Source organism: Vibrio aestuarianus (genome assembly GCF_012395185.1).
Taxonomy (GTDB): domain Bacteria; phylum Pseudomonadota; class Gammaproteobacteria; order Enterobacterales; family Vibrionaceae; genus Vibrio; species Vibrio aestuarianus.
Window position 1 is genome coordinate 1 of sequence record NZ_JAAZTU010000034.1, and the last position, 42,133, is coordinate 42,133.

At 41.9% G+C, this 42,133-nt stretch carries 28 protein-coding genes; 14 read left to right on the plus strand and 14 right to left on the minus strand.

Annotated elements, in window-relative coordinates:
- Positions 1–12: 12 nt before the first annotated feature.
- Positions 13–7,035, plus strand: coding sequence for an Ig-like domain-containing protein (locus HGG78_RS14940; protein WP_216835622.1), 7,023 nt, complete (start codon positions 13–15; stop codon positions 7,033–7,035).
- A 97-nt stretch (positions 7,036–7,132) separates the two neighbouring features.
- On the opposite strand, the gene HGG78_RS14945 is transcribed toward HGG78_RS14940, so the two are convergent.
- A complete protein-coding gene (locus HGG78_RS14945) occupies positions 7,133–8,326 on the minus strand; it encodes a class I SAM-dependent methyltransferase (RefSeq protein WP_168522263.1) in 1,194 nt (397 codons plus the stop codon).
- A 267-nt stretch (positions 8,327–8,593) separates the two neighbouring features.
- Here HGG78_RS14945 and yccX point away from each other — a divergent pair, with 267 nt between their 5' ends.
- Positions 8,594–8,869, plus strand: a complete 276-nt coding sequence (gene yccX, locus HGG78_RS14950) for an acylphosphatase (protein WP_053311586.1) — start codon at positions 8,594–8,596, stop codon at positions 8,867–8,869.
- A gap of 30 nt (positions 8,870–8,899) precedes the next feature.
- Here the strand turns inward: yccX and HGG78_RS14955 are convergent, their stop codons facing one another.
- The 6 genes from HGG78_RS14955 to HGG78_RS14980 form a co-directional block, all read right to left on the minus strand.
- Positions 8,900–9,229 (minus strand): TusE/DsrC/DsvC family sulfur relay protein, encoded by a 330-nt coding sequence (locus HGG78_RS14955; RefSeq protein WP_053311585.1) that lies wholly within the window; start codon positions 9,227–9,229, stop codon positions 8,900–8,902.
- Positions 9,230–9,347: 118 nt separating this feature from the next.
- Positions 9,348–10,016 carry a Bax inhibitor-1/YccA family protein gene (locus tag HGG78_RS14960; protein WP_053311584.1) on the minus strand — a complete coding sequence of 223 codons (669 nt, stop codon included), beginning with the start codon at positions 10,014–10,016 and terminating at the stop codon, positions 9,348–9,350.
- Positions 10,017–10,236: 220 nt separating this feature from the next.
- Positions 10,237–11,004, minus strand: coding sequence for an amino acid ABC transporter ATP-binding protein (locus tag HGG78_RS14965; RefSeq protein ID WP_053311583.1), 768 nt, complete (start codon positions 11,002–11,004; stop codon positions 10,237–10,239).
- Between the two features lie 21 nt (positions 11,005–11,025).
- Positions 11,026–12,123, minus strand: a complete 1,098-nt coding sequence (locus HGG78_RS14970; RefSeq protein ID WP_053311582.1) for an amino acid ABC transporter permease — start codon at positions 12,121–12,123, stop codon at positions 11,026–11,028.
- Position 12,124: 1 nt separating this feature from the next.
- Positions 12,125–13,330, minus strand: a complete 1,206-nt coding sequence (locus HGG78_RS14975; RefSeq protein ID WP_172533364.1) for an amino acid ABC transporter permease — start codon at positions 13,328–13,330, stop codon at positions 12,125–12,127.
- A 69-nt stretch (positions 13,331–13,399) separates the two neighbouring features.
- A complete protein-coding gene (locus HGG78_RS14980; RefSeq protein WP_053311580.1) occupies positions 13,400–14,428 on the minus strand; it encodes an amino acid ABC transporter substrate-binding protein in 1,029 nt (342 codons plus the stop codon).
- A 458-nt stretch (positions 14,429–14,886) separates the two neighbouring features.
- Here HGG78_RS14980 and HGG78_RS14985 point away from each other — a divergent pair, with 458 nt between their 5' ends.
- The gene (locus HGG78_RS14985) at positions 14,887–15,807 is read left to right on the plus strand and encodes a precorrin-2 dehydrogenase/sirohydrochlorin ferrochelatase family protein (RefSeq protein WP_172533365.1); all 921 of its coding nucleotides are present in this window, start codon (positions 14,887–14,889) and stop codon (positions 15,805–15,807) included.
- 90 nt (positions 15,808–15,897) lie between these two features.
- Here the strand turns inward: HGG78_RS14985 and HGG78_RS14990 are convergent, their stop codons facing one another.
- Entirely contained in the window at positions 15,898–16,380 is a 483-nt protein-coding gene (locus HGG78_RS14990; RefSeq protein ID WP_053311577.1) for a YajQ family cyclic di-GMP-binding protein, read from the minus strand.
- Between the two features lie 15 nt (positions 16,381–16,395).
- Complete coding sequence (locus HGG78_RS14995) at positions 16,396–17,457, minus strand: 3-deoxy-7-phosphoheptulonate synthase (protein WP_172533366.1); 1,062 nt, start codon at positions 17,455–17,457, stop codon at positions 16,396–16,398.
- 208 nt (positions 17,458–17,665) lie between these two features.
- Between HGG78_RS14995 and HGG78_RS15000 the strand changes: the two genes are divergently transcribed.
- Both HGG78_RS15000 and HGG78_RS15005 read left to right on the plus strand, forming a co-directional pair.
- Positions 17,666–18,556, plus strand: coding sequence for a putative PEP-binding protein (locus tag HGG78_RS15000; RefSeq protein ID WP_172533367.1), 891 nt, complete (start codon positions 17,666–17,668; stop codon positions 18,554–18,556).
- 118 nt (positions 18,557–18,674) lie between these two features.
- Complete coding sequence (locus tag HGG78_RS15005) at positions 18,675–19,154, plus strand: PaaI family thioesterase (protein WP_053311574.1); 480 nt, start codon at positions 18,675–18,677, stop codon at positions 19,152–19,154.
- A 22-nt stretch (positions 19,155–19,176) separates the two neighbouring features.
- Here HGG78_RS15005 and HGG78_RS15010 read toward each other — a convergent pair whose 3' ends face one another.
- Positions 19,177–20,529, minus strand: coding sequence for a hypothetical protein (locus HGG78_RS15010; RefSeq protein WP_168522254.1), 1,353 nt, complete (start codon positions 20,527–20,529; stop codon positions 19,177–19,179).
- 100 nt (positions 20,530–20,629) lie between these two features.
- On the opposite strand from HGG78_RS15010, the gene HGG78_RS15015 reads away from it, so the two are divergent.
- Complete coding sequence (locus HGG78_RS15015) at positions 20,630–21,463, plus strand: CvfB family protein (protein ID WP_053311572.1); 834 nt, start codon at positions 20,630–20,632, stop codon at positions 21,461–21,463.
- Positions 21,464–21,638: 175 nt separating this feature from the next.
- Here HGG78_RS15015 and rsmF read toward each other — a convergent pair whose 3' ends face one another.
- From rsmF to HGG78_RS15035, 4 genes are all read right to left on the minus strand, one after another.
- Complete coding sequence (rsmF, locus tag HGG78_RS15020; protein ID WP_172533368.1) at positions 21,639–23,063, minus strand: 16S rRNA (cytosine(1407)-C(5))-methyltransferase RsmF; 1,425 nt, start codon at positions 23,061–23,063, stop codon at positions 21,639–21,641.
- Positions 23,064–23,168: 105 nt separating this feature from the next.
- Complete coding sequence (locus HGG78_RS15025; RefSeq protein ID WP_172533369.1) at positions 23,169–25,808, minus strand: MlaD family protein; 2,640 nt, start codon at positions 25,806–25,808, stop codon at positions 23,169–23,171.
- Positions 25,801–27,057, minus strand: a complete 1,257-nt coding sequence (locus HGG78_RS15030; protein ID WP_172533370.1) for a paraquat-inducible protein A — start codon at positions 27,055–27,057, stop codon at positions 25,801–25,803. Before HGG78_RS15030 ends, HGG78_RS15025 begins: the two co-directional genes overlap by 8 nt.
- Positions 27,058–27,084: 27 nt before the next feature.
- On the minus strand, positions 27,085–28,887 hold the full coding sequence (locus HGG78_RS15035) for an ABC transporter ATP-binding protein (protein WP_172533371.1): 1,803 nt from the start codon (positions 28,885–28,887) through the stop codon (positions 27,085–27,087).
- Between the two features lie 92 nt (positions 28,888–28,979).
- On the opposite strand from HGG78_RS15035, the gene HGG78_RS15040 reads away from it, so the two are divergent.
- The 8 genes from HGG78_RS15040 to pyrD all read left to right on the plus strand — a co-directional run.
- Positions 28,980–29,453, plus strand: coding sequence for a GAF domain-containing protein (locus HGG78_RS15040; RefSeq protein WP_168522246.1), 474 nt, complete (start codon positions 28,980–28,982; stop codon positions 29,451–29,453).
- Positions 29,454–29,552: 99 nt separating this feature from the next.
- The gene (proQ, locus tag HGG78_RS15045) at positions 29,553–30,176 is read left to right on the plus strand and encodes an RNA chaperone ProQ (protein ID WP_053311566.1); all 624 of its coding nucleotides are present in this window, start codon (positions 29,553–29,555) and stop codon (positions 30,174–30,176) included.
- Between the two features lie 17 nt (positions 30,177–30,193).
- Entirely contained in the window at positions 30,194–32,188 is a 1,995-nt protein-coding gene (gene prc / locus HGG78_RS15050; protein ID WP_172533372.1) for a carboxy terminal-processing peptidase, read from the plus strand.
- A 141-nt stretch (positions 32,189–32,329) separates the two neighbouring features.
- A complete protein-coding gene (locus HGG78_RS15055; protein WP_168522242.1) occupies positions 32,330–33,004 on the plus strand; it encodes a hypothetical protein in 675 nt (224 codons plus the stop codon).
- A 185-nt stretch (positions 33,005–33,189) separates the two neighbouring features.
- A complete protein-coding gene (gene pepN / locus HGG78_RS15060; protein ID WP_172533373.1) occupies positions 33,190–35,796 on the plus strand; it encodes an aminopeptidase N in 2,607 nt (868 codons plus the stop codon).
- Between the two features lie 48 nt (positions 35,797–35,844).
- Entirely contained in the window at positions 35,845–36,063 is a 219-nt protein-coding gene (locus HGG78_RS15065; RefSeq protein WP_053311562.1) for a DUF2835 domain-containing protein, read from the plus strand.
- A 182-nt stretch (positions 36,064–36,245) separates the two neighbouring features.
- Positions 36,246–41,087, plus strand: coding sequence for an NAD-glutamate dehydrogenase (locus HGG78_RS15070; RefSeq protein ID WP_172533374.1), 4,842 nt, complete (start codon positions 36,246–36,248; stop codon positions 41,085–41,087).
- Between the two features lie 47 nt (positions 41,088–41,134).
- Positions 41,135–42,133 (plus strand): quinone-dependent dihydroorotate dehydrogenase (pyrD, locus tag HGG78_RS15075; protein WP_172533375.1); only part of this gene is annotated, 999 nt, incomplete at its 3' end.

The window sequence follows — 42,133 nt, forward strand, 5'->3', positions numbered from 1 at the left end:
CCAGACGATGGCGTGATCAACAAAGACGAGCTGGGTAATGACCAGGTTCAAGTGAAGGTTGACGTGAACCACGCCGAGTTGGTTGAAGGCGGTGAAGTGACACTGACCATCAGCAATGGTGGCAGCGCAAGCACAGTAACGCTGAGCCTGAATGAAGACGGCGAGATAAGCGACAGCAACTACAGCTACAACAATGGCACCATCACGTGGACAGAAACCGTGGCCGAGGGCGCAAGCATCAAGGTCGATGCAACGCAGACCGACCGCGACGGCAACGTGTCGCTACCAGGCAGCGACGAAGCGAAAGTGGATACCACGGCGGACGCCGGTGCGCCCAGCGTGAGCATCGTGGATGACAACAATCCAGACGATGGCGTGATCAACAAAGACGAGCTGGGTAATGACCAGGTTCAAGTGAAGGTTGACGTGAACCACGCCGAGTTGGTTGAAGGCGGTGAAGTGACACTGACCATCAGCAATGGTGGCAGCGCAAGCACAGTGACGCTGAGCCTGAATGAAGACGGCGAGATAAGCGACAGCAACTACAGCTACAACAATGGCACCATCACGTGGACAGAAACCGTGGCAGAGGGCGCAAGCATCAAGGTCGATGCAACGCAGACCGACCGCGACGGCAACGTGTCTCTACCAGGCAGCGACGAAGCGAAAGTGGATACCACGGCGGACGCCGGTGCGCCAAGCGTGAGCATCGTGGATGACAACAATCCAGACGATGGCGTGATCAACAAAGACGAGCTGGGTAATGACCAGGTTCAAGTGAAGGTTGACGTGAACCACGCCGAGTTGGTTGAAGGCGGTGAAGTGACACTGACCATCAGCAATGGTGGCAGCGCAAGCACAGTGACGCTGAGCCTGAATGAAGACGGCGAGATAAGCGACAGCAACTACAGCTACAACAATGGCACCATCACGTGGACAGAAACCGTGGCCGAGGGCGCAAGCATCAAGGTCGATGCAACGCAGACCGACAGCGACGGCAACGTGTCTCTACCAGGCAGCGACAACGCGAAAGTGGATACCATTGTCCTAGCTGAAATCGATATTCTCAATATTGCAGAAGATCATAGAATTAGTGCGTCAGAGGCAAATGGTGATGTTCTAGTTGTGGGTTTTGCGAATAAAGATGCTCAACCAGGTGACAAAATTGATTTTTACATCGGTAATAAATTGATCGGTTCTGGTGTTGTGTCAAACGTCCCACATTTAGATAGTAGTAATAACCAAATTGGTTACAAGTTTGAATCTATAGTCAAAGGTTCAGATCTCATTCCAGAAAATATCACTGAAGGTAGTGCAATTCTAACAGCCAAACTAACGGTTACAGATACTGCAGGTAACACTACTGTAGCGACTACAACTGAGCCGTACTTCTTTGATGTCATTGCACCTGATTCACCGACGATAACTAAGGTGACGGATGACTCTGTCGCTTCAGATTACTCGACTGTCACTTTACATGGTACTGGTAGTGAGCCGGGCAATACCATTGAAGTGTTTGCTAAAGATGCCAACGGCAATTATGTTTCTATTGGAACTGCGCAAGTTGTTGATGGAAATCCTAAACCTACTTGGACTTTGGATATTTCGAATGAAGCTGCGATTCCATTGAATGATAACGAGTTCCTGTATGCTAAAGAAACCGACCCCTTTGGTAATACCAGTGAAGCATCGAAAATTGTTCATTACTACCATGGTACTTATGATCCGGCTCTTTCAGAGGTGACGGATGACTTCGTTTTACTTGGTAAGGGTGATGATTTACTGAAAGTCGACCAAGATGATGCTAACGATATGTTAGTGGCTGATGGTGGTGCAGGGACTGATACCGCTCAGTTTAATTTCGCTTCTGATGCAGCAACATTTATGCTTAACAGCGACGGCTCTGTGACTATTACTGAAAATAATGGTGACGTTAATACCTTTATCGAGTTTGAGCAGTTTAAATTTACAGACGGTACTAAGAGCTTCTCTGAACTCTTCGCTCCAATAGTCACTCTCGAAAGAGACAATGACGAGATTATTGACAGTAATAGAGACAGCGTTGGATTCACTGTCAAACTTCCGATTGGTGCGATTGTTGGTGCTACTTTATTACTTGTTATCGAAGGGAATCAAACGTCTATAGAACTTAATGCTTCACATATTGCCGCAGGAGTAATCACTCAGAGCATTTTAACTTCGGATATTGAAGGTGATGAATTAACGATTTCTGCCGAACTTCAATATCCGGGTCAAGATAGTGGTATTGAGTTTAAAGATAGTGATGCACTTGGTGTCAATACATTACCAGTGGCAAAAAATGATGATGTTGCGACTGATGAAGATAAGACGATCACGATTAATGTTTTAGGTAATGACAGCGATGCGGATAATGATGCATTAACCGTTACTGCGATAGTCCCTGCTGAACAAGGTTCGGTTAGTATTGTTAATAATCAAGTCGTGTTTACGCCAGCAGAAAACTTCACAGGTAAAGCGACGATCAGTTACACGATTACGGATAGCCAAAAAGGTTCCTCTGCTGCTGTTGTGGAAGTGGCTGTAAATTCTATTAACGATGCACCTGAGCTTACTGGTGATCTGAGTGCAAGCATGGATGAGGCGGGGACATATACTCTTACTGCTGCTGATTTAGGCTTTAAAGATGTCGACGACAATGCAGATGGCGTTGTATTTACCATTAGTAATTTAAGCAGCGGCTTGGTTTATGTTGATGGTGTGGAAGCTACTATTTTCACGGGAACCCAGCTTCAAGCCGGTTTAGTGACCTTTGTTCATGATGGTTCTGAAACCTTAACTGCTTCGTTTAGTGTGAATGTTGAAGATGGCAATGAAGACAACAGTGAACCAGTAAATAGTACGTTTGAGTTTACCGTTAATCCGGTTAACGATGCACCTACAGCTGCGGGTGGAAATGTTGATGCTCTAGAAGATTCAGTTACCAATATTCAGTGGGCGTCTCTTGGTGTATCAGATGTTGATTCTGCAGAAGCTGCTCTTGGTGTAATAATCACGTCGCTACCAATTAACGGTATTCTCGAATATAAAGATGGTGATAATGGTTGGAAGCCAGTACAGGAAGAGCAAACCCTCGATAAAGCGACGTTCGATTCGAATCAAGTAAGGTTCATTCCTGCTGCTAATGAATCAGGTAGTGATGTCTACAATGAATCAGGCATTGGAGATCAGAATAATGATTATGTTCATATTGGTTTTAAAGCAACAGATGGTCAGATTAATAGCATTACAGAATCAACCTTAATCATTGATATTAAACCAGTGGCGGATGCTCCCAACTTAGATATTGTTGAACCTGATCTTGTGTTACCGCAACAGGTATTTAACGTATCAACTTGGGATAATGTCGTAATTGCTGCTAAGTATGGTCTTGGTAATGGAGTCTCTGGAGCTGAGCTTATCGCACACTTATCTGCCCTAGACGCATCGGTAGCTAGTCAGAGTACCACTGCAAATGCGGAAGATAGTGCAAGTAATGCAACATCACCTAACCAAGCCGTTCTCCTAACAGGTCTAGTTTATCTTGAAGCTGGTACCAGTTATGATTTCGTGGGACGAGGTGATGATAGCCTTGCGATTACAATTGGTGGGCAGTTGGTTGATCAGGCTCGTTGGGGCGTTTCTAGCGGGCAGATCATCGGTAGTGAATTTACTCCACAAATATCCGGTTATTATCCAATTTCTATCTATCACCATAATCAGAATGGACAAGGTAATTTTGATGTTAATGTCTCTATTGATAATCAATCTGCTGTAAATTTAAGTAATAGTAACCTTTCTATAGTTACTAATGTTGATGCTTTAGAAGCTTCTGAGCTAAGAATTTCAGGACTGCAAGTCGATGAAAATGGCGTAGAGTACTACGATGTTTACCAGGTTAATGAAGGTCGACAAGATAGCGCAATACCTCTCTCAGAGATTGATGCTTCACTGAGTGATATTGATGGTTCAGAGTCTCTGGCTATCTTACTCAGTGGTTTACCGCAAGGAGCAATAATCAGTGATGGTACACATAGTGTTACGATCAGTACTCAAGGTAATGTTGATGTTTCAAATTGGTCTCTTGACTCATTAGTGGTAACACCGCCACTGGGTAGCCATGATGATTTTACCATCACAGTTACTGCGACCAGCACAGAAAAAGCGAATGGTGATCAAGCTCAGTCGACACAAGATATCCATGTGGTTGTACATGAACAGTCTCCGACGGTTACACAGAGCGATCATTATAGTGGCAACGAAGATCAAGTTATCACGGGTAATGTACTTCTCAATGATAGTGATGAAGATGATGCGTTGAGTATCACTAAAATCTCCGTTGAAGGTCAAGAGCATCAGGCTGGTCAGTTTATAGAGATTGATGAAGGTATTTTGGTCGTTAGTGCTAACGGTAACTTTAGCTTTGAGCCAACGCAGAATTGGTCTGGAACAGTACCGACGATTGTATATACAACGAATACAGGTAAAACAGATACCTTAACGATAGAGGTTAAGCCTGTTGCTGACGCGCCAAATGTTACGGCAGTATTCGGGGATACAATTAACAATAATGTATCTTTGAGTAGCGAATTACATCTAAAGTTGGTTAATGCAGACTCTTCTACGACATTTACAGCAGAAGAGTTAAATGAGCTTGGGCAGTCTTTAAATGGTTCATTTATGGGGGCCAATATCGTTGGTTCCGGCTTAAATGACATTATTATTGGTACTAATGATGGTGATTCATTATCCGGTGAACAAGCTTATTGGAATGGTAAAGATTGGGTAACAACAGGTAATGATATCTTTATCGGTGGGGCTGGCAATGATGCTATTTTTGGCGGAAACGGCTCTGCAACTGATTTAGGGCTAGATACGGTCGTATATAGCGGTAATCTCGCTGACTACACTCTTGATTTTTACAATAATCACGGGAATTCATCAAAACCGTATTGGCATGTTAGTGACAGTAATGAACATGATACTCAGAATACCAACAATCCATATTCAGAAGGCGAGCATCTTTACGAAATTGAACGCCTTATCTTTGCTGATGCCATAGTCGAGCTTAATCAAGATGGTACCTATACCGTTGTTCAAGAAGCAGAAACTGAATTTAATCTTGCAGCATCTTTGGCAGATAGAGATAGCAGTGAATTCCTCGATGAAATTCAAATCAACGGTCTTCCTGATGATGCAAAAATTATCAACAAAGATACAGGTGAAGTGCTAGGTCGTTTCCAGGAGGTTGATGGGGAGCACATTTGGATTATTGATGTTCAAGGTATAGCAACTCAACATATCAATTACGATAACCTCGTAGTGCGTTATTCATCAGCAGACCCACTGGATGTTGATGTTACTGTAGTGGCGAAAGAGACTGCTCTTGCCGATTCTGATTTAGGTGCAAGCACAACAGTTAATGTAGCATCAAGCAGTGATGTCAATGCCGATCAGGGAGGAGCGGTTCCTACAACTCTTATTACACTAGCTCTTGATTCATCAGGAAGTATGAATACAAAACCACTAGTCAGTGACTTAGATCAAGATGACCCGGATAGACACAAAACTCGAATGGAGTTGGTACTTGAAGCATCTATTTCGCTATTGGAAAATGTTCAATCTCAACAAGGCTCAGATAAAGCACTAGTCCAGTTAGTGGACTTTGATAACCAATATACTGAAAAATCTGATAGTCACGCTGTTTCATTAGGTTGGTATACGGTGGACAATGCACTTGCTTTGCTACGGGATGTCATAAAAGGAATGGATAAGGCAAACGGTAATAGCTACTCAGGCTTGTTTGACCCTGAAGGTGGTACTGATTATGAAGAAGCTGTATATGCCATCATGAATGGATATAAAGATAGTCAATTCCCTTCAAATATAATTGGTCAAACTAATGACGTAATTTACGTCATTAGTGATGGAGAAAATAACAGTGGTTGGAGTTCTCAGGTTAACCAACTATGGAATGAGTTTATTGAAGGCAAGCTAGTAACAGCGGTTGGTGTCGGAAGTGAAGATAGTATCCCTAAATCGGGTCTAAACGAGTTGGCAGGTGCAAATGGGGAAGTGGTATTCATCCCAGACTCTGAAATAAAAGCGACACTACCACAACTGCGCCCAACTATCGGCCACATAGGTTCACTATTACTTGCAATATCTGGTATGGATGCAAATGAAGTTGTGATTGATGCGACTAAGGCTCAGATACTTCAGACAATAGACAGTAATGGTAACATAGAAAATCAACCGTCTGGGTTAGATTTTCTTGTTGATAATATAGGTAAAGAGCTTGTTGTTGAGACTCAATATGGTGATTTCCGAATTGGACAAGATGGTTCTTACTTCTTCCAACCAAATCAAGGTGCACCAACCATTGAATCTGGTAAGTCAGTTGCATTTGAAGTATTAATTACTGTGAAAAATGCAGCGGGTATTGAATCAGAACAACTCGTTACGCTTAACGTTAACCATAATGGAGAAATCAATCCATCAACAACTTCATCATTTAATGCATCTACTGGGGATGACCAATTTCGAGGAACAGATAATCATGACATTATCCTTGGTCATGAAGGAAACGACGTATTGGATGGTAGTTTAGGTGATGATATTCTATTTGGTGGAGCCGGTGATGATATCTTAATTGGAGGCTATGGTAACGACATCCTAACTGGTGATGAAGGTGCTGATATCTTCAAATGGGTTGATATGGATACGGCGACTGACAGAGTGATAGATTTCAATGCCGCGGAAGGTGATCAGTTAGATCTGTCTGATTTGTTCTCTGATATGGAAAAAGACGATATTACGGCTTTGCTTAACGATTTGAGTTCTGGAGATAATGAAGGCCATGTAAATGGTGTCGACGTGATTATTACCCAAGATAACTCGGCTGCGACCTTGAGCGTCAGTAAAGGTGGTGAAAAACTCACTATTGATTTCGATGGAGCATCCGCCGTCGACATTACTTCTAATTTGATGGATAACTTAAATCATTTAAAGGATTAAAATAAGAAAACCGGAGCTTGAAAGGGCTCCGGTTTTTTATGTTGTCTGGATATCTTTGGTTACTGCTAGAGTGAATAGTTGTTTGCTGTGCTTGGTATTATAAAACCTTACAAGCAAACCCTTTCAAATAAAAACCTTCAGGATAGGCTGAATCTGTAAGGTGGTCGGCAGCTTGCTCGAATCTCTCTACAAACTTAACGCTGCGGCCTGCATCCAAGGCGGCATCAGCAATTATTTTTTGAAATAGGTCGGTTCCCATTAAGCCAGAGCATGAGTAGGTAAGCAGTGTTCCGCCTGGCTTTAAAATTTGCATGGCGAGCATGTTAATATCTTTATAACCATTTGCCCCTGACGTTAAGTTATTTTTGCTCGATACAAATTTTGGTGGGTCCATGATGACCACATCAAATTGTGTACCTTGATCACGGTACTCACGTAGCAATTTAAAAACATCGGCATTCAGGAAAACGGCTCGTTTTTTAGAAATATCAAAATTGTTAATTTCAGCATTATATTTAGCGGTATCTAGTGCTGGCTGAGATACGTCGGCATTGATAACACGCTGTGCACCACCTTTTAGGGCGTATAGGCCAAAACCTCCCGTGTAGGAAAAGCAGTTAAGAACCTCTTTATTTTTAACATATTTTAAAGATTTTTGGCGGCTATCTCGTTGATCAAGGTAGAAACCAGTTTTGTGTCCACCAATAATATCGACGCTTATTTTTACCCCATTTTCTTCAATGATGATTGATTTTGGCGGTTCTTGACCGTGAAGCACACCGGTTGTTTCTTCAAGACCTTCTTTTTTACGCACCGCGACATCTGAGCGCTCGTAGATACTGCATTCAGGGAAAACTTGGATAAGGGCATCAACGAGCGAGGATTTGTGGAACTCGGCACCAGCACTAAGTAGTTGGCAAACTAGGTAGTCTTGATATTTATCGATGGTTATCCCAGGTAAGCCATCTGATTCAGCAGCAATAAGTCTAAAACCTGTCAAGCCATCTCGCGCGATAATATCTTCACGTACTAGTAAAGCGTCTTTGATTCGTTGAACAAAGAAATCCGTATCAATTTCTCTTTTGTCAAAGCTCCACACGCGCGCTCTAATTTGAGAGGTGGGGGAATAGGCTGCTTTAGCTAACCACTGGCCGTCATGGGTAAGTACATCTACCGTTTCACCGAGGCCAGGTTCACCTTCAACCTTATTGATTCCTCTCGAGAAAATCCAAGGATGTTTACGGCGTAAAGACTTTTCTCGGCCTTTTACTAGATAAATTGCAGGTGTCATAGGTTACTCGATGAAATATTCAAAATGGGGGCGTATTTTCATAGAAAAGGTTATGGAAAGCAAATAAAGAAACGGAGATACGCTATATGTTGGATTGCTAATTACTTGATCTTAAAAAGTCATCATTCATTACGATTTTTAATCAATGGGATATCTATCAATTCAAAGAGCATTTATCTATTCCATAATATTAAATAAATGATAGGTTTGTTGGGTTTAGGTTCAAATTACCAATGTATATGGTTTAGATGAGATAGCGAGGTATTCATGGCGACGCAATGCGATAAATTTGTAGTCTCAGGAATAGTGCAAGGGGTTGGTTTTCGTTACCATACAGCACATTATGCCTTGAAACTAGGTTTAACAGGGTACGCTAAAAATTTAAATAATGGTGATGTAGAAGTGATAGCCGTTGGAGATAGCGACAACATAGAACAGCTTTACCAATGGATTAAACAAGGACCAAAGACAGCGCAGGTTGAGTTTGTGATGCGTGAAAGTGGTTTTGCTTCTGAAAGTTTTAAAGGTTTTGAAATACGATAAGGCTATTTAGTGAGCCTTATCGTATATATCTTATAAGCACTTCGCGGGTTTAGGCAGGCCTGCTAGTTTGGTTGCTTGTTTAGCGGGGCCTTGTTTAAATAGCTTAAACAAATACTTACTATTACCTTTTTCTGGTCCGTGTGCTTTTTCCATGGCTTTTACAAGCATGCGTACAGCAGGGGACGTATTAAATTCTTCATAAAATTGGCGAACAAAGTGAATGACTTCTAAATGCGCATCCGTCAATTCGATCTCTTCATGATTAGCTAAAATTTGGATCATGCCTTCTTCCCACTGAGTGTGGTCAAGCAGGTAACCTTGAGCGTCAGTTTCGATGATTTTACCGTTGTATTCGAACATGTGAGTTCCTCAAATAACGATTTGCCGCTAGGGTATATCACGGTATGGCTGATCTCAACTATTTAGAAAGTAAAAAGCCCGAAAGCGTTCGCTTCCGGGCTTTTTCTAAACGGCTAGATTAGTCGTCGTTCATGATACCTAGAATGCTCAGTAAGCTGATAAACAGGTTCAAAATATTCAAATACATTGAGATAGTTGCATTGATGTAGTTAGTTTCTTCACCTCGCACGATACGGCTTGTATCAAACAAAATAAAGCCAGAAAATACGAGCGCTGAAATGCTACTAATAGCAAGTTGAGCTACTGTTGAGCCAACAAAGATATTAATAAGTGCCGCAACAATAACGATGATAAGACCAGCCATTAAGAAACTTCTCATGAATGAAAAGTCTTTTTTAGTCGTTATGGTATAAGCGGATAGACCCATAAAAACTAGGCCAGTCAAACCTAAAGCTTGAGCAATAATACTTGGACCATTTGGAATCGCCACATAATGGTTCAGCATTGGCCCCAAGGCACCACCCATTAATGTAGTAAATACAAACGTCCAAACGATACCTGAAGAAGAGTTAACTGCTTTAGGCATCACAAAGAAAAGGATTCCGATGGCGGCTAGTTGCATAACTAACGCCATCATTGATGATATTTGCATAGCCATGGTAGCCATTGCTGCAATAGCACTGGTCATTAGCGTCATTGAAAGTAAGAAGTATGTATTCTTCAATACTTTATTCGTTTGTAATGTGCTCTCTAAACTTGCTGAGCGAGTAAACATAGGGCTGTTCATAATCTTCCTCGTAAGGGTTTATGTCTTTAAGTACATTTATGGGGCTGAAAGTTCCATAAATCAAGCCCGATGTACCATTTCTTTCGTTCCATAATAGTAAAAATAGTCACGGACATGTTAATGAATGTGTAACATGATGTGTCGGTTAACATAAAAGAAAAAGAGGTGAAAAACACCTCTTTTATCAATTGGTTAGTAATTGGCAATCAAAGCTTGTTAATTAATGATGCAGAATTTGAGAAAGGAAGTTTCGTGTTCTGTCTGATTGTGGGTTTTCAAAGAACTCAACTGGGTTGTTTTCTTCAATGATTTCACCCGCATCCATAAAGATAACTCTATCGGCGACTTCTTTAGCAAAGCCCATTTCATGCGTCACACAAAGCATAGTCATGCCTTCTTCAGCCAACTCGACCATTACATCCAGTACTTCCCTAACCATCTCTGGGTCAAGCGCCGATGTTGGTTCATCAAATAACATGACTTGTGGGTTCATACATAATGAGCGAGCAATGGCAACACGTTGTTGCTGACCACCAGACAGTTGACCTGGATATTTGTCCGCTTGATCTGGGATCTTCACCCTTTCTAAATACTTCATTGCGATAGCTTCGGCTTCGCCCTTAGGCATTTTTTTGACCCAAATAGGAGCTAGGGTGCAGTTTTCCAATACAGTTAGGTGAGGGAATAAATTAAAGTGTTGAAAACACATGCCGACTTCGCGGCGAACGGCTTCGATATTTTTTAAATCTTCAGTTAACTCATTGCCTGCAACGATAATTTGACCTTTTTGATGCTCTTCAAGTCGATTAATACAGCGAATCATGGTCGATTTACCTGAGCCGGAAGGGCCACAAATAACGATTTTTTCGCCTTTTTTCACCGTTAGATTGATGTTTTTCAGTACGTGAAACTCTCCGTACCATTTATTCATATCATTAATCTGAATCATGACTTCTTCAGAGGGAGCTAGTTTGTGTTGTTGCGTCATAATACGTCCTTGAATTCTTAATTATCGTTTGTGACCAGTGTGGAGTTTGTTTTCGAGCCATATCGAGTATCTCGACATACCAAAACAAAACACCCAGAACACTAACGCGACAAATATATAACTTTCGGTCGCAAAGCCTAACCATTCAGGGTCAGTATTTGCTGCTTGTCCAATACCTAAAACGTCGAACATACCGATAATGAGTACCAAACTGGTATCTTTAAATAAACCAATGAAAGTATTCACAATTGATGGAATGGTGATTTTTAGCGCCTGAGGCAAAATAATTAAACTGATTTTTTTCCAGTAGCTCAAGCCAAGCGCATCGGCTGCTTCATATTGACCTTTTGGTATCGCTTGTAGGCCACCACGAATCACTTCAGCCATATAAGCCGCACTGAACATGACGACCCCAATCAGTGCGCGGATCAGCTTGTCGGTTTCTGAGCCTTCGGAAAGGAAAAGCGGTAGCATAACCGACGCCATAAACAGTACAGTAATCAGAGGAACGCCACGCCAAACTTCAATATATACAGTACATAAGCTACGTATAATTGGCATGTCTGAACGACGACCTAAAGCCAAGGCAACACCGATTGGTAATGACACCACAATACCGACTAAAGCGATGATCAATGTTACGAGTAGGCCACCCCACTTATGCGTATCAACAACTTCTAATCCAAAAAAACCACCGTACAGCAAAGCTGCAACCATAAATGGATAGATATTGACAAAGAATAACCATATCCATGTTTTTTTAGGCGTTTTTTCATACGCAAGTAGTACAGTGAAAATCGCTAGTGTGAAATAGAAAAGGCGAGGGCGCCAAAGTTCAGCTTCAGGGTAAAAGCCGTACATGAACTGATCCCATCTAACACTGATAAACACCCAACAAGCACCGTCACGAGTGCAATCATTACGTGTACTGCCTATCCAATCGGCATTGAATATTGCCCAATTAAAGACATACCAAATCAAGGATAGAGCTATATAACCGAGGACTAATGTAAGAACCGAGTTTACGGCGTTGTTAAAAAGGTTTTTTCGTAACCAACCGACCAGACCAACAGTATTAGCAGGAGGCGGAAGGCTAGGCTGAAATTGATGTACTTTCATCTTATCTCTCCACCAAAGCAACTTTACGGTTATAAATGTTCATTAACGCTGAGGTAACCAAGCTTAGTGTCAGGTAAACCCCCATCGTCATCGCGATAATTTCAATGGCTTGCCCAGTCTGGTTGAGTGTTGTTCCTGCAAAAACAGATACTAAATCTGGATAACCTATTGCCATAGCTAACGATGAGTTTTTCGTTAAGTTTAAGTACTGGCTGGTTAACGGTGGGATGATGATGCGTAGTGCCTGTGGAATCACAACCAGTTTCAATGTTTTTGATCTTGGTAAGCCAAGAGACATGGCTGCTTCTGATTGACCGTGATTGACGGCATTGATACCAGAACGAACGATCTCAGCGATGAAGGCGGCTGTATAAATACTAAGTGCGACAAGTAAAGCGGCCAATTCGGGGATAATACTTATACCACCCTGGAAGTTGAACCCTTTTAGTGCGGGATATTCCGCAGAGATAGGTCGACCCATAATAAAATAAACAACGACTGGTAAAATGACACACAGAGCGAAAATTATCCTGCCCATTGGTGTTTGTTGGCCGGTTAAACTTTGTCTGTTTTTAGCCCATATACCAATAATGATTGAAGTTATCAACCCGGCGATGAAGGTAAAAAATATCGCTGAACTGCCTGCTTCAAAAACTGGTGAGGGAAAGAATAGGCCTCGAACGTTAAGGAAAATTGAATCTCCTAACTGCATGCTTTGTCTTGGTGAAGGCAGTGCTTGTAAAACGGCAAAATACCAAAAGAAAATTTGTAACAGCAAAGGAATATTACGGAATGTTTCAATGTATACAGCAGCTAATCGACTCACCAGCCAGTTCGATGACAAACGAGCAATCCCAATAAAGAAACCAAGGATGGTTGCTAGAATAACACCAAGCAAGGAAACCAAAGCCGTATTTAAAAGACCAACAACAAAGGTGCGTCCATAGGAGAATGTTTCATCATATTCAACAAGAGTTAGGCCAATCCCAAAGCCAGCCTCTTGATCTAAAAAATCAAAGCCGGTCGCGATACCGCGAGCGTCTAAGTTGGAAAGTGCGTTTGACACAATGGTATAAAAGAAAAAGACCAATGCCGATACTGCAATGACTTGAAATACGACTGATCGAAAGGTGGGATTATAGAACAGGTTTGCGCTTTTCGCCGAGGGAGCCTCAGACTTAGCCGCAATAGTATTAGTAGGTTTCATACAACTATAACCTCAAATCCATTTTCTAAAAAAGGCGGCCGAAACCGCCCATTTGGGTTTGTTTCACTATTAACGGAGTGGTGGAGCGTACATAAAGCCGCCAGCGTTCCACAAAGCATTTACACCACGTGAGATTTGCAGTGGTGAGCCAGTACCAACGGTGCGCTCAAAACTTTCACCGTAGTTACCAACTTGTTTCACGATTTGGTAACCCCAGTCATCACGAATACCTAAACCTTTACCTTTAGGTCCATCAAGGCCAAGGATACGTTTGATGTTTGGATCATTTGACTTGAGCATTTCATCAGCATTTTTAGACGTGATGCCGTATTCTTCAGCGTTAATCATTGCATTCAACGTCCATTTTGCAACGTTGAACCATTTGTCATCGTCTTGACGTACTACTGGACCAAGAGGCTCTTTAGAAATAATTTCCGGAAGTACAACCGCTACATTAGGGTCTTGTAAATTTAGGCGAAGAGCATATAGGCCTGATTGGTCAGTCGTTAACACATCACAACGACCCGCGTCGAAACCTTTCGAAGTTTGAGCGGCAGTATCAAATACAACGGGCTTGTAGCTCATACCGGTATTACGGAAGTAATCGGCTAAGTTAAGCTCTGTTGTGGTACCTGACTGAACGCAAACAGACGCACCATCAAGTTCTTTGGCACTCTTGATACCAAGATCTTTTTTAACCATAAAGCCTTGACCGTCGTAGTAGTTTACGCCAACGAAGTTAAGACCTAGGGCGCTATCACGTTGTAAAGTCCATGTTGTGTTACGTGAAAGAACATCGATTTCACCGGACTGAAGTGCTGTAAAGCGTTCTTTAGCGGTTAGTGGCACATATTTTACTTTTGACTTGTCACCAAGAACTGCAGCTGCAAGTGCTTGACAATATTCAACATCAATTCCTTCCCATTCACCTTTAGAGTTTGGGTTTGAGAAGCCCGGTAGACCAGTACTTACGCCACAAGTCAAAACGCCTTGTGAAAGAACTTTATCTAGGGTGCTGTCTGCAGCAGAAGCTGTTGTCGCCATCATGGCAGTAGAAGCCGCTACAACTGAAGCAAGAAGTGTTAGTTTATTCGCCATTTGTATCCTTCCTGTATGATCCATGTTAAACCAGGTGACACCTGATACAACGTAGTAAAAATATTGTGTTTCTTATTTCATTTGGCTGTGTTTGCACATAAAAGCACATTTATAAATCAACCGTTTATAAGCGTAGATAAGGATTTGTATTTTCTCAAATGCATAATTTGAAAAGATTTTTGATTAGAGTCACAAACCTAAGCTGCGGTTAGAATGACTAAATGTTAAGTGAATGTAAATAGTGCAACAGTGACCAAGAGTAGGGCAACAGATGGAAGCAGTATCTTTATCTTTTAATATGAAATTAACATTTGTATCATTAGATGGCTGTGGAGTTTTTCACTAGAACTTGTTGTAAATTTAGTCAATAATTATTTTGCAGTGGATCTTTGGTGTCGTCGTTGCCCTATTTTTGGTAGCATCTAGCGAATAGTTATTTACTTTATTCATGGAATGAAATGCAGTATTTTCCCCTGTTTCTAAATTTGAACGATAAACCGGTGTTGGTTGTTGGTGGTGGTGAAGTTGCGTGTCGAAAAGTCGATGCTTTAATCCGAGCTGGCGCTCTTGTCACGATTGTATCGCCTAAAATAGAGCCATACTTGTTAGAACTCGTTGAGCAAAAGCGTTGTCAATGGGTGCAAAATTTCTACTCATCCGAGTTACTCACTAACGATTATTTGCAAGTATGGGCAACGACGGATAACCCTTCGTTGAATCATCAAGTGCATAAAGATGCGAAAAATTCTCGAATTTTAGTCAATGTAGTTGACGATCAACCGTATTGTGATTTCATTACCCCTTCGATGATCGAGCGTGGGCGAATTCAAATTGCGATCTCAAGTGGGGGAGCATCTCCAGTTTTAGTTCGCAATATCCGAGAAACACTAGAGGCAGTGTTACCACAAAACTTATCATTATTGGCAGATTTTGGCTCATCTAAGCGAAATTCGATCAAACAGTCGCTAGCTTCTGTGTCGGAACGACGTAAGTTTTGGGAAGAGTTTCTCGCTGAGCCTAAAGTTGAAAATGCAAAAAATAGAGAGGATTTGGAGGCGCTATACCAACAAGCTTTGAAGCAACCTATTGATAATGAAGGGCAATGTACATGGATCAATTTTGGTGATGATGTAGAGCTATTACCGATTAAAGCGCTCCGTTATATGCAGCGTGCAGAGATCGTATTTTTTGAAGAAAACTGCCCATTTGAGTTTATTGACCTCGTCCGTCGGGATGCGGAAAGGGAAAGTTTCCAAGATGCAGCGCAGCTTGCAGAAAAATTAAACCAAGCGAGAGCAGAAAAACGACGAATTTGTGTGTTGATGCCTAAGCAGGCAACAGATTACACACTGTTAATAGGGGCAGATTTAACCTTATAGCTATTAGCCGTTCGTTAGGTTTAAAGCTTCAATCGAGTATGCAAATTGCTTGAATAAAAATAAGCCACCGATATGCGGTGGCATTTTTAGTTAGTCTCGGAAATTCTCGTATTGGAAGGGTTGTCCCATATCCGATTCACGCATAAGTGCGATTACCGACTGTAAGTCGTCTCTCTTCTTACCTGTGACTCGTACTTTATCACCTTGGATTGATGCTTGAACTTTTAGCTTTGCATCTTTAATCGCTTTCACTACTTTCTTCGCTGTTAAGGTATCCACTCCTTGCTTAAACTGGACATCTTTGTGCCAACGTCTGCCTGTACCAACAGCTTCTTTGGCATCTATGGAGTTTGCGTCGACTCCTCGTTTTGCAAGGTTTCCGCGTAAGATATCCATCATCTGGTTCAGTTGGAAATCATGCTCAGCAGAGAGTTTTACGGTTTCATCTTTGAGTTCAAAACTGGCTTCAACATTTCTAAAGTCAAAGCGAGTAGCCAGTTCACGGTTTGCATTGTCGACAGCGTTACGAATTTCAACATTATCGACTTCTGAAACGATATCAAAAGAAGGCATGGTAGTTCCTTATATTTATTTTAAGTTGCGGCGGTCTGCGATTGCTTTAGCAAGCATATCAAGCATGGTCACTGTTTCATCCCAGCCTAAGCAAGGGTCAGTGATGGATTGGCCGTAAGTTAGGTTATCTAAGTCGTGCATTGGTTGATTGCCTTCAATAATAAAGCTCTCTGCCATAATGCCTGCGACAAAATCTTTTCCTGCTCTAATTTGCGTACAAATATCAGCAGCAACCTCGATTTGTTTGCTGTGCTGCTTCTGGCAATTGGCGTGACTAAAGTCGACAACAAGTCGTTGTGGTAAATCAAATTCGGCCAATTGCTGACAAGCTTGCGCTACGGAATCTGCATCAAAATTAGGCCCGGTATCGCCACCGCGTAAAATGACGTGACCATAGGGATTACCGGTGGTGCGGTATACTGTCATACGGCCATTTTTATCTGGTGAGTAAAAATAGTGCGAAGCTTGTGCAGCGCGAATAGCATCAATAGCAATTTTGATATTACCATTGGTACCATTTTTAAAACCAACCGGACACGAAAGCGCAGAGGCCATTTCACGGTGAATTTGAGATTCAGTTGTACGAGCACCGATTGCTCCCCAAGTGATGAGGTCAGCAATATATTGACCGGTAATCATATCGAGAAATTCAGTGGCTGTTGCTAAGCCTAGCTTATTGATATCAAGTAATAGCTGACGTGCTTTATTAAGGCCGGTTTCTAGTGCGTATGAGCCATCTAAATTTGGATCGGTAATTAAACCTTTCCAACCAATTACAGTTCTTGGTTTTTCAAAATAGGTACGCATAACAATGAAAAGCTCTTTATCGTATTGAGCTTGAATTGAACTTAAACGGCGTGCGTAATCTAAAGCGGCTTCAGTATCATGAACTGAGCATGGTCCAACGATAACAAGTAGACGATCATCTTGACCCGTGAGGATATTTTCAATTTGACGACGTGAGTTGGCAATACGCTCAGCAACATCATTTGTGATCGGATGCGCATTTCCAAGTTCTGCTGGTGTTGGCATCGGACCCATTGCTTGAGTTCTTAATTCATCTGTTTTTAATGGCATACTAAAGCCTGTACTCTTATTGCGAAGCGCTAAAGATAGCGGAATTGGCAAGAGGAATAAACTGTAAAACGGAAAACTTATTATCGATAATGTGTAAAGTGAAAAGTTATTCAATTTATTTTCATAAATATCTAATTTTATTCTTGTATTCGATCTTCGCTATAGGTATTTTCCAGATTAAGATAATAAAAAGTGTTAGGGAGCAGTAATGAGTTTGACACAAAATAACACGATGCATGCACAGTTAGTTCTTGGTGATGCTCTTCCAGCGGCCATAGAAACGAGTGGAAACGCTCAACATCTTTATGTCTCACTGTCAGATATCATATTGGATTCGCTATTTTATCACCCATCGATTGAGCAGCATTTTGCGAATTTATCAGAGCTAGAACAAGAATCGGCGCAGTCGATTCTCAATGATAAAGAGGTTTCGGAACACTTTACCGCAACGATTGTGGATAAAGTATTGTCAGCGGTGCAAGAGTCACATCAAACGATTCGAGTTTGTTTAAGTGATGCTGATAGCTATGCATACAAAGCATTGCTTGGTGGCTCGGTTGAACCCGAGGAAATCAACCCAGCTATGGGAGTGAGAGGTGTTTCTCGCTTTGCTTCTCAGCAGTATGCAAAAGCATTTTCCTATGAGTGTTCGGTGATTAAAGCTTTACGCAATGCGGGTGTGAATGTAGAAATTGTCGTGCCGTTTGTTAGAACATTGAGCGATGCGGCTACGATCATCGACCGTCTTGCAGAGCAAGGATTACCGCGTGGTTTGCAAGGTTTGAAAGTACATTACTCTTGTGATGTGCCTTCGGCGGCGTTGTTAGCAGAGCGTTTAATGCACTATTTCGATGGCATCACAATTAATATTGATAATCTAACGCAATACACTTTGGGCATCGATAAGAACAATGCTGCACTTGCGCATCTATTTAATCCTGAAAGTGAAGCCGTTGTTGCACTATTGGACTTAGCTGTCAAAGCTGCTTGCCTCGCCAAAAAGCCGATTCTAGTGGTTACGCAATCTCTAGCCGACTATCCAAAACTTCAAGAGCATTTAGTGGAAAATACACAAGCAGATGTTGTGGTAAAAATATAATGAATTCAGCTGAGCGTATAATAGTTACGCTCAGCTCTTACTTTTAGTAACAATTTATTGACATTTATCGCGCTGTAATTTGAACTGGTCCGACAACTATATAAAAAGGTCAGTTTATATGCTCTCCCCACTTACCAAAGCAAACCTCTACTTAAGCCTATTTGGCTTTTTCAAAGTACCACTTATTTGGTCATGCCGTCCCAAAATTTTGCAGTTGAATGATCAGTCGGTTGAGATCAGAATTCCTTTAAAGCGGCGCAATAAAAACCACTTAAATAGTATGTATTTTGGTGTACTTGCGGTTGGTGCTGATGTAGCAGGTGGTTTTATGGCCATGCATAAAGCTGAACAACGGGGCAGCAAAGTTTCTTTGGCTTTTAAAGCCTTACAGGCTGAATTCTTAAAACGTCCTGAGGCCGATGTGCATTTTCATTGTCATGACGGTCAGCTCATTGACAGCATGCTGGATGAAACAATAGCCACTGGAGAGCGTGTTAATCAGATAGTGAAAATTACTGCAACATGTCCTACTTTACATGGCGATGAAGTTATGGCTGAGTTTCTTTTGACGCTATCTCTAAAGCGAATAGGGAAGTAAAACCATTAGATTGAATTGGACGTTACCCATCCAATTCAATTTGTTCAACATCGACAATTTTGCTGCGATTAAGCACTATTTTCCAACGATAGTAGCGCGCTTTACCTTGGTGGTTATCTTCTTTAATGATCAAGTTTAGTAAGTGCCGTTTTTCAACGGACTCGCGGCTGACTTGTCCACCGTTTAATTGGTAGATTCTGTTTGAGCCTTTGTCTATTAAACGAGTGATGGGGCGAAGATCAACCTGTAGCGTTTCACGTGTTTCTTCATAGCCGCTCATAAAACGAGAAGTCGACATTTGCGTTTCGGATCGATAATGCAGTACCTGCTCCTCACGTTGGACTACTCTCTTTTTGCGTATCGCTTTGATTCTATCGGGTAACTTATTGAGGTTCGTATAGTCTAGCCACTCTAGCTTATGTCCTACCGTTTTTCCTGTGGTTGGGTCTATGTAACGGCGTTTCCACTTAGGTTTACCCCGACGAATCCAACGCCATAGTATGTCTCGTAAGTCGTCTTTAAATATTTCGCGAAGCGCATAAACAAATGACATGGCGATGATGAAGGAAGCCGTAATTTCTCCCCAATAATCGCGAGCGGTAATCGCAATAATGGTAACAAAAAGCATGACTAATCCTGTTGCGATGCCTTTTACTGCCCGTTTCATATTGCTACCTAAAGACGTTACTTTCTCATTGAGTACGATTGGGTGCTCAATCAATCGTCTAAGCAGACGCATTTTATTGCTTAACCGAGTGATGTCATCGCCAGCTTTTGCTGAATTGTAGTTATTTAGCTTACGGTGTGCTTGTTCTTTCTCGACTAAAGTAATTAAACGCTCTTTGATGGTTTTATAATCGCCATCACGATTCATATGTGCTACCAGCGAGAGAAACTTTTGTTCTGTGTACCAAGATAGGTAGTTATCGATGTTGGCGTAATAGCGCTTTAAGTTTTCTTCGTAAGGAATGCTTCGACGTAACTTTTTAAGGATGTCCAAAGAGAGCTCAATGACGCTATCCACCTCATCTTCTGTGACGCTGTCACTCGTTGTGGTCAAATGAACCACTGCTTTGTCCAATGCAATCACATATTGATAAGCGAATAGGCTTAAACTGACGCGATATTGAGTCGAGGAGAGTCGACCGCGCTGAGCAAGGCGGCTATGCACCAAAGGCAGTAAAGTTTTATCACTGTAATAGGCACGTTTTTGATGGATAGAGCTATAGTAGAATTCTGACTCAGGCAGAATTTCGGGAGTTAAACCTAAATCACCAGGAATGAATAGATAAATGTCCAGATCAACCTCTTTGCTCTGGGACGTGGCATGTGAAATTTTAAGCGTAATCGCGTCTTGTTTATCTACATTAACCAAAGAAAGCTCCTGAAAAAATTACTTATTTTTCTCCTTCAATGGGGGAAAGGATAACAGAGATCACGTATAATCTCTGTAAAATTGAGGTGAGACAAAGTAAATGATTAATGTTGGTCAAATAAACAGTTTAGAAGTCGTGAAAATTGCCGATTTCGGCGTGTTTTTAGATGCAAGTGATTTTGGTACGACGTTACTACCGAATCGATTTGTACCCGAAGGTGTTGAGTTAGGGCAACAAATTGATGTGTTTTTGTATTTTGATTCAGATAATCAGCTAGCTGCGACAACCGAGACTCCCATTGCTAAAGTGGGCGAATGGGGTTTAATGAAAGTCGAAGGTGTTAACAGTACTGGTGTTTTTGTTGATTGGGGAGTCAAGGATAAAGACCTATTGGTTCCTTACAGTGAACAACGAGCGCGCTTTACTGAAGGGCAGACCATTCTGGTTTATGTTTATACCGATAAGGCTTCTGGTCGTATTGTAGGGACAACAAAGTTCAATAAAGTATTGGATAAGACTCCGGCTAATTACACGAAGAATCAACAAGTGGATCTGCTTATCGCTGAGCGTTCAGATTTAGGCTATAAAGCGATCATCAATGGTCAACATTGGGGGATGATTTTCCCATCGGATGTGTTTGGCAAGCTATTTATCGGCAAATCGTTGAAGGGGTACATTAAGAACGTTCGCGAAGATGGAAAAATTGATCTTGCTTTGCAAAAAGTTGGTGTCGAAAAAATGGATGAAATGAGCGCGAAAATCCTTGAACTTCTGGAGAAAAAAGGTGGATTCTTACCGTTAAGTGATAAGTCAACGCCTGACGCTATTTTTGCTACCTTCCGTACTAGTAAAGGCACGTTTAAGAAAAGCATTGGTGGTCTCTATAAGCAGGGCAAAATTACCATCGAACCTGACGGTATTCGTTTAGTCTAATTATTGTTGGAAGAAAAAAAAGGCCCAAAACTCAACCGTCTTTGGGCCCAGGGGAATGGCTCTTACAGAGCCTACGCTAATCACTAAAGAGTCGTGTCGTGCTTTCCTGATAAGTGTAGTCGGTATGCACGCGTTAGCGATGATTTTTTAGAATTTCATTCTATAGTTTATCCGTTTAGAATAGGTTTTTGTCTTTAACTAGCTCTCTTGGCAAGCCATTTTTAACGCGGTTACCGACCCATTTCCCTAACCCAATTACATCATTCCCGAGCTTTACGATGACTTCACCTTGGCTCGATGGTTGTTCTGGTCTGACATCTCTGCCCATGTACCAATCTCTTGCTTCATCAACCGAAAGTATGACGCAATTGGCTTCATTGCCAGTAGCTAGCGCTGTCGCGACTTGGTGTTGCCAGCGATAACCTTTCTTATGCGCTTCAGCAATTTTTATCCCCATTCGAGAAAAACGTAGTTCACCCAACATCGGCTCTAATGTGTTGGGAAATAACCATACATCGTTATCGCGCAACCATACGCTGGCGTCGCTAGGCAGCACAATATCCAGTGATTTCTTAAGCTGTAGTGCAATATCTTGCTGTACTTTGGTACTGGCTTTTTCAAATGGGAATTTACCCAAACGCTTTTTAACTTCAGGGCTTGGAACGGAACTTAATTTACGGATTTTCGCGACAAAGAAACCTTCACAATCGTAAACTTGCGGGAAGATATGCAAAAAGCCATCTTCAGTTAATGAAGCGCTGGCATTCTCAAATAAATCACCTAGAGAAACAAATTCTAACGCTTCGCCGAAGGTGGCCTTTAGATGGTGACAAACTTGTTGGTTTTCTTCTGTACTTAATGTACAGGTAGAGTAAACCATTACGCCACCAGGTTTGAGAGCATGAAAAGCACTTTCAATTAAGTCTTTTTGTGTTTCAGCAATGGAAAGTACCGACGCTTTACTCCAGTTTTTCATTGCGTCTGGATCTTTACGGATCGTGCCTTCACCAGAACAAGGCGCATCAATAAGTACTGCGTCAAATTGTTCTGGTAACCACCCTCCAAACACTCGACCATCAAAATTGCTAAGTGCACTATTGCGCACGCCACAACGCTCTATGTTGGCGTGCAGTACTTTGACGCGACTGGCTGAAAATTCATTGGCGACTAAAACACCTAAATTACCCATTTGAGCGGCTATTTGTGTGGTTTTTGAGCCGGGTGCTGCCGCCATATCTAATACAGAGTTAAAGGGGGCGCTTTCATCCATAAATAGAGCTGAAACTGGCATCATGGAGCTGGCTTCTTGAATATAAAAAAGCCCCGCCATGTGTTCAGCTGTGTTGCCGAGAGGAACTTGCGACTCATCAGCTTCAATCCAAAACCCCGTATCACACCAAGGCACTGGAGACAATTGCCATCCTTTTTCTGCTGCTCGCTGGCAAAAGTGTTCGGTAGAGATCTTGAGTGTATTGACTCGAATACTTTTACGAAGAGGGCGCTGACAAGCTGCAATAAAATCACTCATAGTGAGTTCATTGGGTAATATTGCTTCAATTGTCGTAAGAAATGCTTCTGGCAATGTTATGTTGGCGTGCAAGGTTCTGTCTCATCTGGAAGTTTGGCTGCGAATTATATAAGAATCGAGATGAGATAAGAACCGTAAAAAATGCAGCTCGGAGGCTGCATTTTTTAAAGAGGCGGATTAAGGTTTGGGAATCGCTGTTCTCCACTGAGTCCACTCTGGTGTTGCCGCAGGGTACAAGTAAAACGCTTGCCCTTGTTTTGCGATAGGTTGTAACTGCTTTTGTTCGGGAGTCGCAAAGGTAATCCCTCCACGCACAATACTGTCTATGGTTCCAGCCTTTATGTTGGCGCCTGATAACCCGATAGAGACATCAACCCCAGAAACATTCCAAAACACACTGTTATTACGCACTAAATAAGCGAACGGTTTTTGAATTTCTACCGTGAAAATAACTCGGTCAGCGAAGTCGCCTAATTTTACATGGGTGACGACGCCTACTTCCATTTCTCGGTAAAGGACTGGTGTTCCTTCAGTCACTGAGCCTCGTCTTTCACTTTGCAGTGTAAACTCAACACCTGTTTCTTGCTTCGGCTGTTTTTCTAACTTGAATTGATAATTCGGCTTGCCAGTACCTGGCCGTACTTCAATACTACTGGTGATTAAGTTTTGTAAGTTTTCGATACCATCTAGGCCGATTTTAGTTTTAGCAACCCAGAAATGCGTGTCAGCTCTTGCAACATCATTGGCGTAACTAGGATCAATACGGGCTTTAAGAGTTATGATGCCGGTCTGAAAGTCGGGAGTTACAGATGTGACTTCACCAACAACAATATTATTGTATTTAATCGATGTCCCCTCAGTGATACCAAGAGAACTATCAGCAATCAAGGTCACTTCTTGTCCATATTTTCTCGCTTGCTCATAGCTGTCATATAATTTCCACAAGCTATTATTTTTATTATCGATACCTTGCAAGGAATCAAACGCAATACCACCTTGTAGCAATGTTTTGAGTGGTGCTGCTTTGACACTAACGCCGGCCAGTGATGCCTCGACTTCAACACCAGAACGATTCCAAAATACAGTTTGGCTCGTAATCAGGTGACGGTATTGATTCTCAATTTTCACCTCGATTTTTACACCGTCTTTCGTAAGCTTAAATCCAGAGACGCTACCGACTTGCAAATTACGGTACAGAAGAGGGCTACCTTGGCTGATTGGTGGTAATTCATCAGCTAAAAGAGTCAGCATTTGCGAACCGCTTTGGTTGTATTTTGCAAGTTCCGCCAAAGACTGACTCGGGTATAAATGATATTCGGGATAAACTTTCTCGCTCCCTTCACTGACAAAACTAATTGAACCAGTTAATAATTGTTTGGCTGGAGGGATTGATACATTGAGTCCTGATTCCGTGAGCTCTGCGGTTGCCGACCCTGTAATATAAAAGCGACTTTGAGAGCGAATCAGGGATGAGTACTGCTCGTCAATTAAGGTGTTTAAGGCTACGTGGTCTTGCTCTAACACGACACCAATAACTGAACCGACAGCAATGCCTCGATATAGAATTTGAGTGCCAACATCTAACCCATATGAGCTGTCTGCAATAAGTTTAATCGCAATGGATTTAGCTTGTGACTGGTTGAACTCAAATTGTCGGATAGCGGTGAAGCTCCTTGCCTTGCTGCCTTCTCCTGGAACCAGAGTCAAATAATTACCTTTGATTAAGTTACCAATATTTTCAACGCCCGAGAGTGAAACTTTTGCCTCTTCTAACACAAAGCGACTACCAGAATTTAGCATGTCACTGAAAGCAGGTTGAATGGCGGCAGAGGCAACGACTTGTTTTCGTCCTTGGCTTAATTGCAAGTCTGTCACTTGGCCAACTTCAATTCCTCGATACATGATAGGAGCTCCAGTTGAACCAATATTATGTTGATCGGGTAGGGTTATCTTGACGGGAATACCACGACCTGCTGTTTTTAAATCTCTATAGAGTCTAAACTGGGTATTCTGTTTGACGGGCTCTCCACCATCAGGGGAATCGACCGCGATGGACCCGCCAATAAGAGCGCTGAGGCTTTCTAATCGAACATCAACTCCCTCAAAACCAATACTGGCACCAATGCCACTGACATTCCAAAAACGGCTTTCATTAGTAATGATGTGTCGATATTCATCATCGACAGAGGCTTGGATGATGACTGATTTTGCGTCTTTATCGAGTTGATAGTTAAAGACTTCGCCTATAGGTATTTTCTTATAGACAATTTGAGAGCCAATAGAAAGCCCCCCTAAATCACGTGCTTTCAAAGAAATAATCAACCCTTGATCGGGTTGTAAATCTGAAGGGGCATTATCTAAAGCGCGAAAGATATTATTGTGATCCGTCGAGGTACCTTCATTGCCCGGTTGAATCGCAATATAGTTACCTGATACTAGCGCATCCAACCCAGAAATACCTGAAAGGCTAGCGGTTGGTTTGACTAACCAGAAACGCGTTTGGTCATTGAGCAGTTGGGTTGCTTCTGGATAAATATCTGCATCCACGTAAATGCTTTCTAACCCTTCAGATAAGTTGATATCACGTACCATACCGACTTCTAAGCCCTGGTAGCGAATGGTTGTTCTACCAGCAACTAAACCTTGAGCATCCGAAAAATAAATTTGAATTCTTTCCCCTGCATCATGAATTGCTTTTGTAACCAACCATCCGGCAAGCAACATGGTTAGTATTGGTAAAATCCAGAGAGGAGAAATACCTTTATTTCTTTTCACATCAGGGGTGTAAGAATTCTGGGTTGAAGCTGATTTACTCATTTGAAAGCTCATTTTTTTCTGATGTATCTGGGTAGTTATCCCAGATGAGTCGAGGGTCCATGCTTTCAGCCGCTAACATGGTCAAGACGACGACCATGCCAAAGGCGACAGCACCATAACCCGGTGTAAAATCGAGAATTTGCCCTCGATCGACTAATGTCAGCATAATTGAAATTACGAACAGATCCATAACAGACCATTTACCTATCCATTTAATAGCAAAGAAAATCGTCATGCGCTGCCGATGGTACACTTGCCGTTTGAATTTGATTGCAAGAAGCAAATAGGTCAGGCCAAAAATTTTGATAATAGGTACGACAATACTTGCGACAAAAATAATGATGGCTATTCCGACCATGTCGCTATTAATTAATGATGCAACACCAGAAAAAATGGTGTCTTCCAATCGTTGTCCATTGGTGATCAAGATTGATATTGGGATAAGGTTTGCAGGGAAAATAGCAATGCTTGCAGCGATTAAATAGGCCCAGGTACGCTGTATTGAATTAGGCTTGCGGTGATAGAGCTTTTGCTCGCAGCGGACACAATGGTGGTTTTCGGGTTGCGATAAATGACAATGATGGCAGTGGACATCTTTATGTTCAAATGTGTATTGATTTTCTGGTTTCCATGCTTCCCAATAACGTCTCACGCTGACGCGGGTAGCAAGTAGAACCGTAGCCAATTGTAGCAACACCAGACCATACAGCCCAACGCCAATATGAATATCTGAGTAATCTTGAAGTTTAAAGCAAGAAACCGCTACGCTGACCAAAAAAACATCGATCATCACCCAAGGTTTTAGTTTGTGAATGATAATAAGCGAATAGTTGAGTACAGAAAACCAGCGAAAGCGCAGTGCCATATGCGCTGTGACCACTGAAGAACACACTAAAAATGGGGCAATCGAACTGCAAAACAAAACCAGTAATGCAATCAGAGAAAAGCCTTCATCCATCAAAGCCAATACCCCTGAGGGTAGGGTGGCGGGAATCATTACGCCAACCAAACGAATACTAATAAAATCGAAAAAATGCGAAGGAATGAACAGTAATAAGCAGGTTACCGCTATCGCAAGGTCACCAGATAAAGATGGTTTACCCCCGCGGTACAGTTGAGTACCGCAGCGAGGACAATAAGCACTTTTACCTTGTGCGACTTCAACTATATCAACCGCCAGTTCGCAGCCTTGGCAGAGTCTGATAGCATTTGACGCATTAGGATGCTGTTCAAGAACTTTCACAGGCAAACAAGAGCCTCATTCTTAGTGACGTTGTCACTGAGTGGCGTGTGACTGTATATTTCCATATAACGTTTGATATAAACCATCTTGTGTTACTAATTCCCGATGCGTACCAGTCTGGCTTACTTGGCCATCTTCAAGCACGTAAATGATGTCTGCCTGTTTCACGGCTGAAAGGCGATGCGCAACAATTAATGTGGTTCGGCCACTCAAAAAATCGTTTAGAGCATCATGCAGCGCTGCTTCAGTGGCTGTGTCTAAGGCTGAAGTGGCTTCATCCAAAATAACGAACATAGGATCACTAAGCACCATACGAGCAATCGCTAAACGTTGACGCTGTCCACCTGATAGCCGAATGCCGTTTCGCCCAATTAAAGTATCCAGTCCGTCACTCAAATTAGCAATAACATCTTGCATTTGGGCAATTTGTAGCGCCTGCCAAAGTTGGGTTTCATCGTAATGCTCACCCAAAGTCAAATTATGCCTCAAAGTATCGTTAAATAGTATAGGTTGCTGTAATACAACGGCTATATTATCTCTAATAATATCAAAACTGATCTCTTCGGTTGTGGCGCCATTAAAACGAATTTCTCCAGATTTGGGTTGATACATACCAATCAACAGCTGAATCAGTGTTGATTTACCACCACCACTAGCGCCGACTAAGGCGACTTTTTTACCGCGAGGAATACTCAGTGACAGATCTGTTAGCACATTTTGGTCATTATCGTAGGCAAAATTTATGTGTGATATTTCTACATCAACCTGCTTTTGCTGCGTAAATGGGTTGATTTTACTTATCGGTCTTGGCTCTTCATCAAGCGATAGTAGAGCGTTGATGCGAATAAAGGCGGCTTTGGCACTGTACCAAGAAAATTGAATGCCTAGCAGCTCTTGAACCGGACCTAGCATAAACCACAAATAGCCAAATACAGCAAAAATTTGACCAATGGTTAAATCACTAAACAGAACCATCAACATTGCTACGGCTCTGAAAAGCTCAAAACCGAGTAGGAAGAGAAGAAAAGAAACGCGCCCAGCTGCTTCAGATTGCCAAGCATACTTATCAGCATCGATTCGCACTTGGTTCGCTTGCATTTTTAATTGATTTAGAAATACACGTTCTTTATTAGCAGCACGAAGTTGGTAAATACCGTCTAAAGTTTCTACCAGCCGATTTTGAAAACGCTCATAAGATTGGTTTTCGCGTTTCTTGAGGTGCTTTACTTTACTGCCCAGTTTACGTGAAAAGTAAATGACAATTGGATTCACTAATAAAATGAACAACCCAAGTCGCCATTCAAGCCATAGCAGCACGGCTGCAGTACCAATAACAGTAAAGAGGCTAATGATAAATTTGCTCAGCGTACTACTAATGAACTGATCGATAGTTTCGATGTCTGTAATCAAGTGAGCATTGATACCGCCACTACCTCTTGTCTCGTATTGTTGAATACTAATTCGACCTAATTTATCTATCATTTTAGCGCGCATATGATAGGTGATGGTCTTAGAAACAAGAGTGAATTGGCGGCTTTGAAGAATATTCAGAGCCTGGCTTACGCTGCGCATCAACACGACCAGCAATAAGGTTAACCCAATATAGCCTGTTGGGGTTTGCCATGCTGTCGGTAAGACGGCATTCATCATTGCCAAACCGGATGCGGGTTTATTGAGAAGTACTTCATCGACCATCAATGGCATAAGCAAGGGGATAGGGACACTGATTAAAGTGGCAGCTATTGCAATGGCGTTGGCAAACAGCAAAGTTGCTCGATGTTTTTTTACTTGTTTTATCAACCAAGAACGGCTAATAGTGTCACTTGAATTAATCATTGTAATGAGAATGCATCCTATTTATATTGTGGCGAAATTGTACGTCGTTCAAAAACGGATGTCTTTAGTTTTCAATTGGAAGTTTAGCTAATATGAACATAGAACATTACCAGCGCTTAACCAAACAAGCCTTAGCGCTATTGGAATCTGAAACGGATCTAATTGCGAACCTTTCGAATTTAAGTGCGTTACTTAATATGGAATTAGAGGATCTCAATTGGGTTGGCTTTTATTTGATCAAAGATGGTGAACTAGTGCTTGGCCCATTTCAAGGTCAACCTGCCTGTGTTCGCATTCCGTTAGGGCGAGGCGTGTGTGGTACGGCAGCCGCTAGCAATACTGTTCAACGTATTTACGATGTCCACGCATTTGAAGGGCATATCGCTTGTGATGCGGCGAGTAATTCTGAGCTTGTTATTCCATTTTCAATCAATGGTAATGTAGCAGGGGTATTAGATATTGATAGCCCAAGTATTGGCCGTTTTTCGGAAATTGATGAAAAAGGACTAACAGAATTGATGGTTGAGATAGAAAAGCTGCTCAATTCACACGCTAACAAGGCATAAATTGGTCATTGCCTGTGGTTTTTCGCATTTAGGTCACTATAATACCGAACATATTTATATTAATGCCTCGCGGAAAAGCCGCATAAACCAGGAATCCTCATGGAAAACACTGAAAAGTTAAAAAACAGCAAAGAAGTGATTGCGTACATTGCTGAATGTTTCCCAAAGTGCTTTACTTTAGAAGGTGAAGCCAAACCTCTAAAAATTGGTATTTTTCAAGATCTTGCTGAACGTCTAAGCGAAGATGAAAAAGTGAGCAAAACTCAGCTACGTGCTGCGTTAAGACAGTACACGTCATCTTGGCGTTACCTACATGGTGTTAAAGCGGGTGCGACTCGCGTTGACCTTGATGGTAACCCATGTGGTGAGTTAGAAGAAGAACATGTAGAGCATGCACAAGCTGCCTTGGCAGAGAGCAAAGCTCGTGTGCAAGCGCGTCGTAAAGAACAAGCACAGAAAGCACGTGAAGAAGCGAAAGCGAAGCAGCCAAAAGCGAAGAAGCCTCAAGCTCGTCGTCCTCAAGCTAAAGCTCAGAAAGTTGAAAAACCGGTAGAGACACGCGCTTTAAATGCCGATGAAATGATCACTGGTAAGCAAGTGAACGTAAACATGGGTAAAGGAAACATGGCTGCGACCATTGTTGAAATTAATAAGGAAGATGTGCGCGTTCAACTTGTTAACGGCCTACAAATGGTTGTAAAAGTGGAGCACTTGCGCGCTTAAAGGAGAAATTCCTACGCATGAAATGCCGTTCAAAATTAACGTTGATTGCTGCTAGCCTATGGCTAGCAGTTTCATCAGCTCAGGCTTTAGAAGCCAAGTTGAGTCAAGAGGATCTTCCTCTTCTCACTCCTGAAGTTCAACATGAAACGGCGAGTAAACGTGTTACTTCCCGTTTCACCCGTTCTCATTACAAGCACTTCAATCTTGATGACAGCTTTTCTCAAGCAATATTCAATCGTTATCTAGAACTGCTTGATTATAATCGTAATATCTTTACTCAAACTGATATCGATTCTTTCAAAGCATGGTCAACTCAACTTGATGATCAACTTAAAGCGGGTAACAACCAAATTGCATTTGATGTGTACAATTTATCAATGCATAAACGTTTTGAACGCTTTCAATATGCTCTTTCTCTTTTAGATCAAGAAATTACTTTTGATACTGATGAATCAATGGAGCTTGATCGCTCAAAGGCTTCGTGGCCGAAAGATAAAGCAGAGCTGGATGAACTGTGGCGTAAACGCGTTAAATACGATGCGTTAAACCTTAAGTTAACGGGTAAAGAGTGGCCAGAGATTAAGGAAACGCTAGGTAAACGTTACAACAATGCCATTAAACGTTTGTCTCAGACTCATAGTGAAGATGTTTTCCAGCTTTACATGAATGCCTTTGCTAGAGAAGTGGATCCGCACACTAGCTATTTGTCTCCGCGCAATGCTGAGCAGTTCCAATCAGAAATGAACCTCTCATTGGAAGGTATTGGTGCGGTATTGCAGATGACAGATGACTACACGGTTATTCGTTCGCTGGTAGTTGGTGGTCCTGCATCGACCAACAAGCAGTTAGCTGAAGGTGACCGGATTATTGGTGTTGGCCAAGATGGTAAAGATATCGTTGACGTTATTGGTTGGCGATTAGACGACGTTGTACAACTGATAAAAGGCCCGAAAGGAACCAAGGTTCAGTTGCAAATTTTGCCGGAAGGTAAAGATGCCAAAAGTCACGTTGTAACTATTGTGCGTGATAAAATTCGCTTAGAAGACCGAGCGGTTAAGTCTGAAATCATTGAAAAAAATGGCAAGAAAATCGGTGTGTTAGAAGTACCGAGTTTCTACGTTGGTTTATCAAAAGATACAGACAAACTTATTGCGGAGCTTAAACAAAAAAGTGTTGATGGCATCATCGTCGATTTACGAAACAATGGTGGTGGAGCTCTCACTGAAGCTACAGCGCTTTCTGGTCTGTTTATCGAAAGTGGTCCTGTCGTTCAAGTTCGTGATAGTTATGGCCGTGTTAACGTCAACAGCGATACCGATGGCAAAATCAGTTATCAAGGTCCAATGACGGTTCTGATTAATCGCTACAGTGCTTCTGCATCTGAAATTTTTGCAGCGGCAATGCAAGACTATGGTCGAGCGATTATCTTAGGAGAGAACTCCTTCGGCAAGGGTACGGTTCAACAGCATCGTTCGCTTAATCATATTTATGATTTATTTGATAAAGAGTTAGGCTACGTTCAATACACGATTCAGAAGTTTTACCGAATTGATGGTGGTAGTACGCAAAATAAAGGGGTTGTGCCTGATATAGCGTTCCCAACCGCGATTGAAGCGAGTGACACGGGGGAAAGTGTTGAGCCAAACGCTCTACCCTGGGATCATATTGATAAAGCGAAATATGATAAGTTACAGGGTAATGAAAGCCTGATTGTTAGCTTGTCGACTAAACATCAAGCTCGTATCGCAACAGACAGAGAGTTTGGTTTTATTCGCGAGGATATTGCTAAGTACAAAGCAGAGAAAGATGACAATACCATCTCTCTTAATGAGCAAGTACGTAAGCAAGAAAGCGATAAAGCCGATCAGTTACGTTTGACTCGTATCAACTTGCGACAAACCGAGAGTGGTAATAAACCATTCAAGACATTGCAGGACATACCAAAAGATTACGAAGCCCCAGATGTTTATTTAGATGAAGCCGTTGCAATTACGGTCGATATGCTAAATTAATTGAGCTATCCAATCTAAAGCGAGCCCTACGGCTCGCTTTTTTGATCTTATTTAGACCAAATAAATAACGTGATATAGATCAAATACCGTCGCGCCATCGTAAAACTGGTCCTAAGCTTAATGAAAAGTGAGGGACGTGCTATGAAATGGATTACTCTAATTGTTGCCTGTATTACCGTTTTAGTTACGCACAGTGTTTACAGCAGTGAAAGTACTAAACATACTGATTTAACCCAGTTTGACCTTCCATTTTTGCTTGGTGATTGGTATCTACTCAATGCTAACCCTGACTCATCTTCTGAAAATTTTCGAGCCATTAAATTGACCTTGAAATCGAATTACCGTTTTACAATTAATATCCAGAAGAAAGATTTTAGTGTTGATCAATGGCAAGGTGATTTTGATGCTAATAGCAACACATTGATACTTGGAGTGACATCATCTCAGCCACAAGTTTACGAGTATGAAAGCAATCATAATTTACTTAATCTAAACGGCGTGACTTTTACTAAGGTTTTACCGAACGCCTTAGCAGGCGTTTGGTTAAGTGAACAAATATCAGGTGAAGATTTATCCTCTAGTAATATCAGCCAGTTAGACTTGGTATTACAACCTGATTTTGTCTTTATGTTACGAGTAAGTGGCATTAATGGCAACGAGTCAGTTCATAAAGGTGTTTACTATACAGAAGGTGATCACCTAGTCCTGCTCTATAAAGATGGAGAGCATGATACACGCTACACTTTAGCCCGTGATACCTTGACGTTAGAGGTTGAAGGCGGGTCTATGTTTGCAGTCTTAACACGTGTTCGTTAGCTAAATTGGATCCACTGTTTTGGCTCTTATCGGTAGTCATTTCTGTTTTATATGTTTAAATTGTCAGCAATTTAATGGGGTATTTGTATAAAATACCTCGTTTTTTGATATGAGGGGTTGTTATTAATGATAACAAGCCTTAGATATAGGCAGTCACATTTCATTTCGTCAAAAAGGATTCCGACATGGCTCATACTCCGCAAGCCAAGTACCGCAAAGATTATCAAGCGCCGTCACACAGCATCACAGAACTTGAACTTACCTTCGATCTCTTTGATAGCAGTACATTGGTGACAGCTGTCTCTCAAGTCCAGCAAAAGAACGAAAGCAACCAGCTACTACTTGATGGTGAAGGCCTTGAACTAAAGTCATTGAAAGTCAATGGAGTAGAGTGGCACGATTTTCAATTGCTGGAAACTGGTTTGTTGATCTCTTCACTACCTCAACAATTTGAATTAGAGATCATCACTCAAATTAACCCTGAAGCTAACACAGCATTAGAAGGTTTATACAAATCGGGTGGTGCGTTCTGTACCCAATGTGAAGCGGAAGGTTTTCGTCGTATTACCTATTACCTCGACCGTCCGGACGTATTGGCGAAATACACCACCACCGTAATTGCAGATAAATTACAATATCCATATTTATTAAGTAATGGTAACCGTATTGACCAAGGCGATTTGTCGGAAGGGCGTCACTGGGTTAAATGGCAGGACCCACATCCGAAGCCAGCCTATTTATTTGCCCTTGTTGCTGGCGATTTTGACGTATTGCGTGATCAATATAAAACCAAGTCAGGTCGTGATGTCGCTCTCGAGATCTTTGTAGATAAAGGTAATTTAGATCGTGCTGGACATGCGATGACTTCTTTGATTAATTCAATGAAGTGGGATGAAGAGCGCTTTGACCTTGAATACGATTTAGACATTTACATGATCGTTGCGGTTGATTTCTTCAATATGGGGGCAATGGAAAACAAAGGCTTAAATGTTTTTAATTCCAAATTTGTACTGGCAAACGAGAAAACGGCAACCGATACCGATTACTTAGGTATTGAAGCCGTGATTGGTCACGAGTATTTCCATAACTGGACTGGAAACCGAGTCACTTGTCGTGATTGGTTCCAGTTGAGTTTAAAAGAAGGGCTGACCGTTTTTCGTGATCAAGAGTTTTCATCCGATCTTGGTTCCCGTGCAGTGAACCGAATCAGCAATGTGCGTACCATTCGTGGGCCACAATTTGCTGAAGACGCCAGCCCTATGTCACACCCAATTCGTCCTGATAAAGTGATAGAAATGAATAACTTCTATACTTTGACGGTTTACGAGAAGGGCAGTGAAGTTATTCGAATGATGCACACCTTATTAGGTGAAGCTGCATTCCAAAAAGGGATGAAGCTCTATTTTAAACGTCACGATGGCACGGCGGCAACTTGTGAAGATTTTGTTTCCGCGATGGAAGATGCATCAGGTGTTGATCTTGCGCAGTTCCGTTTGTGGTATAGCCAGTCAGGAACACCGATTGTTTCAGTCAGCAGTGAATACAATGCACAACAGCAAACTTATTCGTTAACCATTGAGCAAGTGACTGAAGAAACGCATGAACAAAAAGAAAAAGCGCCACTGCATATTCCGTTTGATATAGAGTTGTATGCTAAAGATGGCGATGTGATTCCGTTACAGCGTAACGGAAAACCTATTGCCAATGTGCTTAATGTGAAGGATGCGAAGCAAACCTTCGTATTCGAGAACGTTACGGAAAAACCAGTACCTTCTTTGCTGCGTGAATTTTCTGCGCCAGTTAAGCTTGAATACGAATACAGCGATGATGAACTCACATTCCTTATGGTGAATGCACGTAATGAATTCGCCCGCTGGGATGCAGGACAAATGCTACTGGCGAAATATATCCGTAGTAATGTACTTGGGGTTCAAGCCGGTAAAGATGTTGACCTAGCTGAATCGGTAATTGATGCATTTCGTGGTGTTTTGCTTAGTGATTCACTTGAACCAGCGTTCATTGCTGAAATGCTATCTTTACCAAGTCATAACGAAGTGTCTGGGTGGTATAAGCGTGTTGATGTTGATGCCATTGCCACGGTACTTAAAGCAATAAAAGTCCAGTTGTCGAATGCTCTCGAAGATGAGCTTACTGCGGTATACAACAGCTTAAAACAAGCGCACTATTCCATTGATCACCAATCGATTGGTAAAAGAGCATTGCGCAATACTTGTTTGGCGTATCTAGCTTACACCACTAAAGGTAATGATTTGGTGGTAGCGCAATACAATACGGCCAATAACATGACCGATACAATGGCGGCCATGAGTGCGGCGAACAGTGCGCAACTTGCTTGTCGTGAATCGCTAATGGCTGACTACAGCGATAAGTGGAAACACGACGGTTTAGTCATGGATAAATGGTTTATCCTGCAAGGCACGAACCCTGCACAAAACGTGCTAGATGTAATTAAACAAACCATGGATCATGAAGCGTTCAGTCTAAAAAATCCTAATCGTATTCGTAGCTTAGTCGGCTCATTCCTGAATGCGAACCCCGTTAACTTCCATGCTAAATCTGGAGAGGGTTATCGATTTGCAGGTGAAATTCTACGTGAATTAAACAACAGTAACCCACAAGTTGCTTCGCGCCTTATCGACCCATTACTGAAATTCAGATTGTACGATGAAGAGCGTCAAGCGCTGATCAAAACAGAGCTTGAAATGCTGAAATCGATGGATGATTTAGCTCGCGATCTATTTGAGAAAGTGACAAAAGCACTTGAATCTTAACTAGTATGAGGCGGCAGTAATGTGTCGCCTCACTTTTCATTGAATGCTATGAATCAATATTACTTCTCGTTAAACATTTCCTACCAAGCGTACTTAGCACACTATTCTGGTGTTGCCAGTAGTGTGCAAGTGATCACTGATCAAGGTTTACGTCTACAATTACCTGCAGCTAAATTTCGTCCATTTATTAGTCAAATTGGAGTAAAAGGTCGATTTAGATTGATAACTGACCAAAATAATAAGTTTGTAAAGTTAGAAATGCTGTGACTGACTAATTTCCTAGATATTTAAATAGGAATCTCAATCACATTCTCAAACATTTCACCTCAGACCACCTTCAAAATCATTAACTATTTATCAATAAAACTTTTACAATATAGCCATGCACTGCACAGTGTAAGCGCTATGCTTACATCATCCCTACAAAAATAATAATCTTGGAGTCTGCCATGACTGCGCGTGAAACTTTAGTGCCAGTTTTACTTGAAAAAGTGTATCAACTGATTCAAGACAAACTCGACCTTGCTCATCAACCTTTAGTGACTCAACTTGCTCAACATTTGTTTAGTAATATTTCCAATGACGATCTCACAGAACGTAATGAATCGGATCTTTATGGGGCGGTGGTTAGCCTTTGGCATCATATCAACGAAAAAAATCCAGAAGAACGTTCGGTACGTGTCTTCAACCCAACGGTAAGCCGCCAAGGTTGGCAATCAACTCATACAATTGTTGAAATTGTTATTCCAGATAGTCCGTTCCTTGTCGACTCAGTCAAAATGGCATTAAGTCGTTTAGATCTTTCATCGCATTTAATGCTTAATGGTCCCACTCAAATTGCTCGTTCAGAAAATGGTGATATTACATCGATTAACCAAGGTGAAGGGGCATTGCAGTCACTTTTCCATATTGAGGTTGATCGCCTGAGTAGCAAAGAGACAATGACAGTGTTGAAAAATGAGTTACTGAGTATCTTAAGTGATACCAGTTTAGTGGTGCAAGATTGGCGACCAATGGTTGAAAAGCTAGATCAAGTCATTGCTCAGCTCGAAACCCAAAAAGAATTTATCCCAGTGGAAAGCGATCGTTATGAAGAGACGATAAAGTTTTTGCGTTGGCTTGGTAACCATAACTTTACCTTTATGGGCTACAAAGAGTTTGATTTGGTTTCCATTGAAGGGGACACCGAGTTAAGACCTACACCCGACCAAGGCTTGGGATTATTTGCGGATGCTAAGCGAGTTCGCAGTGTTAAATTATCTGATTTCCCGGATTCAGCGCGCCTTGAGGCAAAAAAGCCATTTTTGCTTATTGTGACAAAAGGCAACACTCAGTCTCGTATTCATCGCCCAGCTTATACCGATTACATCGGCATTAAGAAGTTTGATAAATCGGGAAAAGTGATTGGTGAACACCGCTTTAGTGGTTTGTATACTTCTGCGGTGTATAACCAGAGTGTAGAAACGATCCCGCTTATTCGTGAAAAAGTTGAACGTATTTTAAAATCCAGCCGTTATCGTGAAGGTTCTTACTCATACAAAGCGCTGCAAAATATTCTAGAAAACTACCCACGTGATGAACTACTACAAGCGCGTGAAGAAGAGATGCTTGAAGTTGGAATGGGTGTTGTACAAATGCAAGATCGGGATCTACTGCGCTTATTTGTGCGAAAAGACCCGTTTGGACGTTTCTTCAGCTGTATGGTGTATGTTACCAAAGAGCGTTACAACACAGAACTTCGTCGTCAAACTCAAAGAATTTTCCAACAATATTTTGGTTGTGAACAAGAAGTCGAATTCACTACGTATTTTTCTGAAAGCCCACTTGCGAGAACACATTACATTGTTCGTGTTGATAACAACAACATGGATGTCGATGTTAAAACAGTAGAGCAAAATTTAATGGAAGCATCATCAACTTGGGACGACCGCTTGTCTGACGCGATAGTGTCTAATTTTGGCGAAAGTAAAGGTTTGCCATTATCAAAAGACTACATGCGTGCATTCCCTCGTTCGTATAAAGAAGACATGATGCCCGGTTCCGCTGTCGATGATATTCAAAGACTCGAAGCGCTAAATGAAGAGAACAAACTGGGCATGTTGTTTTATCGACCTCAAGAAGAGGCGGTAGATTCCAAAGCGGTTCGCTTGAAACTGTATCACCGAGATCAACCGATCCATCTATCTGATGTGATGCCCATGCTTGAAAACTTGGGGTTAAGAGTGATTGGTGAGTCACCTTATGAAGTGCGAAAACTCAATGGCCAAACGTATTGGATCCTTGATTTTTCTATGCTGCATAAAAGCGAGAAAAGTGTCGATCTTCGTGAGGCACGAGATCGTTTCCAACAAGCGTTTGCGGCAATTTGGGCTGGTGAATTAGAAAGTGATGGCTTCAACCGATTAGTGCTGGGTGCATCACTTACTGGTCGTGAAGTGTCTATTCTTAGAGCTTACGCTCGTTATATGCGCCAAGTGGGTTTCCCATTCAGTCAGCAATATATTGAAGATACGCTTAGCCATTATCCTGATGTAGCAAAAGGGCTGGTGGAGCTGTTCTTAAAACGTTTTGATCCTAAACATAAAGGCGCTCAAAAAGGTCAAACCGATCTTATCAATACCATCACAGAAGAGTTAGATCGTGTTGATAGTTTGGATGATGATCGTATTATTCGTCGTTATATGGAAATGATCACGGCAACCATTCGTACTAACTACTTCCAATTGGATAAAAATAAACAGATCAAACCTTGGTTGTCGTTAAAAATGAAACCAAGTGAAATTTCTGAAATTCCAGCACCAGTACCAGCTTTTGAAATCTTCGTTTATGCACCTGATATCGAGGGTGTACATCTACGTGGTGGTAAGGTCGCGCGTGGTGGTCTACGTTGGTCTGACCGTCAAGAAGATTTCCGTACAGAAATTTTGGGCCTAGTTAAAGCACAGCAAGTGAAAAACACCGTTATCGTACCAGTTGGTGCAAAAGGTGGCTTTGTGTGTAAGAAACAACATATGTTTACGACACGTGATGAGATTTTTGCAGAAGGCCAGCGCTGCTATAAACGCTTCATTCGTGCATTGCTTGATGTATCAGACAACATTATTGAAGGTGAAGTTATACCGCCCAAAAATGTGGTTCGCCACGATGACGATGATCCGTATTTGGTTGTCGCAGCAGACAAAGGTACTGCAACATTCTCAGATCTTGCCAACTCAGTATCGGCTGAATATAACTTCTGGTTAGGTGATGCTTTTGCCTCTGGTGGTTCAAATGGCTACGATCATAAGGCGATGGGGATCACCGCAAAAGGTGGTTGGGAATCCGTCAAACGCCATTTCCGTGAAATGGGCATTGATTGTCAAACCACCGATTTCACTGCGATTGGTATTGGTGATATGGCCGGTGATGTGTTTGGTAATGGCATGCTGTTATCCAAACATATTCGTATGCAGGCCGCATTTAACCATTTACACATCTTCATTGACCCAACGCCTGACTCAGCGAAAAGCTGGGAAGAGCGTAATCGACTATTTAATTTACCGCGCTCTAGTTGGGAAGATTACAACCCAAAATTGATTTCAAAAGGTGGTGGTATATTTTCTCGCAAAGCGAAATCAATCACGCTAACGTCTGAAATTCAGAAAATGTTGGGCACGAAGAAAGCGACAGTAGCACCAAATGATCTGATTAAATTGATCTTAAAAATGGAAGTCGATCTTCTTTGGAACGGTGGGATCGGTACTTACGTTAAGTCATCAAAAGAAACACATAGTGATGTGGGTGATCGCGCAAATGACGCATTGCGTATTGATGGTCGAGAGCTACGAGCCAAAGTGATTGGCGAAGGTGGTAATTTAGGTATGACTCAGCTTGGCCGAATCGAATACGCTTTGGCTGGTGGTCGTGTGAATACCGACTTTGTTGATAACGTCGGTGGTGTTGATTGTTCAGACAATGAAGTCAATATTAAGATCTTCCTTAATGGCTTAGTCGCAAACGGTGATCTCACCGTTAAGCAACGCAATCAGATCTTAGAATCGATGGAAGATGAAGTCGGTGAGATTGTTCTTGATGATGCATACGACCAGTCAGAGTCTATTTCGGTGACAGAGCAGCAAGGCGTATCCTTGGTGAAAGAGCAAATTCGTTTTATCCATACCTTGGAAAAAGCTGGCCATCTTGATAGAGCATTGGAATATATTCCAGATGATGAAACGTTGCTTGAACGTGAAAAACAAGGTTTCGCTTTAACGCGTCCAGAGCTTTCTGTGCTGGTTGCCTACGGTAAAATGGTTTTGAAAGAGCAGTTAGCCTGTGAAGAAATTTCACACGATGAATTCCATGCCCAACAACTGATTCGCTATTTCCCGACAGAGTTACGTCGTAACTATTCGCAACACATGCAAAACCACCCATTGCGTGCAGAAATTATTGCCACCGCTTTGGCCAACCAAATGGTTAATGAAATGGGTTGTAATTTTGTCACTCGTCTTCAAGAAGAGACTGGGGCAAATGTGGTTGATATTGCGAACGCTTATACTGCAGCCAGAGAAATTTATGGTTTAGGGCAAGTGCTAGAACAAGTTAGACAACTGGATAATAAAGCAGAGGCGAGTGCGCAATACGAAGTTATTTTCTTAGTGCGCCGAACATTGCGTCGTTTATCTCGTTGGTTATTACGTAATCGCTCTGGTAAACAATCCGTTAAAGAGCTGGTTGCTTTGTACCAAAATGATGTACACGCTGTTGCTGCAGATTTAGACACCATGCTGGTCGCAGATGAAGTAACCGAACATAACGCGATGGCTCAAGTATGGATCGATAAAGGGATTAATGCTGAACTTGCTAATTATGTTGCTCGTTTGTCTAGCCTTTATTCAGTACTGGATATATCCACAGTGGCTCGTGAAAAAGGTAAAACAGTCGCTAAAACTGCCAAACTTTACTTTAACTTGGGCGATCGTTTGTCGTTGCATTGGTTCTTAAAACAGATCAACGGCCAAAGTGTGGATAATAACTGGCAAGCTTTAGCTCGTGCCGCATTCCGCGAAGATTTAGATTGGCAGCAACGCCAATTAACGGCTCAGGTACTCAATTGTGCCTGCAGTTCGGATGAGTTAGATGTAATCAAAGCGCTAGACGAATGGATAGTGAGTAACGAACTGTCATTAGTTCGTTGGGAGAGCATTTTAAATGAGTTTAAAGTGGGGTCTGTGCATGAATTTGCAAAATTCTCGGTGGCATTAAGGGAATTAGTACTTTTAAATTTGAATTGTGCAGCAAATGAGTAAATAATAACGCCCCGTTTATACGGGGCTTTTTTTATTTCGGAGGCACAATGCTTTACCGCTTAGCCAGGACTGGCTTTTTCCAACTTGATGCCGAAAAGGCACATGATCTTGCAATTGAAAACTTTAAACGCTTAACAGGCACTCCTCTCGATCTCTTCTATCGCCAACACTTACCTAATCGTCCAGTAGAATGTATGGGACTGACCTTTAAAAACCCAGTAGGGTTGGCAGCAGGTCTCGATAAAAATGGTGAATGTATCGAAGCATTTGGTGCGATGGGTTTTGGTTTTGTGGAAGTCGGTACGGTAACACCGCGTCCTCAACCAGGTAACGATAAACCACGCCTATTTCGTTTAGTGCAAGCGGAAGGCATTATTAACCGCATGGGCTTTAACAACTTAGGGGTTGATAACCTTGTTGAGAATGTAAAGAAAGCCAAGTACGACGGAATCATTGGTATCAATATTGGTAAAAATAAAGATACGCCGATTGAAAATGGCGCAGATGATTACCTAATTTGTATGGAGAAGGTGTACCAATACGCGGGATATATTGCTGTAAATATTTCGTCTCCCAACACTCCAGGGTTAAGATCTCTTCAGTATGGTGAAGCATTAGATGATCTGCTTGCTGTATTGAAAGCAAAACAGTCTGAACTTGCCAAGCTGCATGATAAATATGTGCCGCTAACATTGAAGATCGCACCGGATCTCAGTGATGATGAAATTAAGCAGATTTGCCAATCGTTGATCAAAAATAACATCGATGGTGTTATTGCAACTAACACCACATTAGATCGCTCGTTAGTGGAAGGAATGAAATTTGCGAACGAGGCGGGTGGGTTAAGTGGACGTCCTGTCCAATCTAGAAGTACTGAAGTGATTAAGTGCCTATACGAACAACTAGGTGACAAACTACCTATTATTGGGGTAGGTGGTATTGACTCTTGTATCGCAGCGAAAGAAAAAATGCTAGCAGGGGCTAAACTTGTTCAGGTTTATTCTGGATTTATCTACCACGGCCCAGGTTGTTCCTTATACACATAT

Coding starts and splice junctions, on each gene's coding strand:
- HGG78_RS14945 (WP_168522263.1), bottom strand. CDS start 8,326: ATGACACCTGCAATTTATCTAGTAAAAGGCCGAGAAAAGTCTTTACGC.
- yccX (WP_053311586.1), top strand. CDS start 8,594: ATGGCGACGCAATGCGATAAATTTGTAGTCTCAGGAATAGTGCAAGGG.
- HGG78_RS14955 (WP_053311585.1), bottom strand. CDS start 9,229: ATGTTCGAATACAACGGTAAAATCATCGAAACTGACGCTCAAGGTTAC.
- HGG78_RS14960 (WP_053311584.1), bottom strand. CDS start 10,016: ATGAACAGCCCTATGTTTACTCGCTCAGCAAGTTTAGAGAGCACATTA.
- HGG78_RS14965 (WP_053311583.1), bottom strand. CDS start 11,004: ATGACGCAACAACACAAACTAGCTCCCTCTGAAGAAGTCATGATTCAG.
- HGG78_RS14970 (WP_053311582.1), bottom strand. CDS start 12,123: ATGAAAGTACATCAATTTCAGCCTAGCCTTCCGCCTCCTGCTAATACT.
- HGG78_RS14975 (WP_172533364.1), bottom strand. CDS start 13,330: ATGAAACCTACTAATACTATTGCGGCTAAGTCTGAGGCTCCCTCGGCG.
- HGG78_RS14980 (WP_053311580.1), bottom strand. CDS start 14,428: ATGGCGAATAAACTAACACTTCTTGCTTCAGTTGTAGCGGCTTCTACT.
- HGG78_RS14985 (WP_172533365.1), top strand. CDS start 14,887: ATGCAGTATTTTCCCCTGTTTCTAAATTTGAACGATAAACCGGTGTTG.
- HGG78_RS14990 (WP_053311577.1), bottom strand. CDS start 16,380: ATGCCTTCTTTTGATATCGTTTCAGAAGTCGATAATGTTGAAATTCGT.
- HGG78_RS14995 (WP_172533366.1), bottom strand. CDS start 17,457: ATGCCATTAAAAACAGATGAATTAAGAACTCAAGCAATGGGTCCGATG.
- HGG78_RS15000 (WP_172533367.1), top strand. CDS start 17,666: ATGAGTTTGACACAAAATAACACGATGCATGCACAGTTAGTTCTTGGT.
- HGG78_RS15005 (WP_053311574.1), top strand. CDS start 18,675: ATGCTCTCCCCACTTACCAAAGCAAACCTCTACTTAAGCCTATTTGGC.
- HGG78_RS15015 (WP_053311572.1), top strand. CDS start 20,630: ATGATTAATGTTGGTCAAATAAACAGTTTAGAAGTCGTGAAAATTGCC.
- HGG78_RS15025 (WP_172533369.1), bottom strand. CDS start 25,808: ATGAGTAAATCAGCTTCAACCCAGAATTCTTACACCCCTGATGTGAAA.
- HGG78_RS15035 (WP_172533371.1), bottom strand. CDS start 28,887: ATGATTAATTCAAGTGACACTATTAGCCGTTCTTGGTTGATAAAACAA.
- HGG78_RS15040 (WP_168522246.1), top strand. CDS start 28,980: ATGAACATAGAACATTACCAGCGCTTAACCAAACAAGCCTTAGCGCTA.
- proQ (WP_053311566.1), top strand. CDS start 29,553: ATGGAAAACACTGAAAAGTTAAAAAACAGCAAAGAAGTGATTGCGTAC.
- prc (WP_172533372.1), top strand. CDS start 30,194: ATGAAATGCCGTTCAAAATTAACGTTGATTGCTGCTAGCCTATGGCTA.
- HGG78_RS15055 (WP_168522242.1), top strand. CDS start 32,330: ATGAAATGGATTACTCTAATTGTTGCCTGTATTACCGTTTTAGTTACG.
- pepN (WP_172533373.1), top strand. CDS start 33,190: ATGGCTCATACTCCGCAAGCCAAGTACCGCAAAGATTATCAAGCGCCG.
- HGG78_RS15065 (WP_053311562.1), top strand. CDS start 35,845: ATGAATCAATATTACTTCTCGTTAAACATTTCCTACCAAGCGTACTTA.
- HGG78_RS15070 (WP_172533374.1), top strand. CDS start 36,246: ATGACTGCGCGTGAAACTTTAGTGCCAGTTTTACTTGAAAAAGTGTAT.